This is a genomic window from Pseudomonas vancouverensis (assembly GCF_004348895.1).
In the GTDB taxonomy this organism is placed as follows: domain Bacteria; phylum Pseudomonadota; class Gammaproteobacteria; order Pseudomonadales; family Pseudomonadaceae; genus Aquipseudomonas; species Aquipseudomonas vancouverensis.
Genome location: NZ_RRZK01000036.1, coordinates 1 through 57,671 on the forward strand (window position 1 = coordinate 1; position 57,671 = coordinate 57,671).

General features: G+C 60.4%; 46 protein-coding genes (1 of these 46 running past the window's edge). 23 read left to right on the top strand and 23 right to left on the bottom strand.

Going from position 1 to position 57,671, the window contains the following annotated elements; all coding sequences use genetic code 11:
* Window positions 1-274: 274 nt before the first annotated feature.
* The 3 genes from EIY72_RS27665 to EIY72_RS27680 form a co-directional block, all read right to left on the bottom strand.
* Entirely contained in the window at window positions 275-1,933 is a 1,659-nt protein-coding gene (locus EIY72_RS27665) for a cation acetate symporter (RefSeq protein WP_093224736.1), read from the bottom strand.
* Complete coding sequence (locus tag EIY72_RS27670; protein ID WP_093224737.1) at window positions 1,930-2,241, bottom strand: DUF485 domain-containing protein; 312 nt, start codon at window positions 2,239-2,241, stop codon at window positions 1,930-1,932. Before EIY72_RS27670 ends, EIY72_RS27665 begins: the two co-directional genes overlap by 4 nt.
* A 241-nt stretch (window positions 2,242-2,482) precedes the next feature.
* Window positions 2,483-3,334: a glycine betaine ABC transporter substrate-binding protein gene (locus tag EIY72_RS27680; RefSeq protein WP_093224743.1), complete on the bottom strand. Its 852-nt coding sequence runs from the start codon at window positions 3,332-3,334 to the stop codon at window positions 2,483-2,485.
* Between the two features lie 288 nt (window positions 3,335-3,622).
* Between EIY72_RS27680 and EIY72_RS27690 the strand changes: the two genes are divergently transcribed.
* Window positions 3,623-5,218 (top strand): glycoside hydrolase family 17 protein, encoded by a 1,596-nt coding sequence (locus tag EIY72_RS27690; protein WP_093230676.1) that lies wholly within the window; start codon window positions 3,623-3,625, stop codon window positions 5,216-5,218.
* 48 nt (window positions 5,219-5,266) lie between these two features.
* Here the strand turns inward: EIY72_RS27690 and EIY72_RS27695 are convergent, their stop codons facing one another.
* Window positions 5,267-6,337 (bottom strand): RHS repeat-associated core domain-containing protein, encoded by a 1,071-nt coding sequence (locus EIY72_RS27695; RefSeq protein ID WP_093224749.1) that lies wholly within the window; start codon window positions 6,335-6,337, stop codon window positions 5,267-5,269.
* A 134-nt stretch (window positions 6,338-6,471) separates the two neighbouring features.
* Window positions 6,472-6,840 carry a hypothetical protein gene (locus EIY72_RS27700; RefSeq protein WP_093224755.1) on the bottom strand — a complete coding sequence of 123 codons (369 nt, stop codon included), beginning with the start codon at window positions 6,838-6,840 and terminating at the stop codon, window positions 6,472-6,474.
* Between the two features lie 225 nt (window positions 6,841-7,065).
* Between EIY72_RS27700 and EIY72_RS27705 the strand changes: the two genes are divergently transcribed.
* Both EIY72_RS27705 and EIY72_RS27710 read left to right on the top strand, forming a co-directional pair.
* Window positions 7,066-8,364 carry a serine/threonine protein kinase gene (locus EIY72_RS27705; protein ID WP_093224759.1) on the top strand — a complete coding sequence of 433 codons (1,299 nt, stop codon included), beginning with the start codon at window positions 7,066-7,068 and terminating at the stop codon, window positions 8,362-8,364.
* Window positions 8,357-9,145 carry an MlaA family lipoprotein gene (locus tag EIY72_RS27710; RefSeq protein WP_093224762.1) on the top strand — a complete coding sequence of 263 codons (789 nt, stop codon included), beginning with the start codon at window positions 8,357-8,359 and terminating at the stop codon, window positions 9,143-9,145. Before EIY72_RS27705 ends, EIY72_RS27710 begins: the two co-directional genes overlap by 8 nt.
* 78 nt (window positions 9,146-9,223) lie before the next feature.
* Here EIY72_RS27710 and EIY72_RS27715 read toward each other — a convergent pair whose 3' ends face one another.
* From EIY72_RS27715 to EIY72_RS27735, 4 genes are all read right to left on the bottom strand, one after another.
* A complete protein-coding gene (locus tag EIY72_RS27715; protein ID WP_093224765.1) occupies window positions 9,224-9,451 on the bottom strand; it encodes an MbtH family protein in 228 nt (75 codons plus the stop codon).
* Window positions 9,452-9,532: 81 nt separating this feature from the next.
* Complete coding sequence (locus EIY72_RS27720) at window positions 9,533-10,933, bottom strand: aspartate aminotransferase family protein (RefSeq protein WP_093224767.1); 1,401 nt, start codon at window positions 10,931-10,933, stop codon at window positions 9,533-9,535.
* 265 nt (window positions 10,934-11,198) lie between these two features.
* Entirely contained in the window at window positions 11,199-12,524 is a 1,326-nt protein-coding gene (locus EIY72_RS27730; RefSeq protein ID WP_093224769.1) for an ATP-binding protein, read from the bottom strand.
* Window positions 12,521-13,201 (bottom strand): response regulator, encoded by a 681-nt coding sequence (locus EIY72_RS27735; protein ID WP_093224771.1) that lies wholly within the window; start codon window positions 13,199-13,201, stop codon window positions 12,521-12,523. The genes EIY72_RS27730 and EIY72_RS27735 overlap by 4 nt, the downstream gene beginning before the upstream one ends.
* Window positions 13,202-13,355: 154 nt before the next feature.
* Here EIY72_RS27735 and dsbD point away from each other — a divergent pair, with 154 nt between their 5' ends.
* From dsbD to EIY72_RS27755, 4 genes are all read left to right on the top strand, one after another.
* Complete coding sequence (gene dsbD / locus EIY72_RS27740; protein WP_093224773.1) at window positions 13,356-15,092, top strand: protein-disulfide reductase DsbD; 1,737 nt, start codon at window positions 13,356-13,358, stop codon at window positions 15,090-15,092.
* Window positions 15,092-15,946 (top strand): TlpA disulfide reductase family protein, encoded by an 855-nt coding sequence (locus EIY72_RS27745; RefSeq protein WP_093224775.1) that lies wholly within the window; start codon window positions 15,092-15,094, stop codon window positions 15,944-15,946. Before dsbD ends, EIY72_RS27745 begins: the two co-directional genes overlap by 1 nt.
* Window positions 15,922-16,689 carry a thiol:disulfide interchange protein DsbG gene (gene dsbG / locus EIY72_RS27750; protein WP_093224777.1) on the top strand — a complete coding sequence of 256 codons (768 nt, stop codon included), beginning with the start codon at window positions 15,922-15,924 and terminating at the stop codon, window positions 16,687-16,689. Before EIY72_RS27745 ends, dsbG begins: the two co-directional genes overlap by 25 nt.
* Before the next feature lie 253 nt (window positions 16,690-16,942).
* On the top strand, window positions 16,943-17,887 hold the full coding sequence (locus EIY72_RS27755) for a hypothetical protein (protein ID WP_093224779.1): 945 nt from the start codon (window positions 16,943-16,945) through the stop codon (window positions 17,885-17,887).
* A gap of 93 nt (window positions 17,888-17,980) precedes the next feature.
* Here the strand turns inward: EIY72_RS27755 and EIY72_RS27760 are convergent, their stop codons facing one another.
* Window positions 17,981-18,793 carry an alpha/beta fold hydrolase gene (locus EIY72_RS27760; RefSeq protein ID WP_093224781.1) on the bottom strand — a complete coding sequence of 271 codons (813 nt, stop codon included), beginning with the start codon at window positions 18,791-18,793 and terminating at the stop codon, window positions 17,981-17,983.
* 167 nt (window positions 18,794-18,960) lie between these two features.
* Entirely contained in the window at window positions 18,961-31,959 is a 12,999-nt protein-coding gene (locus EIY72_RS27765; protein ID WP_093224783.1) for a non-ribosomal peptide synthetase, read from the bottom strand.
* A 373-nt stretch (window positions 31,960-32,332) separates the two neighbouring features.
* Here EIY72_RS27765 and EIY72_RS27770 point away from each other — a divergent pair, with 373 nt between their 5' ends.
* Window positions 32,333-32,881: an RNA polymerase factor sigma-70 gene (locus EIY72_RS27770; protein ID WP_093224785.1), complete on the top strand. Its 549-nt coding sequence runs from the start codon at window positions 32,333-32,335 to the stop codon at window positions 32,879-32,881.
* 126 nt (window positions 32,882-33,007) lie between these two features.
* Here the strand turns inward: EIY72_RS27770 and EIY72_RS27775 are convergent, their stop codons facing one another.
* From EIY72_RS27775 to EIY72_RS27785, 3 genes are all read right to left on the bottom strand, one after another.
* The gene (locus tag EIY72_RS27775) at window positions 33,008-34,021 is read right to left on the bottom strand and encodes a GNAT family N-acetyltransferase (RefSeq protein WP_093224787.1); all 1,014 of its coding nucleotides are present in this window, start codon (window positions 34,019-34,021) and stop codon (window positions 33,008-33,010) included.
* Between the two features lie 75 nt (window positions 34,022-34,096).
* Window positions 34,097-34,933 carry a substrate-binding periplasmic protein gene (locus tag EIY72_RS27780; RefSeq protein ID WP_093224790.1) on the bottom strand — a complete coding sequence of 279 codons (837 nt, stop codon included), beginning with the start codon at window positions 34,931-34,933 and terminating at the stop codon, window positions 34,097-34,099.
* Between the two features lie 88 nt (window positions 34,934-35,021).
* On the bottom strand, window positions 35,022-35,648 hold the full coding sequence (locus EIY72_RS27785) for a TetR/AcrR family transcriptional regulator (RefSeq protein WP_093224793.1): 627 nt from the start codon (window positions 35,646-35,648) through the stop codon (window positions 35,022-35,024).
* A gap of 163 nt (window positions 35,649-35,811) precedes the next feature.
* Here EIY72_RS27785 and EIY72_RS27790 point away from each other — a divergent pair, with 163 nt between their 5' ends.
* The 8 genes from EIY72_RS27790 (at window position 35,812) to ppnP (ending at window position 45,083) form a co-directional block, all read left to right on the top strand.
* A complete protein-coding gene (locus EIY72_RS27790) occupies window positions 35,812-37,614 on the top strand; it encodes an acyclic terpene utilization AtuA family protein (protein ID WP_093224795.1) in 1,803 nt (600 codons plus the stop codon).
* A 12-nt stretch (window positions 37,615-37,626) separates the two neighbouring features.
* Entirely contained in the window at window positions 37,627-38,496 is an 870-nt protein-coding gene (locus EIY72_RS27795; protein WP_093224798.1) for an SDR family oxidoreductase, read from the top strand.
* Between the two features lie 3 nt (window positions 38,497-38,499).
* A complete protein-coding gene (gene atuC, locus EIY72_RS27800) occupies window positions 38,500-40,116 on the top strand; it encodes a geranyl-CoA carboxylase subunit beta (RefSeq protein WP_093224800.1) in 1,617 nt (538 codons plus the stop codon).
* A 25-nt stretch (window positions 40,117-40,141) separates the two neighbouring features.
* Entirely contained in the window at window positions 40,142-41,299 is a 1,158-nt protein-coding gene (gene atuD, locus EIY72_RS27805; protein WP_093224802.1) for a citronellyl-CoA dehydrogenase, read from the top strand.
* Entirely contained in the window at window positions 41,296-42,093 is a 798-nt protein-coding gene (locus EIY72_RS27810; RefSeq protein ID WP_093224804.1) for an enoyl-CoA hydratase/isomerase family protein, read from the top strand. Before atuD ends, EIY72_RS27810 begins: the two co-directional genes overlap by 4 nt.
* Window positions 42,094-42,157: 64 nt before the next feature.
* A complete protein-coding gene (locus EIY72_RS27815; RefSeq protein ID WP_093224806.1) occupies window positions 42,158-44,119 on the top strand; it encodes an acetyl/propionyl/methylcrotonyl-CoA carboxylase subunit alpha in 1,962 nt (653 codons plus the stop codon).
* A gap of 70 nt (window positions 44,120-44,189) precedes the next feature.
* Complete coding sequence (locus EIY72_RS27820) at window positions 44,190-44,729, top strand: 3'-5' exonuclease (RefSeq protein WP_093224809.1); 540 nt, start codon at window positions 44,190-44,192, stop codon at window positions 44,727-44,729.
* 69 nt (window positions 44,730-44,798) lie between these two features.
* A complete protein-coding gene (gene ppnP, locus EIY72_RS27825) occupies window positions 44,799-45,083 on the top strand; it encodes a pyrimidine/purine nucleoside phosphorylase (RefSeq protein ID WP_007940055.1) in 285 nt (94 codons plus the stop codon).
* Between the two features lie 71 nt (window positions 45,084-45,154).
* Here the strand turns inward: ppnP and EIY72_RS27830 are convergent, their stop codons facing one another.
* Both EIY72_RS27830 and EIY72_RS27835 read right to left on the bottom strand, forming a co-directional pair.
* Window positions 45,155-45,961 (bottom strand): MOSC domain-containing protein, encoded by an 807-nt coding sequence (locus EIY72_RS27830; RefSeq protein WP_093224811.1) that lies wholly within the window; start codon window positions 45,959-45,961, stop codon window positions 45,155-45,157.
* 116 nt (window positions 45,962-46,077) lie between these two features.
* Complete coding sequence (locus EIY72_RS27835; protein WP_093224814.1) at window positions 46,078-47,013, bottom strand: chemotaxis protein CheV; 936 nt, start codon at window positions 47,011-47,013, stop codon at window positions 46,078-46,080.
* 461 nt (window positions 47,014-47,474) lie between these two features.
* Here EIY72_RS27835 and EIY72_RS27840 point away from each other — a divergent pair, with 461 nt between their 5' ends.
* The 3 genes from EIY72_RS27840 to EIY72_RS27850 all read left to right on the top strand — a co-directional run bounded on the left by EIY72_RS27840 (window position 47,475) and on the right by EIY72_RS27850 (window position 49,993).
* Window positions 47,475-47,945, top strand: coding sequence for a hypothetical protein (locus EIY72_RS27840; protein WP_093224817.1), 471 nt, complete (start codon window positions 47,475-47,477; stop codon window positions 47,943-47,945).
* Between the two features lie 498 nt (window positions 47,946-48,443).
* Window positions 48,444-49,337, top strand: coding sequence for a sensor histidine kinase (locus tag EIY72_RS27845; protein WP_093224822.1), 894 nt, complete (start codon window positions 48,444-48,446; stop codon window positions 49,335-49,337).
* Entirely contained in the window at window positions 49,334-49,993 is a 660-nt protein-coding gene (locus EIY72_RS27850; RefSeq protein WP_093224826.1) for a response regulator, read from the top strand. Before EIY72_RS27845 ends, EIY72_RS27850 begins: the two co-directional genes overlap by 4 nt.
* Here EIY72_RS27850 and yegS read toward each other — a convergent pair.
* Complete coding sequence (gene yegS / locus EIY72_RS27855; protein WP_093224828.1) at window positions 49,977-50,894, bottom strand: lipid kinase YegS; 918 nt, start codon at window positions 50,892-50,894, stop codon at window positions 49,977-49,979. The genes EIY72_RS27850 and yegS overlap by 17 nt on opposite strands.
* 220 nt (window positions 50,895-51,114) lie before the next feature.
* On the opposite strand from yegS, the gene EIY72_RS27860 reads away from it, so the two are divergent.
* On the top strand, window positions 51,115-51,426 hold the full coding sequence (locus EIY72_RS27860; protein ID WP_371315373.1) for a hypothetical protein: 312 nt from the start codon (window positions 51,115-51,117) through the stop codon (window positions 51,424-51,426).
* 66 nt (window positions 51,427-51,492) lie between these two features.
* Here the strand turns inward: EIY72_RS27860 and EIY72_RS27865 are convergent, their stop codons facing one another.
* Together EIY72_RS27865 and moaB are read right to left on the bottom strand one after the other, a co-directional pair.
* Complete coding sequence (locus EIY72_RS27865) at window positions 51,493-52,719, bottom strand: molybdopterin molybdotransferase MoeA (protein WP_093224831.1); 1,227 nt, start codon at window positions 52,717-52,719, stop codon at window positions 51,493-51,495.
* Window positions 52,703-53,242: a molybdenum cofactor biosynthesis protein B gene (gene moaB, locus EIY72_RS27870; protein ID WP_093224834.1), complete on the bottom strand. Its 540-nt coding sequence runs from the start codon at window positions 53,240-53,242 to the stop codon at window positions 52,703-52,705. The genes EIY72_RS27865 and moaB overlap by 17 nt, the downstream gene beginning before the upstream one ends.
* 81 nt (window positions 53,243-53,323) lie before the next feature.
* Here moaB and mobA point away from each other — a divergent pair, with 81 nt between their 5' ends.
* A complete protein-coding gene (mobA, locus tag EIY72_RS27875; RefSeq protein WP_093224837.1) occupies window positions 53,324-53,926 on the top strand; it encodes a molybdenum cofactor guanylyltransferase MobA in 603 nt (200 codons plus the stop codon).
* A 75-nt stretch (window positions 53,927-54,001) separates the two neighbouring features.
* Window positions 54,002-54,223 carry a YgdI/YgdR family lipoprotein gene (locus EIY72_RS27880; protein ID WP_093224840.1) on the top strand — a complete coding sequence of 74 codons (222 nt, stop codon included), beginning with the start codon at window positions 54,002-54,004 and terminating at the stop codon, window positions 54,221-54,223.
* Window positions 54,224-54,299: 76 nt separating this feature from the next.
* Here the strand turns inward: EIY72_RS27880 and EIY72_RS27885 are convergent, their stop codons facing one another.
* From EIY72_RS27885 to EIY72_RS27900, 4 genes are all read right to left on the bottom strand, one after another.
* Window positions 54,300-55,190 carry a pseudouridine synthase gene (locus tag EIY72_RS27885; RefSeq protein ID WP_093224843.1) on the bottom strand — a complete coding sequence of 297 codons (891 nt, stop codon included), beginning with the start codon at window positions 55,188-55,190 and terminating at the stop codon, window positions 54,300-54,302.
* Between the two features lie 71 nt (window positions 55,191-55,261).
* Complete coding sequence (locus tag EIY72_RS27890) at window positions 55,262-55,579, bottom strand: transcriptional regulator (protein ID WP_093224845.1); 318 nt, start codon at window positions 55,577-55,579, stop codon at window positions 55,262-55,264.
* Between the two features lie 160 nt (window positions 55,580-55,739).
* Window positions 55,740-55,976, bottom strand: coding sequence for a glutaredoxin family protein (locus EIY72_RS27895; RefSeq protein WP_093224848.1), 237 nt, complete (start codon window positions 55,974-55,976; stop codon window positions 55,740-55,742).
* A gap of 75 nt (window positions 55,977-56,051) precedes the next feature.
* Window positions 56,052-57,260, bottom strand: a complete 1,209-nt coding sequence (locus tag EIY72_RS27900; protein WP_093224851.1) for an ammonium transporter — start codon at window positions 57,258-57,260, stop codon at window positions 56,052-56,054.
* Between the two features lie 330 nt (window positions 57,261-57,590).
* On the opposite strand from EIY72_RS27900, the gene EIY72_RS27905 reads away from it, so the two are divergent.
* Window positions 57,591-57,671, top strand: the start of a protein-coding gene (locus EIY72_RS27905; protein ID WP_093224854.1) for an ElaB/YgaM/YqjD family protein. It continues 234 nt past the right edge of the window; only the first 81 of its 315 coding nucleotides appear in the window; its start codon is at window positions 57,591-57,593; its stop codon lies beyond the right edge, outside the window.

Sequence of the window (57,671 nt, forward strand, 5' to 3'; positions counted from 1 at the left end):
CTCATGGTATCTCTCGTGTCCCAAGGCATGATGGGTTTCCCGGCGAAGTTGGCTCGCCGAAAAGTGTCCACCATGTCCCCGCACACCCGTCAACCATGTGTCCGGTCCATACAGGCGTTTGAAAAAGTGACCCGCTGTAAGAGCGGAACCATAAGCAGCCGTTACCGCAGCAACGGATATGTACACAATCAAAAAAACTCAGCCCACGCCCAATAAAAAATGCCCCAATCTCTCGACCAGGGCATTTCCGTTTAACCCAACTTACACAAAAGCCTTAGTGCGAAACCGCCCCACTCGCCCCCAACCCAGTCTGCGAACGCACAAACTGCGGGAAGAACAGCGCCCGCTCGTTATCCGCCGCCGTCGACTTGTCAGTGATCGAGAAGAACCAGATCCCGACAAAGGCAATGATCATCGAGAACAGCGCCGGGTATTCATACGGGAAGATAGCCTTCTCGTGGTGCAGAATCTGCACCCAAATGGTTGGCCCGAGAATCATCAAGCCCACCGCACTGATCAGCCCCAACCAGCCGCCGATCATCGCACCGCGGGTGGTCAGCTTCTTCCAGTACATCGAAAGCAGCAGCACCGGGAAGTTGCAGCTCGCCGCGATGGAGAACGCCAGGCCCACCATGAACGCGATGTTCTGGCTTTCGAACAGAATACCCAGAACGATGGCCAGCACACCCAGCGCGATAGTGGTGATCTTCGAAATGCGAATCTCATCCTTCTCGTTGGCCTTGCCCTTCTTGATCACACTGGCGTACAGGTCGTGAGACACCGCCGAAGCACCGGCCAGGGTCAGACCGGCCACTACCGCCAGGATGGTGGCGAATGCTACGGCCGAGATAAAGCCGAGGAAGATGCTGCCACCCACCGCATCGGCCAGGTGCACCGCCGCCATGTTGTTACCGCCCAGCAAGGCACCTGCTGCATCCTTGAACGCCGGGTTGGTGCTGACCAGCAGAATCGCGCCGAAGCCGATGATGAAGGTCAGGATGTAGAAGTAACCAATGAAACCGGTCGCATACAGCACGCTTTTACGCGCTTCCTTGGCGTCACTCACGGTGAAGAAGCGCATCAGGATGTGCGGCAGGCCGGCGGTACCGAACATCAGTGCCAGACCCAGGGAGAAGGCCGAAATCGGGTCTTTCACCAGACCGCCAGGGCTCATGATCGCTTCACCTTTAGGGTGAACCTTGATCGCCTCGGAGAACAGCATGTTGAAGTCGAAGTTGACGTGCTTCATCACCATCAGCGCCATGAAGGAAGCGCCGGACAGCAACAGCACGGCCTTGATGATCTGCACCCAGGTGGTTGCCAGCATGCCGCCGAACAGCACGTACAGGCACATCAGCACGCCGACCAGGATCACCGCGACATGGTAGTCGAGACCGAACAGCAGCTGGATCAGCTTGCCGGCGCCAACCATCTGCGCGATCAGGTAGAACGCCACCACCACCAGCGAACCGCAGGCGGACAGCGTACGGATCTGGGTTTGCCCCAGACGGTACGAGGCCACGTCGGCAAAGGTGTACTTGCCCAGGTTACGCAAGCGCTCGGCGATCAGGAACAGAATGATCGGCCAGCCCACCAGGAAGCCGATCGAGTAGATCAGTCCGTCGTAGCCAGAGGTGAACACCAGCGCGGAAATACCCAGGAAGGAGGCAGCCGACATGTAGTCACCGGCAATCGCCAGGCCGTTCTGGAAACCGGTGATCTTGCCGCCCGCCGCGTAATAATCGGCCGCCGACTTGTTGCGCTTGGACGCCCAATAGGTGATGCACAGGGTTGCACCGACGAACACCACGAACATCAGGATGGCGGAGACGTTGAGCGGTTGTTTGTGCACTTCCCCGGTCAGGGCATCTGCTGCCCAGACCGCAGGCGCGAACGCCGCGATGCTCAAAAGAGCCAGTAGACGCCGGATCATTGCTGAGCCTCCTTGAGAATCGCATTGTTCAGGTCGTCGAACTCGCCGTTGGCGCGTCGCACATAAATACCGGTCAGGACAAAGGCCGAGACAATCAGCCCCACACCAATGGGAATACCCCAGGTGATGGACGATTCAGGACTGAGTTTGGCTCCGAGTATTTGCGGCCCGTAAGCGATCAAAAGGATGAATGCAGAGTAAAGCCCAAGCATGATCGCCGAGAGAATCCAGGCGAATCGTTCTCTCTTGCTGACCAGCTCCTTGAAGCGCGGGCTGTTTTGAATAGAGAGGTAAATGCTGTCGTTCATTGTTTTTATCCTCGCAGCACAGATTATTGTTGGAACGATATCCACTCTATGCGGCTGCGAGCCAGGTTCCAGACGACCTTAGTATTAGAACGACATGACGTATTCGCCATTCTCAAGCACGCCATAAATAACTGTGGGAGCGAGCCTGCTTGCGATGAGGCCATGACATTCAACATTAACGTTGACTGTTACACCGCCATCGCGAGCAAGCTCGCTCCCACAGGGTGAAGCGAAATGTCGGTTACTTGGTCCAGTCCGCCACACGCTCAGGGTGCTTGGCCACCCAATCCTTCGCTGCCACTTCAGGCTTGGCGCCGTCCTGGATCGCCAACATGACTTCGCCGATTTCGTCTTTCGACGCCCATTGGAAGTTCTTCAGGAACTTGGCCACTTCAGGTGCCTTGGTTGCCAGTTCTTTACTGCCAATGTTGTTCACGGTTTCAGCCGCGCCGTACACGCCCTTCGGATCGTCGAGGAAGCGCAGTTTCCACTTGGCGAACATCCAGTGCGGCACCCAGCCGGTGACGGCGATGGATTCGTTTTTCTTCTCGGCACGGGTCAGCTCGGCGATCATGCCGGCGCCGGAACTGGCCTTGAGTTGATAGCCGGTCAGGTCGTAATCCTTGATCGCCTGATCGGTCTTGAGCATCACGCCTGAACCGGCGTCGATGCCGACAATGCGTTTCTTGAAGCTGTCATCGGTTTTCAGGTCTTCAATGGTCTTGGCCTTGACGTACTCCGGCACGATCAAGCCGATTTTCGCGTCCTTGAAGTTGGGACCGTAATCGACCACCTGGTCTTTGTTCTTGGTCCAGTACTCACCGTGGGTCACCGGTAGCCAGGCCGACAGCATGGCGTCGAGTTTGCCCGTGGCCACGCCCTGCCACATGATCCCGGTCGCGACGGCTTGCAGCTTCACGTCGTAGCCGAGTTTCTGCTTGATCACCTCGGCCGCGACATGGGTGGTCGCCACACTGTCCGACCAGCCGTCAACGTAACCGATGCTCAGGGTCTTGCTCTCGGCATTGGCGAATGTGGAGCCCATCGCAAGTACCAGAGCGGCACCTGCGCCTAAAAGTCGTCGCATCTTCATCGTTACTTCCCCGAAAGTGCTGCGCTCGACGGGTGCCGAGCCGCGTCAACGTATTGTTATGGTGCACAGCGCCCCCATCACGCCTCACCGCAAACTCGCACGAACATCAGCGGAGTACTGACGCCTTCGATCATCAACCTCACGTCGATGACGACCTGCTCTGTCAGCGACACCAACCCGTCGAGAAACGACATCAGAAGGCCATTAATCCGCGGCCCGACACGCTTTGCGACCTGTCCGCCCGAACTTTGCATGTCAAAATCATGCAGGCCACCAAGCTCGCGGCAAATGCAGGTAACATGCGCCGCTTTGCTCCCACACGGCCTGACCATGTCCGCGACCTCCCGCTTCCCGATTGCTGCTTATCTATTCGCTTGCCTGCTGGGGCTCTTCGCCCTCGGTGGCTTCTGGTACGGGCTCGGCAAACCAGTGATCCTGCCCGATGTCGCCAGCGCCACGCACAAGCTGCAATGCGCGTCCTACACACCGTTCGACAAGGACCAGTCACCGTTCGATCAACCGTTCAAGCTGCGTCCCGAGCGCATGGACGCCGACCTCGCGCTGTTGTCCACCCGCTTCGAATGCATCCGCACCTACTCCATGACCGGTCTTGAGGCCCTGCCCGACCTGGCGCGTAAGCACGGTTTGAAATTGATGATCGGCGCCTGGGTCAACAGCAACCCGGTGGACACCGAAAAGGAAGTCGACCTGCTGATCGCCTCGGCCAACGCCAACCCGGATGTGGTCAGCGCGGTGATCGTCGGCAACGAAGCACTGCTGCGCAAAGAGGTGACGGGTGCGCAACTGGCCCGGCTGATCAACAAGGTCAAGAGCCAGGTCAAACAGCCGGTGACCTATGCCGACGTCTGGGAGTTCTGGCTCAAGCACCCGGAAATCGCCCCCGCGGTGGACTTCCTGACCATCCACCTGCTGCCGTACTGGGAAGACGATCCCTCGAACATCGACGCCGCCCTGCAACACGTGGCCGATGTGCGCCAGGTATTCGGCAACAAATTTGCTCCCAAGGATGTGCTGATTGGTGAAACCGGCTGGCCCAGCGAAGGCCGCCAGCGTGAAACCGCACTGCCGAGCCGGGTCAACGAAGCCAAGTTCATTCGGGGTTTTGTTGCCATGGCTGAACAGCAGGGCTGGCACTACAACCTGATCGAAGCCTTCGACCAACCGTGGAAGCGTGCCAGCGAAGGCGCGGTCGGCGGCTACTGGGGGCTGTTCGATGCCGATCGCCAAGACAAGGGTGTACTGGTCGGGCCGGTCACCAACGTGCCGTTCTGGTCGCAATGGCTGGCGGTGGGCGGTTTGATCTTCCTTGGCACATTACTGCTGGGTGGGCGCGTTCGTACGACACGGTCAGCGCTGGTCCTGCCGCTGCTTGGCGCTCTGGCGGCTTGCTCGATTGGCGCCTGGGGTGATCTGGCCCGAGTCACCACACGCTTCACCAGTGAGTGGTTGTGGGTCGCGTTGCTGACCGCACTGAACCTGCTGGTGCTGACCCATGCCGCTTTGGCATTGAGCGCTCGCAACGGATGGCGCGGACTTGCTTTCGACTTCGTCGAGCGTCGTTCGGGCTGGCTGGTGGCGATCGCAGGTTTTGCCGCGGCCGTGATGATGCTGGAACTGGTCTTCGACCCACGCTATCGCAGCTTCCCGAGCGTCGCGTTCATCGTGCCTGCGCTGGTTTACCTGTGCCGCCCGGTGAACGTGCCGCGTCGGGAGATCGCCTTGCTGACCTTCATCATTGGCGCTGGCATTGCGCCGCAACTATTCCGTGAAGGCCTGCAGAATCAGCAGGCCTGGGGTTGGGCGCTGGTGAGTGGGTTGATGGTCGCGGCGTTGTGGCGGTGTTTGCGGATTCGCACTAAGTAAGTCCAGTATCTGAAACGATGATCGGCCTCACCGGTAAGTGGGGCCGATTTATGACGACCGGATCTTCGCAACCCATTTTCGCGTAGCCTGCTCACTGCGGGGATATTTCTTAACATGAATCCCTTCTGCGGTCAGAAAATCTATATCTGCCTGAGTAAGCCGCTCTTGTGCGTACTTCGACAGTTTGTACTGTTGCTGAACTTCAGGAGAGTTTTGATAGCCAGCTTGTGCGAACAAATCTGTCTCACTGTAGCCTTTTGATTTTGCGAATCTGGCGATAGGAGGGAGGGGAGTTGAATCCCTGGCAGCCTTGGCAGCTGTGAACTCTTTACCTATCCGCCGTAGTTTCACTTGATCGTCTGCTTCGTCAATCAACGCATTCATCGGGCTCATTCGTGAATTGTTCCCGGCGGCCCTACTGTTCGAATTGATTGTCGTTGATGTTCCATAACCCTTCCCCGCAGGTCTCGTTGACAAGGGGACATTGCTCAGGACGCTGTTTTTCATTGCTCTCACCCCCTTGCCAACTTGCCGTACGGCGGAAATTGGTGTTGAAACAAGCTGGGTGACTCCACGGATAAACGTCGCAAACTCGCCCCTCGGATCCACTTTATTGACTGGATCCCCCTGACAGTATGCATACGCGTTTACCCCACCCTTCCCAAACGGACTCAAACTATCCGGACAGTTAAACCTCATCAGCACAGGATTGAAGCCCCGATACCCATTCCCCAGCAGGTAATGCCCAGTCACCGGATCTCGCCGCTCGCCATTGAAGCCCAACAGGCTGATCAATCCCCCTTCAGGAGAGCGATTCCCATACGCACAATAGGTCTGTTGCTGACGCTCAGTTGCGGAAATCAGATGCAGAATCGAACGCTGCAAATCAGTCGCTGACAGCAACGACTCGACTTTCCCCGCCTGCCATTGCTGCTGCGCTAATGGCTGCGCTTCATGCTCAAACAGGGAGAACCACACTTGCCCCTGTATCTCGGTGGCCAACCGTTCTTTTCGGTAGAAGCGCTGAAGGATTGGCTGACTTAGCGGGGCATAACCCGCAACCCGATCCAGCGGGTCGCAGTGATAGCGACACAGTAATGTGGCTGGCTGAGCAGTCATGGCGGGCTCCGATCCATATCCGGCGTCTGGATGGCTAGATTCGGAGTTATCAAGCGGGGCGTCTACTATCAGAACTGCTAGGTAAGGCTTGAAAGCCGCGCTCAATCAGTGACCGAGACGGCCCCATCACCAGATCACGCACTGCGGGACGCCCTGACCAGACGCAACCCGGCAATCACCACCGCAAACACCGCCAGTGTCGTGTTGTACAACGCCAGTGCCGGGAAGCCGAGCACCAACGCCAGCACCGCCAGCCACCACCCTGCCCGCCCGGGTACGACAAAACCGATCACAGCAGCGGCCACCGCCGCCCAACCCAATACGGCGAAGTGAATCATCAGCCCCAGGTTCGAACGCACGCCACATTCCCAACGGCTCGCTTCGTCTACGCAAATGCCGACCCATTGCGCGTCTTCCATGAAGCCATAACGCGCGCCATAACTGGCGGCCAGCCAGACAGGCAGCAAAACAAGCAGCAGAATCACGGGCAGACGGCGGGACATGAAGCACTCCAAAAGGCGAAAAACGGCGGCCAGCTTAATCGCCCGAAAGCGTTTCGCAAGCTATAACAACTGTTAACTGGTCATTCAATCGCTGCAAAGTGTATCGTCCAGCTACTATTACTTCGAAATTAGGCCTGTTTGGTGCCGATGCGTGGCACTTTGGCGCAAATCCGGTGGTCATAGCCTGCGAAATCCAATCGGCACCTTCTTCTAAGGGATTTAGTCATGTTCCGTTCCTTGCGCTTCGCCGCCCTGTTTGGTGGCCTGATATTGAGTGCGTCTGCACTGGCGGTCGATATTGACGCAGCCAGCTATGGCTATCCCCTGACCAACCCGTTCGAGGCAACCATTGCCACCACGCCACCGGACCTGCGTCCGGAGTTGCCTCGCGAAGATGACATCAACCAGTCAATACGCAGCGTCACCCTGCGCCCGGAGCGCGCGTTCGAATTGCCGGACAACTTCTGGGCGGTGAAGAAACTCGACTACCGCATCGCCACCCAGGATCACGCTGCACCGCTGATTTTCCTGATCGCCGGCACCGGCGCACGTTATGACAGCAGCCTCAACGAGTACCTGAAAAAGCTCTACTACAAGGCCGGCTATCACGTGGTGCAGTTGTCCTCGCCGACCAGCTATGACTTCATCAGCTCCGCCTCACGCTTTGCCACCCCGGGCATTTCCAAGGAAGACGCCGAAGACTTGTATCGGGTGATGCAGGCCGTGCGGGCGCAGAACCCCAAGGTGCCGGTCACCGACTATTACCTGACCGGCTACAGCCTGGGCGCACTGGATGCGGCGTTCGTCTCGCACCTGGATGAAACCCGCCGCAGCTTCAACTTCAAGAAAGTCCTGTTGCTCAACCCGCCGGTCAACCTCTACACCTCGATCACCAACCTCGACAAGCTGGTGCAAACCGAAGTCAAGGGCATCAACAACAGCACCACCTTCTATGAGCTGGTGCTGAACAAACTGACCCGCTACTTCCAGCAGAAGGGTTACATCGACCTCAACGACGCGCTGCTGTACGACTTCCAGCAATCCAAACAGCATTTGACCAATGAGCAGATGGCCATGCTGATCGGTACGTCGTTCCGTTTCTCGGCGGCCGACATTGCATTTACTTCGGACCTGATCAACCGTCGAGGCCTGATCACCCCGCCGAAGTTTCCGATCACCGAAGGCACCAGCCTCACGCCTTTCCTCAAACGCGCCCTGCAATGCGACTTCGACTGCTATATCACCGAGCAGGTGATTCCGATGTGGCGCGCCCGCACTGATGGCGGCAGTTTGCTGCAACTGATTGACCAGGTCAGCCTCTATGCGTTGAAGGACTATCTGCACGAAAGCCCGAAAATCGCGGTCATGCATAACGCCGACGACGTGATCCTCGGCCCTGGCGACCTGGGCTTCCTGCGCAAGACGTTTGGCGATCGCCTGACCGTTTATCCGTACGGCGGCCATTGCGGCAACCTTAACTACCGCGTCAACAGCGACGCCATGCTGGAGTTCTTCCGTGGCTAAATATCTCCTGCTTTTCGCAGCGTTACTCTGTGCAGGCGTCGCGCAAGCCGACAACAGCAAGGCCAATGCTCCTGTCGTGGTCGACAGTGACGGTTTCAAGGAGCCGCTGAGCAAACTTACATTCAACCCGGGCCTGGACCAGCGTGAATTCGAGCGTTCGACGCTCAACGCCCTGAACGTCTACGACCCGCTGGAGGAGTGGAACCGCCGCGTTTACCACTTCAACTACCGCTTCGACCAGTGGGTGTTCCTGCCGGTGGTCAACGGTTATCGCTACGTCACACCGAGCTTCCTGCGCACCGGCGTCAGCAACTTTTTCAACAACCTTGGCGACGTGCCAAACCTGTTGAACAGCCTGCTGCAACTCAAGGGCCAGCGCTCGCTGGAGACCACCGGACGCCTGCTGCTCAACACCACCCTGGGCATTGCCGGCCTGTGGGACCCGGCGACCGCGATGGGCTTGCCGCGCCAGAGCGAAGACTTCGGCCAGACCCTGGGTTTCTATGGAGTACCAGGCGGCGCCTACTTCGTATTGCCGATCCTCGGCCCGTCCAACCTGCGTGACACCGCGGGCCTCGCCGTCGATTTCACTGCCGAGAACGCGATCAACTTCCTCAATGTGGCTGAAGTCAGCTCCAACCACCCCGAAGTCTGGATCCTGCGCGGCATCGACAAGCGTTATCAGACCAGCTTCCGTTATGGTCAGATGAACTCGCCTTTCGAGTATGAAAAGGTGCGCTACGTGTACACCGAAGCACGCAAGTTGCAGATCGCCGAGTAACCTCGGCGACCTAACTCCCCTGATGAAAAAGCCCGCTGACCGTCACCGGTTCAGCGGGCTTTTTCTTGCGCGAAGACTTCAGTTGGCCGTGGCCGCCTGCTCTTGCATTTTCTGGCGCAAGCTCAGCGGACGCATGTCGGTCCAGGTTTCCTCGATATAGGCCAGGCAATCTTTTTTCAAACCGCTTTTGCCCACGGTGCGCCAGCCTTGGGGCACGGCCTTGTACTCCGGCCAGATCGAATATTGCTCTTCATGGTTGACCACGACCTGAAAGAGGATGTCTTCGCGATCGAATACTGACGTCATGCTGTCTCTCCATCGTTGTAAGGCGTGCTGCACGCTGTGTGCAGCCGTCATGTAGAAGGAACGTCGGGAGCGGCGGAAAATTTAAAGACTGACGACGGCTGCTGCCAACGCCCGGCCAAAGATGTCGGCGACCTGGTCGATTTCAGCGGCGGTGATCACCAGCGGCGGCAGAAAGCGCACCACGGCGCCGTGACGTCCGCCCAGTTCAAGAATCAACCCGCGTTTCAGGCATTCGCGCTGAACCAGCGGTGCCAGGCGCGCGAACACCGGCGGATGACCGAGTGCGTCCGGCGTGCCTGTCGGGTCCACCAGTTCGACGCCGAGCATCAGGCCGCGACCGCGGACGTCGCCCAACTGCGGGAAATCCCGCTGCAGGATTCGCAAATGTTCGGCGAGGCGTTCGCCCATGCGGGTGGCATGTTCGCAAACCTTGTGCTCGACCAGATAACGCATCACGGCCGAGCCTGCGGCCATAGCCATCTGATTACCGCGGAAGGTACCGGCATGGGCGCCGGGCAACCAGGTGTCGAGCCAATCGCGGTAAACCACCACCGCCAATGGCAGACTGCCGCCGATGGCTTTGGACATCACCACCACGTCAGGAATGATGCCGGCGTGCTCGAAGGCGAACATCTTGCCGGTGCGGGCGAAGCCACTCTGGATTTCGTCGACGATCAGCGCCACGCCCGCCTGCTCGGTGATCCGCCGCAGGCCGCGAAGCCAGTCCAGATCGGCCGGAATCACCCCGCCCTCGCCCTGCACCACCTCGACAATCACCGCCGCCGGCAACTGCACGCCGGCTTCGGGATCGTTGAGCAAATTGTCCAGATAGTTCAGGTTGGCCTTGATCCCCTGCTCCCCGCCCAAGCCGAACGGGCAACGGTAATCGTAGGGGTATGGCATGAACTGCACACCGCTGCTGAGCAAGGCACCCAGGGGCTTTTTCGGGCCGAGGCTGCCCATCAAGCTCAGCGCGCCCTGGCTCATGCCGTGATAACCGCCCTGGAACGACAATACCGTGCTGCGGCCGGTGGCCGTACGCACAAGCTTCAATGCAGCTTCAACAGCGTCCGTGCCGGTGGGGCCACAGAACTGAATCTTCGCCTCGGCGGCCATCGCTTCGGGTAGCAGGGCAAACAGGTCTTGAACGAATTGGTCCTTGACTGGTGTCGTCAGGTCGAGGGTATGCAGGGGCAGTTCATCGGCCAGTACGTGCTGGATGGCCTCGATCACCACCGGATGGTTGTGGCCCAGGGCCAAGGTTCCGGCGCCGGCCAGGCAGTCTATGAAGGTGCGTCCTTCGACATCCTCGACATGGATACCCTTGGCTCGCTTGAGCGCCAGGGGAATACGCCGGGGGTAGCTGCGGGCGTTGGATTCCTGGCGACTCTGCCGCGCCAGCAACGGCGACTCGTTGAACTGATAAAGCGTTTCGGCAGGCGTCGCCGGCTGCGCTTCGATAAGGCTGGTGGCGAATGACATCTCTCGACCCCTCAATACGCTGTGGATAGTGACCAGAACTGCACACCGGACAGGTGCGCGTACCGGTCATGGGGCGCACTTGTCAGGATTTCCTGTTCTGGAAACGCTTCAGCGAGGGGAGGATTTAGCGCAGATTTTCTGAAGATCAGCGTCGTAATCTGTGGGAGCGAGCTTGCTCGCGATGGCGACCGTACATTCAACATTAATGCTGCCTGGCTTGACGCTATCGCGAGCAAGCTCGCCCCCACGAAGGGATGGAGCTCTGTCAGACACTTTGCAGCGGCATGGTCAGCTCCACCCGCAGGCCATCCGGGCGACTGTCGAAATGCAGGGTGCAACCGCAGCGCTGGACGATGGCCTGGACAATCGCCAGCCCAAGGCCACACCCGGTGCTCTGACCGTTGCGCCAGAAGCGCTGGGTCAAATGTTGCAGGTCTTCCTGGGCAATCCCCGGCCCATGGTCACGCACCACGAACTGCACACGGTTGCCGACGGTTTCCAGGCTCAACTCCACCGCCTTATCGGAGGGGGTATGGCGCAAGGCGTTGTCGAGCAAATTGCGCAGCGCAGCAATCGACAGCACCGCAGGCATCTGTACCGGCGCCTCGGACGCCTTGGCCGGCCGTTGAAAATGAATGCGGTGGCGATCAGCGCTGGCGGCATCCTGTATGGCCAGCTTCGCCACTTGCTCGGCGTTGCATTGCACACCGTCATCGAACGACAAGCTGCCTTCGACCCGGGCCAACAGCAGCAACTGCTCGAGCGTGCGGTGCATGCGGTCGGCGCCCTCTTCGGCCCGGGCCAGGGATTGGTCCCGCGCCGCGCCGTCGGTCATGCGCGCCACTTGCAGATGGGTCTTGATCGCCGTCAGCGGGCTGCGCAATTCATGGGCGGCGTCACCGGTCAACCGCCGCTCGCGTTCAATGGTTTTGCCGATGCGCTGGAGTAACTGATTCTGAGTTTCCAGCAACGGCTGCAACTCACTGGGCAGTGGCTGGATCTGCAAGGGTTCAAGGGAGTCGGCGCTGCGCCGCATCAAGGCATCACGCATGCGGTTAAGCGGCGCCAATCCTTGGCCAATACCCAGCCAGAGCAGGCAGACGCACCCGAGCAAGGCCACCCCGACCGGCACCGACGCCGCCAGCAGGATCGACATGTTCAACGCCTCGCGCTCGATCTGCCGATCAGCCGTAGTGATGCGCAAATCGCCGCGGGCCAGGGTGAAACTGCGCCAGGGTGCGCCGTCGATCATCTGGTCGTGAAAGCCGAGTCTTTCAGCCTCCAGGGTTTGCTGCGGGTCGCTATGGCTGCGGGCGAGGATTTCCCCGCGCAACGAACTGACCTGACAGGCCATGCCTCCGGGCACGTTCAGTTGCTCGGCACTGAAATGCGTACCCTCGCCCTTGCTCGGCACCGGCGGCAGTTGCTCCATCAGGCCGGCGACCATGCGCGCCGATGCCACCAGGCGCTGGTCGAGGGAGAACATCATCTGATTGCGCAGATCGCTGAGCATCCAGGCCGCCGCCAAGGCCCAGATCAGCGCAAAAGCGACGCCGAGCGTCAGGCTCAGGCGCAAACGCAGGCTCATCACTTCGATTCTTCTCCGCCATCAGCCGGCCCCAGGCGATAGCCCAGGCCACGCACGGTTTCGACGATGCCGTTGCCGAGCTTGCGCCGCAGGTGATGGATATGGACGTTGAGGGCGTTGCTCTCCAGTTCATCGTTGAAACCGTAGACGCTGTCCTTGAGTTGCTCGGTCGACAGCACCCGGCCACGGTTATGCAGCAATGCCTGCAACAAAGACTGCTCACGGCGCGACAGATCCACTGGCTGACCACACAGGGTGGTTTCGCGGCTGCTCGGGTCGTAAGTCAGGGTACCGTGCTCGATCAGGTTGACGCTGCGCCCAGCCACGCGCCGCAACAGCGTGTGCAGGCGCGCCGCCAGTTCGCGCAGGTCGAAGGGTTTGAGCAGGTAATCGTCGGCGCCCGCCTGCAAGCCGTCGACACGATCGGTGACCGAGTCCCGGGCGGTCAGAATCAGCACCGGCAACTCCATCCCGCCCTGGCGCAACTGCTGCAACAGCTTCAGGCCGTCTTCATCCGGCAGGCCGAGGTCGAGTACCATCACGTCGAATTCAGCCACCTTGAGCATCGCCCGGGCAGCGGATGCCGTGGCGACGTGTTCCACCGTCAGCCCCTGGGCCGTCAGGCCGGCAACGATGCCGCTGGCGATCAGTTCATCGTCTTCGCAAACCAGTACATGCATGGGGAGTCCCGTATAAATAAAGCAGATCAAGCCACTGACCGATTAAGCGGACATTATGCCGCAAGCGCCTTGCCCACAAGGGCGACGCGGTTAATCATCGGTTAATCGCCACCGTCCATCGTTGCCCCTACTTGCACAGGGAAAAGGCTTACCCATGCGTCGACTGTTTTTACTGTTTCTCGTCCTGATCTCGGGCCTGGCCCAGGCCGGGACCAATCCGTTCGAAACCAAACCCGAATTCCTTCCGGTTGATAAGGCCTTTACCTTTACCTCCGAGCGGCTGGAGTCGGGTGAAACCCAGCTGTACTGGCAGATCACTGACGGTTACTACCTCTATCAGAAACGTCTGAAGTTCGACGGACTGCCGGCCGAACACCATCCCGCGCTGCCGGAGGGGGAATCCCACAGCGACGAATTTTTCGGTGAGCAACCGGTTTACCGTCAAGGCCTGGAGCTAAAGATTCCCGCTGGCGCCAGCGGCCAGGTCAAGGTTAGTTATCAGGGCTGTGCCGACGCCGGCTTGTGTTACCCACCGCAGACCAAGGTCGTCGACCTGGGCGGTAACGGTGCAGTGAACACCACCGACGAAGCGCCCGATCAAGCCCTGGCCAGCGGCCTGCAACAACGCGCGCTGGGCTGGAGCCTGTTGGTGTTCTTCGGTCTTGGCCTGTTGCTGGCGTTTACCCCCTGCACCCTGCCGATGTTACCAATCCTGGCCGGGCTGATTGTTGGCAGCGGCGCATCGCCACGGCGCGGCCTGGTCCTGGCCACCAGTTATGTGGTGAGCATGGCGCTGGTCTATGCGGCGATGGGTGTGCTGGCTGCATCGCTCGGGGCGAACCTGCAGGCCTGGCTGCAAAACCCATGGCTACTGGGTACTTTCGCAGCGATTTTCGTCTTGCTGGCCCTGCCGATGTTCGGCTTCTTCGAACTGCAATTGCCGGTGGCCGTGCGTGATCGCCTGGAAAACGTCTCGCGCAATCAGCGCGGCGGCAGCCTGGTCGGTGCCGGTGTGCTGGGCGCCTTGTCCGGCCTGCTGGTCGGCCCATGCATGACCGCACCGCTGGCCGGGGCCCTGCTCTACATCGCGCAGAGCGGTAATGCCTTGCACGGTGGCTTGATCCTGTTCGCCATGGGCATCGGTATCGGTGTGCCGCTGTTGTTGCTGGTCACTGTCGGCAATCGCTTCCTGCCCAAGCCCGGCGCCTGGATGAACCTGCTCAAGGGCGTGTTCGGTTTCCTGTTCCTCGCCACCGCGCTGCTGATGTTGCGCCCGGTGCTCGACCCATCGCTGTGGGTCGGCCTGTGCGGTGCCCTGCTATTGATTGCTGCGTATTGCGCCTGGAAACAGTCGGAAGGCTTTGGCCATATCGCTCAGTTCTTCGGCGCCAGTTCCCTGTTGATGGGTTTGTGGGGCGGGTTGCTGGTGATCGGAGCCGCCGGTGGTGGCGATAGCCTGTTCAAGCCACTGGAGGTCTACCGCGCAGCGAATACCTCCGTTGCCAGCGCAGCGGTCGGCCATGACGCCTTTACCACCGTCAAGGACCCGCAAGCGCTGCAACGTGAACTCGACGCCGCCCGGGCGCAGGGGCAATGGGTGCTGCTGGACTACTACGCGGACTGGTGCGTGTCGTGCAAGGTCATGGAGAAAACCGTGTTCGGCAAACCTCAGGTCCTGGAAGCCTTGAGCGATGTTCGCCTGCTGCGGCTCGACGTCACCGCCGACAACGCTGCCAGTCGCGAATTGCTCGGTCGCTACAAAGTGCCAGGGCCTCCGAGCTTCGTCTGGATCGGCGCCGATGGCGAAGAGCGTCGCGGCCAGCGCATCACCGGCGAAGTCGATGCAGAAACCTTCCTGCAGCGCTGGACCACTGCCCGAGACGCTCGCTGATGCTGACCTTTACCCTGGGCACCTTCGCCATTGCGCTCAATCATCTGCTGCTGATCAGTGCCCTGGCGCTGGCCACTTTTGTCGGCTGGCGGGTGGCCAAGCGTGGTGGAGACAACCCCGAGTCGGCGCTGTTCAGCCTGTTTCTGCTGGGCATGCTCGTCGCCCGGATCAGCTTCGTGGTGGTCTACTGGACTCACTACCGCAACGATCCGTGGCAGATGATCGACCTGCGTGACGGCGGTTTCCTCGCCTGGCCAGGTGTGATTGCAGTGCTGCTCGCCACGCTGTATCGCGGCTGGCGACGTCCGGGTTTACGCCGGCCACTGGGGTTCGGCGTGGCCAGCGGCCTGGGGTTCTGGTTGCTGGCCACATTGTCCCTGTCGATCTACGAGCAAGGCACACGCCTGCCGGACATTGCCCTGCGCAATGCCGCCGGTGAAACCGTGCAACTGGCCGACTACCAGGGTGGTCCGCTGGTGATCAACCTCTGGGCCACCTGGTGCCCGCCTTGTCGCCGGGAAATGCCGGTGCTGGAAAACGCCCAGCAGAATCGCCCGGACCTGACCTTCCTGTTCGTCAACCAGGCCGAAAGCATGCAAAGCGTTGCCACCTTCCTGGAAACCCAGGGCCTGAGCCTGACCAACGTCCTGTTCGATGGCGGTGGCCGCCTGGGTCAGGCCGTCGGCTCCATGGCCTTGCCAACTACGCTGTTCTATAGCCCTGACGGTCGCCTGTTGGGCAGCCATCTGGGCGAACTGTCGGAAGCCAGCCTGGCCCGAGCACTGGAAAGCTTCGACACCACCCCCGCCCACTCCTCAAGGAAACTGCCATGCCCCGCCTCCGCCACCTGCTGACCCTTGGCCTCGGTGCCGCCCTGCTGCACCTGCCGTTGGTGCAGGCAGAAGAGTTGCCCGAGGCGATCAAGAAGATCGAAGCCAAGGGCGCGAAAATCGTTGGCCAGTTCGACGCGCCGGATGGCTTGCGTGGTTACGCCGCGCAGTACCAGAGCCGCGGCATGGCACTGTACCTGACCCCGGACGGCAAACACGTGCTGCTCGGCAACCTGTATGACGCCGACGGCAATGACCTGAGCAGTGCCCCCCTGCAAAAACTGGTGTACGCGCCGATGGCCAAGGAAGTCTGGGCGAAGTTTGAAACCAGCAACTGGATCGGCGACGGCAACAAGGACGCGCCGCGCGTGGTGTACCTGTTCAGCGACCCGAACTGCCCGTACTGCAACATGTTCTGGGAACAGGCTCGTCCCTGGGTCAAGGCCGGCAAGGTACAGTTGCGCCACATCATGGTCGGCATCATCCGCGAAGACAGCCCGGGCAAATCCGCCGCGCTGCTCGCCGCCAAAGACCCGGAAAAAGCCCTGAGGGACCACGAAGCCGCAGGCAAAACCAGCTCACTCAAAGCCTTGAAGGAAGTCCCCGCGGCTGTTCAGGCGAAACTCGCGGCCAACATGCAGTTGATGGAAGACCTGGAGTTACAGGCGACGCCGGCGATTTTCTACATGGATGACAAGGGTGAGTTACAGCAACAGCAGGGCGCACCGTCGCCGGACAAACTGGTGGCAATTCTGGGACCGAAGTAGTCGGTTTTCCTGAAGCTGATCGTTCCCGCTCTGAGTGGGAATGATCTGCTTCCTGCTCAGTGAACAACTTCACCTCCCCTGATTGGCAAACCTATTACTTCTGCAGACTTGAACAGTCACTATCAACGACAACCAAACCTTGACCACGCAATAAATTCACATCTAAAAATACGGCAACCCCAGCAACAAAACATATAATCGCATTCGCAAAAAACAACACCAACTCACCCAACATTTTTTCAAGGATGAAACAATGATCAGTGACTTCACCCGCAATTTCGAGCGTAGCGCCACTATCACCGAACTTAAACTATCCATGACGATAGGCGACGAGTACTGGGCTGGCACCGACGACAACCTCTATCTCAGTCTGGGTCATGAAAACAAACTGCAATTACTTGCCGACACCCCAAGAGTCGGTGAAAACATTACAATCGATGTCGATATTCAACGACTGTTCGGCCGAAGCAGCATTCACATCAGTGAACTCAGCCACGTGTCGCTTCACCAGTTTCCAACCGACCATCCGCTGAGCAACGATGACTGGGAGCTGGACTCTTTGGTTTTTATCGCTAACGGTATATTTACCAACTCCTCCTTCACCAAAGTCCAGCGCTGGCTCGGAAACCACTCCACGCATCTACGACAAGTCTGGGCCGGCCAGATAAAATGGTCACAGTGGTCAAACTCGGACCTGCGCCCCATTGATCTGAACACTCAAACCTATCCGGTAAGATGGCTCCCCTACATTGCTGATCTTAAAGCGTGGCGAACCTACGACCCATCGAAGATAGACGGGGTCGGGCAATTAGTCGGCATGATCGATGGAAAGCTGATCGGTGAAGTGTTGAAAACACGGCAAACCGAGGTGATTTCACCGAACAGCAACAGTGATAGCTATACTTGGGTATATACACCTGAAGGTTCAATTATTTACCGACGCTGGAAACACACGGACACTGGGGACTATATTAGACATAGCCAACTGGGGAGCGGTCGCCCAGTTATCTGCGCGGGCGAATTCAGAGTTGAAACATCTACCCACCCGATAAAACAGGTTATTGCCCATATCAACGACGCATCAGGGCACTACCAACCGGACGGTGGTGCGTGTTTGAGATATGTTGCCGAGAAGCTTCAGGCATTGGGTATAGATACAAGCGAAACGCAGTGGTATTGGAAACCCGGGCCTTCCTGAACAGGCCAACAGGAAATTATTCTGCAATAGCCCTCATCCGTGAGGGCTATCAGAATCTCGCGGGCTTGCCCGCAATGATGCCTGCACCAACAGCTAATTTCTCTGGGCAAGAAACGTCAGCAACGCTGCCGTCACAAACGCTGGATTTTCCAGATTGGAAATATGCCCCGCCTCAGGCACAAGCAAATAAGGACAACCAATCAATTCAGCCATTTCCAGGGCTTCGTGAGGTGGTCGAGGCGTGTCCTGTTCACCACAGATAATCAGTGTGCTCGCTGCATCCAGCTCGCCCAGACGCGACAGAAGATCATCGCGGCCAAAGGTGATCCGCCCCATCGGCACGATGCTTTCGCGCAGACGATCCGCGGGAAGTGCCGCGAGTTTCGCGTAGAAGTCCTGATACAACGCCGACTGCGGGTCGATACCGGGGCGGAAGAAAATCGGAACGATGATATCCAAAAGCGGTGGCGTGATCGATCCGCCTTCTTCGATCTGCTGCAGCAACGAAAAATAGTACTGACGTGTCGGTTCTGGTTCCACACCAACGTATGTGCCCATCATCACCAGACCGTTAATCCGCTGAGGCGCCAACAGGGCCAGACGTGCGCCCCACATCCCGCCGACCGACAAGCCGACCAGCGTCGCTCGTTCGACTTGAAGATGATCGAGCAGCGCCAATGCCTGTCGCGCGATATCGTCCAGAGACGTGGTAGTGGATGGCAGCGACCCGGATTGCCCATGCCCCCACAAATCCAGGGCAATCACCCGATACTGCTGCGATAGTGCACTGATCTGCGGTGCCCACATGTTCTGGTCCCACAGGTAGCTGCCCGCCAGGAGGACCGCCGGACCAGTGCCTTGATCGATATAGTGAAGGGGTTGTCCATCAATGATTAAGTAGGGCATCGGCTGCCTCCGCAAGTAAGTGGAGAGGCAGATTGTGCGGCTGACAACACGCGGTCAATCACACGAGTGTATGCGTTTGTGGCTGGCCTCCTCGCAAGTAAGCTCGCTCCGACAGGGTGCTGTGGGAGCGGGCTACTGACGAAAAGGCCGGATCAGCCCCTAAAGCATCAAAGCCCCTCCAGCTCCGCCATCAAGTCATTCAACCGATCCACCTTCTCCTCCGTCATGTCGTTGGCTGCCAATCCGTCGATGTACCCGGCCAACTCTTGCACCGTGCTGCACTCGAACATCGCCCGCAACGGCACATCCCGTTGCAGGGTTTTCTGCACCCGTGACGCGATCTGCGTAGCCAGCAACGAATGCCCGCCCAGTTCGAAGAAGTTGTCGCGGATACCGACCTGCTCCACTTTCAAAACCTCGGCCCAGATAGCGGCCAGGGTTTGCTCAAGTGGGTTGCGCGGCGCCTGATAGTCCTGACTTTGCAGTTGACCGATTTCCAGCGTCGGCAGCGCCTTTCGATCCAGTTTGCCGTTGGCGTTGAGCGGCAGTCTGTCGAGCCATAACCAATGCAGCGGCACCATGTATTCCGGCAATTCGCTGCGCAGGCGTTGCTTGATCAGTTCCAGTTGATCCGCCGTTTCAAACGAGGACTCAGCGGCCACCAGGTACCCGACCAGGTGCTTGCCATTGACGCCCTCCTGCACGCCAACCGCTGCATCACGAATCTGCGGCTGCTCATGCAGACGCGCCTCGATTTCCCCCAGCTCGATGCGATAACCGCGAACCTTCACTTGATGGTCGACGCGACCGACGTACTCCAGCACGCCGTCGCTGCGACGGCGGGCCAGGTCGCCGGTGCGATACAGACGCTCGCCCGGCCCGCCGAACGGGTTCGGCACGAACACCGGTGCAGTGCGCAACGGATCGCTGACATAACCGCGCCCGACACCTGTACCGGCTATGCACAACTCGCCCACGGCGCCCAGCGGCACCAGTTCCAGTGCGCCATCGAGCAGGTACAAGCGATTGTTGTCGGTCGGGTTGCCAATCGGCAGATAGCTGCCGCGCGTTGACGCCAGGTCAACCCGGAAGAACGCCACGTCATCCGAGCACTCAGCCGGACCGTATGCATTCACCAGACCGATGTCCGGATAACGCAACAACCATTGGTGCGCCAGTTCCGGGGGCATCGCCTCACCGGTTGGCAGCATCCAGCGCAAGCCGTCGAGGCTCACGCGCTCCTGCGTCAGCATGCCCTGGATCAACGACGGTACGCTTTCCAGCACCGTGATGCCCTGGCTTTGCACATGAGCCAGCAGGCCGTGGGGATCATGCGCAATGGCATTGGGCGCGATGTCCACCCGCGCGCCAAACAGCGGCGCGGCGAGAAACTGCCACACGGAAATGTCGAAGCTTTGCGAAGCGGTCTGAGCGATCACGTCCGCCTCGCTCAGGCTCAGGTAAGGCACCTTGCTCAACTGGTTGTTGAGCATGCCGCGCTGCTCGACCATCACGCCCTTCGGCAATCCGGTGGAGCCTGAGGTGTAGATCACGTATGCCAGGTTATCGGGGCGGCTGTAGACACCCGGGTTAGTTGCCGTCAGTGCCAGGGACTGCACCTCTTCCCAGACCAGCAAGCGAGGTCGATGGGCGCAGGCGAACTCGTCCAGCAGTGCCGTCGCCTGCTCATGGTATGCCTGGGTGCACACCAGCAACGGCGTACGGCTCAGCTCGATGATACGGCTCAGACGCTGACTCGGCAGCCCCGGGTCCAACGGCAGATACCCCGCCCCGGCCTTGAAGCTGCCAATGATCATGCCCAGCAGATCGAGGCTGCGTTCGGCCAGCAGCGCCACCGGCTGATCCAGCCCGACACCCACCGCGATCAACGCGTGACCGAGGCGATTGCTGCACTCATTGAGCGCCTGATAACTGAGTTGCTGACTGAGGCAAGTGGCGGCAATGCGCTTCGGATGGCGCTGAACTTGCGCTTCAAACAACGCCACGTAGCTCTGATCCAGCGGATAGTCCTGCCGACTCTGGTTGCAGCCATGAATCAGCAAGTCCCGCTCTTCGGTTCCGAGCAACGGCAAGTCCGCCATGTCGCCATGGAAGCCATCCATCAGCGCCAGCAGCAGGCGCTTGAACTCTGCAAGCATGCGTTCCACGGAGGATTCGTCGAAATAGCGCCGGTCATAGGACAAGTGCAACCCCAGGTCATCGCCGGGGTAGCACACCGCCGTCAACGGGAAGTTGGTGTGGGTGCGCCCGGAATCCGACGTGGCATTGAAATGCCGGGCGCGATCAAGGACTGCGACTTCCACCGGGGCGTTTTCAAAGACGAACAGGCTGTCGAACAGCGGCTGGCCTTTGGGCAACTCGCTCTGTTCCTGAATGCTCACCAGCGGCAGGTATTCGAACTCACGCAGTTGCATGTTGCTGTCGAGCAATCCGCTCAGCCACTGGCGCACGCTGCAACGCTGGTCTTGCTCAGGCATTTTCACCCGCAGGGCGATGCTGTTGATGAACAGTCCTACTGTGCGTTGCATCTGCGGCAGCTCCACCGGGCGCCCCGCCACTGTCACGCCGAACAGCACGTCATGATCACCGCTCAAGCGCCGCAGGACCAAGGCCCATGCCGCCTGGGCAAACGTGTTGATGGTTAACTGATGCGCCTGGGCCAGTTCGCGCAAACGGGCACCGTCGCGGGCATCGAGCCGGGTGTAACAGTCGCCAACGATCATGCCGCCGCTGTCACCGGCATGCTCGCGCAGGATCGGCCGGTCGCTCGGGATGGGCGTCGTGCGTTCGAAACCTTGCAGGTTGGTTTTCCACCATTGCCGCGCCTCGCTCAGGCTCTGGTGTTGCAGCCAGCCGATGTAATCGCGGTAACGCGGGGCAAGCCCAAGTTGCGCCTCCCGACCTTCACCAAGGGCGGTGTAGATGTCGAAGAAATCGTTCATCAGCAGCGAACGGCACCAGGCATCGATCAGGATGTGATGGTTGCTCATCATGAACCAGTAGCGCGCCGCGTCGACCCGTATCAAACGCAGATGGAAAGGTGCCTGGTTGAGCAGATCGAAACCGGCCTCGCGCTCGGTCTTGAGCAACGCTTGCAGCTTTGGCTCCTGCTCGGCTTCGGTAATGTCCGTCCAGTCGAGATATTCGATGGGCGTATCACCGGGTTTGTGGATCACCTGCAACATGTCTTCGCCGATGTTCCAGCAGAACGACGCACGCAGTGCTTCGTGGCGGGCGATCACCGCTTGCCAGGCCTCGGCGAAGCGTTGCGGGTCGAGTTCGCTGTTAATGCGATAACGGTCCTGCATGTAGTACAGACCGGTGCCCGGTTCGAGCAAGGTGTGCAGCAGCATGCCTTCCTGCATCGGCGTCAGCGGGTAGACGTCTTCGATGACGGCGGCCGGTACCGGGAGCGCGTCCAGTTGCGCCTGGTTGAGTTTCGCCAGAGGGAAATCCGACGGCGTCAGACCGCCAGCATCAGGGCGCAGGCAATGTTCGATCAGGCTCTGCAGTTCACCCAGGTAGGCATCCGCCAACTCACCGATGGTCTGCGCGTCGTAGCGTTCGGCACTGAAAGTCCAGCGCAACACCAGCTCACCGCCGTAGACCTGGCTGTCGACGCTCAAGGCATTGGGCAGCGGCGCATGCGCATCGTGGGCCGCCCCCGTGGCTTCATCCAGCGGATGGAACAACGCGTCGCTGCCGAAGCTCTGGTCGAATTGGCCGAGATAGTTGAAGGTGATCGCCGCCTGCGGCAACGATTGCAGGGTTGTGCGACTGTGCTCGTCGGTCAGGTAACGCAGCACGCCATAACCCAGGCCCTTGTGCGGCACCGCGCGCAACTGCTCCTTGATCGCCTTGATCGAGGCGCCTTGCCCGGCAGCTTCCTCGATGTTCACTGGGGTCAGGCGCAACGGATACGCGCTGGTGAACCAGCCCACGGTGCGGGTCAGGTCGATTTCGTCGAACAGGCTTTCACGGCCGTGACCTTCCAGCTGGACCAGCGCCGATGTATCACCGCTCCAGCGGCATAGCACCCGCGCCAATGCGGTCAGCAGCAAATCGTTGACCTGGGTGCGATAGGCACTCGGTGCCTGTTGCAGCAGTTGCCGGGTACGTTCGCTGTCAAGGCGCACGCTGAGGGTTTGTGCGTGTCGGTTCTGTTGGCCTCCGCCAGGGCGATCACAAGGCAGCTCACCGTTCGTTCCGGCCAGTTGCGCCTGCCACCATCCCAGCTCTTCCCGCAGTGACTCGCTGCTGGCATAAGCCTGCAAGCGCGCGGTCCAGTCCCGGAAGGCACTGGTTTTTGCCGGCAGTTTGACCGACTGCTGCCCATCGAGCTGGCGATACAGGGTTTGCAGGTCGTCCAGCAGCACTCGCCACGACACGCCGTCCACCACCAGGTGATGAATCGCGATAAACACGCGTTGCTGTCCCTGCGGACCGTCGACCAGCAGCACGCGCATCAGCGGCCCTTCTTCGAGGTCAAGGCTCCGCTGGGCATCGGCGAACAGCGCCGCGCATTTGTCCATTGAATCAACGCGCACCTGCCACAGCACCGCACTGTCGTCGACGGGCTGATACCTGGCCTGCCAGCGGCCTTGCGCCTGGCTGAAGCGCAGGCGCAAGGCATCGTGCTGTTCGATCACAGCCAACAGTGCCTGCTCCAGGCGATGGGGTTCCAGGGTGACGCTCGGTTGCAGCAGCAACGCCTGGTTCCAGTGGTGCCGCCGGGGCATTTCGGTATCGAAGAACCAGTGCTGGATCGGTGTCAGCTGCGAATGGCCGCTAAGCAGTCCTTGCTCCGCGCGGACCTGTTCGGTGCGGGTCGCCACGGCGGCGAGGGTCTGCACGGTCTGGTGCTGGAACAGCTCACGGGGGCTGAAATGAATGCCCTGCTGCCGTGCGCGACTGACCACTTGAATCGACAGGATCGAATCACCGCCCAGCTCAAAGAAGTTGTCGTTGAGGCCGACCTGTTCGACGTTCAGCACCTCGCACCAGATCTGCGCCAACGCAAGTTCCAGCTCGTTGCTCGGTGCCACGTATTGCTGCCGGTTCTGCTCAGGGTCCGGCACCGGCAAGGCGCGGCGGTCGAGTTTGCCGTTGGCGGTCAGTGGCATGCTGTTCAGAAGGATCAGGTGCGTGGGCACCATGTAATCCGGCAACTGTGACTTGAGGTGGGCCTTGAGGGCTTCGCGTAAATCATTTTGCTGCGCTTGGTTGTGCTCGGCGACGTCGGTAACCAGGTAGGCCACCAGTTGTTTGCCGCTGGCTGCTTCGAGTGCCAGCACCACGGTTTCACGTACTTGTGGATGCTCCAGCAAGCGGCTTTCGATCTCGCCCAACTCGATGCGGAAACCGCGAATTTTCACCTGATGATCGATCCGCCCCAGGTACTCCACCTGCCCATCGGCGCGCTGGCGCACCAGGTCGCCGGTACGATAGATACGACCACCATCGGCGGCAAACGGATCGGCGACGAAACGCTCGGCGGTCATGCCCGGACGCTGGTGATACCCCTGGGCCAGACCGGCGCCACCGACGTACAACTCGCCGCTCGCACCTTGTGGCACCAACGCCAGATCGGCGTCCAGAATGTAGGCCACGCGATCACCGATGACAGTGCCGATCGGCACGCTGCCGGCGCCCTCCTCCCAAACCTCAGGCGTGAGGCCGGCCAGCGGCATGACCACGGTTTCGGTCGGACCGTAGGCGTTGAAGAATTTCTCCGGCTTGAATGCCGCACTAATACGCGACAGGTGTTCACCGGTCAGGGCCTCGCCGCCGGTGATGATCATGCGCACCGGCAAGGTTTCGCCGGCGGTCGCCAGCCATTGCGCCAACTGACTGCCGTAGCTGGGGGTGAAGCCCAGCACGTTGATGCGGTGGCTGCGGATCAAATCGCAGATCTGCTCGGCGTCCCATTGACCCTGGGCGCGCAGTACCACCTGGGCACCGCTCAACAGCGGCACCAGCAAGCGCTCGGTGGCGGCGTCGAAGTTGATCGAATAGAAATGCAGTTCGCAATCGTCCGAGCGCATGCCGAAACGTTCGATCACCGCGCGGCAATGCATGGCGATTTCACCGTGGGACACCACCACGCCCTTGGGTTTACCGGTGGAACCGGAGGTGTAGATCAGGTAGGCCTGATGTTGCGGCAAGCTGATAAACGGCAGCTCGGTTTCGGGGTAATCCGCCAGCGCTGCGGTGTCTTCTTCGAGGCACCAACGCCGTATATTTGCAGGCAACTCACCCAGTGCCTCGAACATCGCCGCGTCGCTGAGCAACACCCCGATGCCACTGTCTTCGATCATGTAGTGCAGGCGGTCCAGCGGGTATTCCGGGTCGAGCGGAACATAGGCACCGCCGGCCTTGAGGATCGCCAGCAGGCCGACCACCATTTCCAGCGAACGCTCCAGTGCCAGCCCCACACGCACCTGTGGCCCGACGCCGCGTTCGCGTAGCATCCAGGCCAGGCGATTGGCCCGGCGGTCGAGTTCGGCATAGCTCAACGTTTGCCCGGCGAAGGTCAGGGCCGGTGCGTCCTTGCGTATCAGCGCCTGTTCGCTGAACAGTTGCTGGATGCATTGATCCAGTCGGTGCTCGCCCGGTTCGGCAGCGAGGCTGTCGAGCAACTGCCGGCGTTCATTGGCGTCGAGCAAGGGCAACTCGCTCAGACGCTGCTGCGGGTCGGCGATCAACGCCTCCAGCAACTGCCGCCAATGCACAGCCATGCGTGCAATGCGCGGCTCGTCGAACAGATCGCTGCTGTAGGTCAGGCAGCAACCCAGGCGATGATCCAGATCGGTGACTTCCAGGTTGAGGTCGAACTTGGTCGCCCGGGCATCGTTGGCCAGGTATTCGACCGTCATGCCGGCCAGGTCGCGACTCTGCTGGAACTCCCAGCGCTGTACGTTGCACATCACCTGGAACAACGGGTTGTAGGCGGCGCTGCGCGGTGGCTGCAAGGCTTCCACCAGATGATCGAACGGCAGATCCTGATGGGACTGGCCTTCGATCACCGTGTGGCGGACTTGGTCAAACAACTCGCCCACGGTCATCTGCCCGTCGAGTCGGCAACGCAGCACCTGGGTGTTGAGGAATGCGCCAATCAGCCCTTCGCTCTCCGGACGGATACGGTTAGCCACCGGCGCGCCGATACGCAGATCGGTCTGGCCGCTGTAGCGGTACAACAACGTGGCCAGTGTGGCGGTCATGGTCATGAACAGGGTCAACCCATGTTGCGCATTGAACGCACGGACCCGCGCTGCCAGTTCATCGCTCAGGTCAAAGCGATACAGTTCGCCTCGATGGCTTTGCACAGGAGGACGCGGACGATCGGCGGGCAGCTCCAGCAACGGATGTTCATGGCCGAGCTGAACCGTCCAGTAATCGAGCTGGCGCTGACGCTCGCCGGACTCCAGCCACTGCCGCTGCCAGACGCTGTAGTCCAGATACTGCACCGGCAACGGCGCCAGCGGGGATTCGCGATCGTCGATGAACGCTTCGTAGAGCGCACTGAGTTCGCGGGCAAAAATATCCATCGCCCAGCCTTCGGTGACGATGTGGTGCAGGGTCAGCACCAGGTAATGCTCCTGCTCGGCGGTCTTGACCAGGCAGGCGCGCAGCAGCGGCCCGGTTTCCAGGTCGAACGGCCGGTGCGCTTCGTCATCGGCCAGTTGCTGGACGTGCCGTTGCCGACTGACTACATCCAGCGCGGTGAAATCCTGCCACGCCATGCGCACCCGGGTTTCGCCGTGCACCTGCTGCCGGGCCACGCCATCGATGCTCGGGAAGGTGGTGCGCAGGGTTTCGTGGCGCATGATCAACGCTTGCAGCGCCGCTTCAAAACGCGCGACATCCAGCACGCCACGCAGGCGCGCCATGCCGCCGACGTTGTACGCCGGGCTGTCCGGTTCCATCTGCCAGAGGAACCACATGCGTTGCTGGGAGTAGGACAGCGGCACGGCCTGGCGCCGATCGACGCTGGCGATGGCCGGCATCCGGTTGGTGCAACCGCTGGCCTGGATCAACCCGACCTGTTTGGCAAAGTCACCGAGTTCGCTGTGCTCGAACAAGGTGCGCAGCGGCAGTTCCACGTCGCAGGCCTGACGGGTGCGGGAAATGATCTGCGTGGCCAACAGCGAGTGGCCGCCAAGGGCGAAGAAGTCATCACGCAGGCCGACTTGTGCCAGCCCCAATACTTCACCCCATATCGCGGCGATCTGCTGCTCCAGTGCGCTGTCCGGTTGCACGTGTTCACGCACCTGCCATTGCGGCTCCGGCAAGGCGCGGCGGTCGAGTTTGCCGCTCGGGCTCAGCGGCATCGCATCGAGGCGCATCAGTTGCGCCGGAACCATGTAGTCCGGCAGTTCGGCAGCCAGCGTTACGAGCAAGCGTGCACTTTGCGCAGCTTCGCTCTCTTCGGTTTCAGCAGCCGTGAAGTACCCGATCAGTTGCGCACCCGCAGCCGTTGCCCGCACCAGCACCACCGCCTGGGCGACGCCTTCACAGGCCAGCAAGCGCGCTTCGATTTCCTGCGGTTCGACGCGGAAACCGCGCAGCTTGACCTGCTGGTCGAGGCGACCGAGGTATTCGATGACGCCATCGGCCGTCCACCGCGCGCAGTCACCGCTGCGGTACAAACGAACGCCCGGCTCGCCCAATGGATCGACGACAAAACGCTCGGCCGTCAATGCCGGACGCCCGAGATAACCGCGTGCCAGACCGATACCACCGATGCACAACTCACCCGGCACACCGACCGGTACCGGGTTGAGGTCAGCATCAAGGATTCGGCAGATCACGTTCCCCAGCGGCCGCCCAATTGGCGAGCGCTCGCCATCGGCTGCGGTGCAGTGCCAATGGGTGACGTTGATCGCGGTTTCGGTCGGGCCATAGCGGTTGTGCAACTGCACCGCCGGCAGTTGCGCCAGCACGCGGTTGCGCAGTTCGGCAGGCAAGGCCTCGCCCCCGGAAAACACCCGGCGCAGGCTGGTGCAATGCTCGCTCAGCGGTTCGTCGATGAACAGCGCCAGCAGCGGCGGCACGAAGTGCAAGGTGGTGACGCCGTGCTCCTGAACCAGCTGCGCAATGCGCTGCGGGTCACGGTGTTCGCCGGGCGCGGCGAGTACCAGACGAGCGCCGGTGATCAGTGGCCAGAAGCATTCCCACACCGACACGTCGAAGCTGATCGGTGCCTTTTGCATCAGCACATCGCTGTCGTCCAGACGGTAGGTGTCCTGCATCCATTGCAGGCGCTCGGCCAAGGCTGCGTGGGTGACACCGACGCCTTTGGGTTGCCCGGTGGAGCCTGATGTGTAGATCACGTAGGCCAGGTTGTCGCCATGCAGGTGCAACCCCGGCGCGTGACTTGGCCAGTTTTCAAGGTGCAGGGCATCCATGGCGATCACACTGACGCCCGCGCAAATCGGCAAGCGATCGAGCAGTGCGCTCTGGGTGAGTAGCAATTGCACGCCGCTGTCGCCGAGCATGTAGGCCAGACGGTCCGCCGGGTACTCCGGGTCCAGCGGCACGTAGGCACCGCCGGCCTTGAGAAGGGCCAGCAAGCCGATCAGCAACTGTGGCGAGCGCTCACAGGCTATTGCCACGCACACGTCCGGCCCGACACCTTTGTCACGCAGGTAGTGAGCCAGGCGATTGGCCCGGGTGTGCAGTTCAGCAAAACTGAGACTGCCGCCGTCCCACAGCAGTGCGGTTCGCTCAGGTGTCTCGCGGGCCTGCTTGTCGAGTTGCTCGGGCAGCCATTGGCTGGCCGGAACACGGTTGTTGATGCCCCACTGCGATTGCTGAAGCTGCTCGGAGGCGGTCAACAGCGGCAAATCCGCGATGGCTGTTTGCGGTTGTTCACAGACGGCCCGCAGCAGGTTGCGCAAATGCCCGGCCAAACGCTCGATGGTCCCGGCATCGAACAGTTCGCTGGCGTAGTCGAAGGACAGGCTCAAGCGCCCATGGCGATCCTCTTCGCTGTGCAACTGCAAATCGAACTTGGCTTCGCGGCTATGCCACGGCAGCTCCTCGGCCAGCAACCCCGGCAGCCTGTGCAGTGCACTCAAGTCCCGTTGCTGATGGTTGAACATAACCTGGAACAAACCCTGCTCGCGCGCCTGCGGGAAGGCTTCCAGCAATTGTTCGAACGGCAGGTCCTGATGGGCCTGAGCACCCAATGCAACGGCACGGGTTTGCGCCAGCAACTCGACAAACGACAGACGCGCATCCACCTCGGCACGCAACACCTGGGTGTTGATGAAGAAGCCGATCAGGCCTTGGGTTTCCAGACGCGGACGGTTGGCGTTGGGCACGCCGATGCGGATGTCGCGCTGCCCCGTGTAGCGGTGCAACAGAGTCTGGAACGCAGCCAGCAACAGCATAAATGGCGTGCACTCGTGAGCTTGTGCAGTTTGACGAAGCGCCTCGCTCAGCGACGCGTCCAGACGCACGCTGTGGCGTGCAGCGCTGCGCGTCTGTTGCGCCGAGCGCGGATGATCAGTGGCCAGATTCAAGACCGGATGTTCATCCCCCAACTGCGCCTTCCAGTAAGCCAATTGCCGCTCGCCCTCGCCTTGGGCCAACCACTGACGCTGCCAGCTGCCATAGTCGGCGTACTGGGTCGGCAGCGCTGCCAGTGTTGCGCTCTGGCCTTGGCATGCCGCCGCGTACAGGCGAGAAAACTCGTCGATCAGCACATTCATCGACCAGCCATCGGCGATGATGTGGTGCATCGTCACCAGCAGTTGATGATCCTGCTCATCGAGTCGCACCAGGGTCACCCACAGCAACGGCCCCTGTTGCAGATCGAACTGGGTATGCGCTTCGTCTTCGCGGATTTGCTCTGCCCGGGCCTCTCGCTCGGCGGCGGGCAGGTCGCTGATGTCGATCATTTGCAGATTGAACTCACCTGCCTTATCGACCTGTTGCAGCGCAACGCCGTCACGCTCGAAGAAGCGCGTGCGCAGGGACTCATGACGCTCGATCAAGCGCTGGAAACTGACGCGCAAGGCGTGCTCATCCAGTTCACCACGCAGGCGCAAGGCACCGGGAATGTTGTAGGCGCTGCTCTGCGGTTCCAGCTGCCAGGTGATCCACAAACGGTTCTGCGCCAGGGATTGCGGCATCGCCTCACGCCGCGACAATGGGCTGATTGCACCTTGAGCCACGCCACCGTCCTGTTGCAGACGCGCCACCTGCGCGGTGAATGCGCCGAGGGTCGGCGCTTCGAACAGCAGGCGCAGGTTCAGTTCCAGGCCGAGGGCTTCACGCAGTCGAGCAACCACCTGAGTGGCGGCAATGGAGTTGCCGCCGAGCAGGAAAAAGTGATCGTCGGCGCCAATATCCTTGAGCTGCAACTGCTCGCACCAGATCTGCCCGATCAGTTTTTGCAATGGCGAATCCGACTCGGTAGCAGCATCACGTTCGACCACTGGCGAGGGGAACAGCGCATAGCTGTCGAGGCTGCCATCGGCCAGCCGATTACGGCACGCCGAGCGTTGCAACTTGCCGCTGGAGGTCTTCGGCAACGCCCCCGGGTTGAGCAGCACCACCACACTCGGCGCCTGCTGATATGCCTCGGCCACCACCTGGCGAATGGTCTTGATCAACGCCTCCGGCGCGAGGATCTTCTGCACGCTGCGGCTGATCTCGGCGGCGATGCCGATGCCTTCATCACCCTCAACCGTGACCGCAAACGCAGCAACGCGGCCTTTGCGCACCACCTCGACTTCACGCTCGATCGTCTGTTCGATGTCCTGCGGATACAGATTGTGCCCGCGCACGATCAGCATGTCCTTGAGGCGCCCGGTAATGAACAATTCACCGCCGCGCATGAAGCCCAGGTCGCCGGTGCGCAGCCACATCTGGCCCGCATGTTCGACAAAGGTCCTGGCGGTGGCTTCAGGGTTGCGCCAGTAGCCGCGGGCAATGCTCGGCCCACAGGCCCAGACCTCACCGACCTTGTTGTCGGCCAATTCACTGAGTGATGCCGGGTCCATGATCAACACCGCGTGATCCGGCTGGCTGACCCCGCAACTCATGATCGCGCTGCCCTCGCCCGCTTCGACGTGGTTGCTGGCCAGGGACTGATCATCCACCCGCAGGCTGCCGATGCCTTGACCGCGAGCCGTGCCAGCAACGAACAACGTCGCTTCGGCCAGGCCGTAGGACGCCATGAAACTCTCCCCTGAAAAACTGCAGCTCGCGAACTTCTCGGTGAAGCGTTGCAGAGTATCCAGGCGAATCGGCTCGGAGCCAGAATAGGCCACGCGCCAACCGCTCAGGTCGAGCCGCTCAAGGGCCGACTCGCTGACCCGTTCGCTGCATAGGCGATAGGCGAAGTCCGGCCCGCCACTGATGGTGCCGCCGTACTCGCTGATCGCTTCCAGCCAGCGCAACGGTCGGCCGAGGAAGTACGCTGGCGACATCAACACGCAGGGCACACCGCTGAAAATCGGCTGCAACAAACCGCCGATCAAACCCATGTCGTGGTACAGCGGCAACCAGCTGACGATCACGTCATCAGGATTCAGGTCGATGCCGAAGCCGTGGCGGATCAGCCGTTCATTGGCGACCAGATTGCCGTGGCTGACCTGCACGCCTTTGGGCAGCGCGGTGGACCCGGAGGTGTATTGCAGGAAGGCGATGTGATCGTCTGAGAGGTCCGGTGCAAGCCAGTGCTCGGCCAGGTCGGCGTCCAGGGTATCGACACAGAGCAACGGCGGCGCGCCTTCAATCTGCAGCAGCGAGTCGCGCAGATCGGCACTGGTCAGCAGCAGCTTCGGCTCGGCATCGTCGATGATCGACAGCAAGCGCTCCTGATGATGGCGGCGCGTCGATTCCGGCGGATAAGCCGGCACGGCGATCACGCCCGCGTAAAGGCAGCCAAAAAACGCCGCGACGTAATCCGGGCCGCTGGGAAACAGCAACACCGCGCGATCGCCGAAATCCGCTCGAACCTGCAACGCACCGGCAATGGTTCGCGCCCGCTGATCCAGCTCGCGATAACTGAGCACCACGGCCTGATCCGCGGTGTCGGCGAGAAAACGCAACGCCACCCGATCCGGGGTCAAGGCCGCGCGGCGCTGAAGGGCTTGGACCATTGTGCTGGGGAGTTCGAACGCGTCGGTCATGAGGTTTCCTGGCTGATGTCGGCTTGCAATTGGAATCGGATTTCTGGCGTCGCGCCCTGAAGCAGGGCACGCAGGACGCGGTCTTCGCCGACCACGCAAGGCATTGGGAATGCGCTGGCAACCGGGACTGCAGCCCGGTTCCATTCACCAATGAGAACGGATGAAGTCTTGAGATAATTAGTCGTCGGATGGGGTCTTGGCCGGCCCTGATGCGTGACAGCGTGTCGCAGTTCTCAGTCTGCACTGCAATGGCGCATTAATTCTTTTTCTCAATTGACAATAATTATCATTAAGCCTAATTTGTCGCTCGATGTGTAGGACGGCCCCCCGGTCTTTTCCGTCCCACCAACCTTTTGGCAGCAGGGTGATTTCCATGATGGAACCAGTATCCACAAGCAGGTGCGATACACCGCTACTTCAGGCCTTCGTCGACAATCGGCTGATTCTGGTGAAGATTGCAGCCCGCATCACCGGTTGCCGGTCTCGCGCTGAAGATGTTGTGCAGGATGCATTCTTCCGGCTGCAATCGGCCCCGCCTATCACCAGTTCGATCAAGGCTCAGCTGAGCTATCTGTTCCAGATCGTGCGCAACCTGGCGATCGATCACTATCGCAAGCAGGCGCTGGAACAGAAGTATTCCGGTCCCGAAGAGGAAGGCCTGAATGTGGTGATTCAAGGCGCATCACCGGAAACTTCGCACATCAACTTCTCGACCCTGGAACACATCGCCGATGCACTGACCGAGCTGCCCAGCCGCACGCGTTATGCCTTCGAGATGTACCGCCTGCACGGTGTGCCGCAGAAGGACATCGCCAAGGAGCTCGGTGTGTCGCCGACCTTGGTGAACTTCATGATTCGCGATGCGCTGGTGCATTGCCGCAAGGTGTCGGGGCGTCGTGCGGATACCTCTGCACGGCACTGAAATCTGACACTTTCAAAGGCCCCATCGCGAGCAAGCTCGCTCTTACAAGTTCAGCGTCAGCCCTGTAGGAGCGAGCCTGCTCACGATAGCGGACTCAAGTACAACGCTGCACTTGAGTCCTGCAAATCAGGCCAACCCGCACCGCTCAAAAAACCGCTCCCGCCCCACCAGCATCAAGGCCGCGCGCTTATGCGGGAAGTCGAACTCTTTCTCGCAGTGAAAACACTGATTGTGCATGTAGCCGATCATTTTCCCGTTGTCGGCGCGTGGCTCGGCCACCACCCGTTGCGTGCGCGGGTCATCGAGAAACAGGTAATGCACCAGCGCCGATAACCAGCTCGCCACCTTGTGCGGCCCACGGTGGTTTTCTTCGCCCACCAGCATATGAATGCCACGGTCGTAATCATCGGCGTCATAGAAAGGGGCGATGCGATCTTCCTTGGCCCAATAGGCTTCGAAATAGGCGAAAGGCTGGTCATCGAAACTGCCGATCAACGTCAGGGTATGCGGGTCGGCATCGAGTTTGCCGAGGTACTCGCGGTGCTGTTCGAGGCTGCCCTGCTCCTGCCAGAAACTGGCGACCCGCGGGTTGTTCTGCCAGCGATTGAAGCGTGCCAGGTCCTCGTCCATGTCCAGGGTGCGCAGGGAAATCCAGGCGCCCAAGCGCGCATCGAAACGTCGATACACTTCGCCACGGGGCTTGACCGGGCGCAACGGGTGGCGCTTGCCAGTGCTCATGACCATCTGCTGCGGATAGCTGCCCGTCAGCGAATGCCCGAGCCAGGGTTGCGGCAACTGCCAGAACAGGGTGCGTTCGCAGCGATACTGGCCGGGCGTGGCGAGCGCGACCAGCAGACCGCTGAGCACGGCTTCGGTCGGTGCATGATCGAGTTGCCAGAGCAGCGACTGACAGGCCGGGTCGCGGGCGAACAGCCAGTAACAAGCGGCCCACAACGCCTGGCCTTGCGGGTGTTCGAAGCCTTGTTCCAGTTGCACCTGCAGTTCGACGCCACGGGTCAGCCGCAGTGTGACCAGAGGCTGTCCCTCAAGGCTGAGGCTCAAGCGCGATTCGGTTTCATCCGCTGCAAGTCGGCTGCCGGTCGGCAGGCGCAGGGCAGTCAAGTCGTTCAAATGGGACATGGGTGGGGCTCACGAAAGTCATCGACAGTTAATCGAGGTGACGTGGGCCGTGGCGGGAAATTTAAGACAGGTCGATCAATCGGCGGCTGGCAGTGCTGTTTCAGCGTGCGAGTGTGGCACCGGCACCAAGGCGATCCGGTACGGTGCAAAGATCTTCAACATCTCGCCATTGTCCCGCAGCCCTTGCAGCAACAACTGGAACGCCTCACCGCTGATAGCGGCGGCCGGACGCAGGATCGCGTAGTGGTGATAGATCTGATCGACCCGCTCGGACACCAGGAACTGATGGGCCACTTCCTCGTGACGCAACAGGTAGTCGCTCAGGTACGAGCGTGTGACCAGGGCAACATCCGCACGCCCTCTGAGCACCATCAGCAGATTGCTGTCGTGGGAATAGGTCAGCGTGGCGTTGTAGTTTTTCACCAGGTACTGGGGTTCTGCATTGAAATGGGCGAAGGCGTAGTGATAGCCGCTGAACAACGCCAGATGCTTGCCGGACAGGTCGGAAAAATAACTTTGCTGGCGTGCCGGCCGTCCATCGATCTGGTTTTTCGCGACAAATATCTCGGCGTCTTCCAGGCCCATGTCGACGGCCACGTGCGGGACTTTTTCCCAGTCCCAGGCGGGGTTTTCGAAGATCGCCATGTCGATCCGGCCCTGCTTCAGGTCACCGAAACGCCGGGGAATGGAGGTGGGCACCAGGACAAATTGATAGTCGCTCTGCAGCCTGTTGAGCGCTTCGACCAGTTGCGGCAGCAAGCCTGTGTCGGCCCCGGATTCAGGGCGCACGGTGTAAGGCGGAAAGTGAGCCGCGCCAATGCGTACCAGCTGCGCAGCCTGGGAAGGCACTATCGATAAAGCCGCCAGCGCCGCCAGCAAAAGCTGCGAAGCCGTCCGTATTGGCGAACCCATCAAAACAACTCCGCTTCCATAAACAACCACTACGCCTTCAACCCGGCACTGTGCTCAGTTAGCCAGCTAACGGCCGGTCAATACAAGCTTATTGCTGCTCCTTGAGTACCAGAATCAACGCCTCTTCGGCCAATTGATCGAGGCTCATGCTGCCATCGGCGCGAAACCAGGTGGTGGTCCAGGACAACGCACCGGTGAGGAATCGTCGGGTGACGAACACATCGCCGCCAATCAGCCCGTCCGTTTTGGCTTCGCCCAACACCTGCAACCAGATGTCTTCATAGATATCGCGCAGCGCCAGCACCTTGGCCTGGCCTTCTTCCGACAGCGAGCGCCACTCATAAACCAGCACTGCCATGGCCTCGCCGCTGCCACCCATGATCGATTGCAGCTCACACCGAATCAGTGCCAGGACCCGCTCGCGAACGTTGCTTGCTACGGCGATGTCCGCGCGCATCAGTGCCGTGTTGTAGCGGATGGTTTCTTCCATCACGGCGCGCAGGATTTCGTCCTTGCTTTTGAAGTGATGAAAAATACTCCCGGACTGAATGCCCACGGCACCCGCCAGGTCACGCACCGTGGTGCGCTCGTACCCTTTATTGCGAAACAGGTGGGCCGCCACTTGCAGCAACTTGCCACGGGCGCTCTCCGGATCGGTCAATTGGCCGCTGTCCACCAACTCACGCATGACCATCAGGGCTTTTTGCTCGTCCACCCGTTCTCTCCTACAGTCGTTAGCACCGCTAAAACAGCGGGGTTGCGCGGGCAATTTAAGCTGACGGAGCAAACCAAGCAAGCGCTTGGGCAGAAGATCGGCTGGCCATTTACAAACCAAGCGCTTGCTTGGTAATGTCAGAGCACTTCGGTGGGAGGTGGCTATGGAAAGGATAACGCCCAAAACAGTTCGCATCGGTTGCGCCAGCGCCTTCTGGGGTGATACGTCAACGGCCGCTGCGCAGTTGGTGGAACACGGAAACCTGGACTATCTGGTCTTCGACTATCTCGCCGAAATAACCATGTCGATCATGGCCGGCGCACGGATGAAAGATCCCCAGGCTGGATACGCCGGTGACTTCATCGAGGTCCTCGGGCCGCTGTTGCCACAACTGGCCGAGCAAAAGATCCGCGTCATCAGCAATGCCGGCGGGGTCAACCCACGCGCCTGCGCCGCGGCCCTGCAAGCGGCCTGCGACAAGGCCGGCGTATCGCTGAAAATCGCCGTGCTGCTGGGTGACGATCTGCAGCCGCAATTCAAACAGCTGAGCAGCCAGGGCATCCATGAAATGTTCAGCGCTGCGCCGCTGCCTCCGATGTGCGTCTCGACCAACGCCTACCTCGGCGCGCCGGGCATCGTCGAAGCCCTGCGCCTGGGCGCCGACATCGTGATCACCGGGCGTGTGGTCGACAGCGCGGTGGTCAGTGCCGCGCTGGTGCACGAATTCGACTGGTCGTGGCACGACTACGACAAACTCGCCCAGGCAGCCTTGGCCGGGCACATCATCGAATGCGGTGCCCAGTGCACCGGCGGCAACTTTACCGATTGGCGCGACGTGCCGGACTACGAACATATCGGTTTCCCCATCGTCGAAGTCAGCGCCGACAGCCAGTTCATCGTCAGCAAGCCCGCAGGCTCCGGCGGGCTGGTCACGCCGCTGACTGTGGGCGAACAGATGCTCTATGAGATCGGCGACCCGCATGCCTACCTGTTGCCCGATGTCGTGTGCGATTTCACCCAGGTCAAACTGCTCCAGCAGGGCAAGAACGCGGTCCGGGTGCACGGCGCCAGGGGCTTGCCACCGACGGCGCAGTACAAGGTCAGCGCCACCTATCCGGATGGTTTTCGCTGCACCGCCAGTTGCCTGATCGCCGGCATCGATGCGGTCGACAAGGCAAAACGGGTCAGCGCAGCGATCATCAACAAGACCGCGGAAATGTTCAGCCAGCGTGGTTGGGCGACGTACAGCGAAGTGAACATCGAACTGCTCGGCAGCGAGGCCACCTACGGCCCCCATGGCAAGCGCCAGGACAGCCGCGAGGTGGTGATCAAGCTGGCCGTACGTCACCCGAACAAACTCGCGTTGATTCTGTTCTCCCGGGAAATTGCCCAGGCCGCCACCGGCATGGCTCCGGGCCTGACCGGGATTGTCGGCGGACGGCCGACGGTCTATCCGCTGATCCGGCTGTTCTCGTTCCTCATCGACAAGCAGGCTTGCACGCTGGAAGTCGAACTCGACGGACAACACCATCCCTGCGCCCTGCCCGCTCTTGATGTACTCGATCCACAGGACTTGCCTGCGCCGTTACTGCCACCCAAGCCAACGGAGCCGGCCGACGCCAGCGTCCCTTTGATCAAGCTGGCGGTCGCCCGCTCCGGGGACAAAGGCAATCACAGCAACATCGGGGTCATGGCCCGTGACCCTGACTACCTGCCATGGATCGCCGAAGCCCTGACTCCGGAAGTGCTCGTCGACTGGATGAGCCATGTCCTCGATCCCATTCACGGGCGCGTCGAACGCTGGTACTTGCCGGCCAGCCACAGCCTGAATTTTCTCTTGGAAAACGCCCTCGGCGGTGGCGGTGTCGCCAGCCTGCGTATCGATCCCCAAGGCAAAGCCTTCGCCCAGCAATTGCTGGAAATCCAGATTCCGGTGCCTCAGCGCATCGCCGACCAGGTCAACTAGAGGATTGCCGCCATGGCCTACGCTTCGATTTTCAAAGCCGACCTGTTTGCCGGCCAAAACATCATCGTCACCGGCGGCGGCAGTGGCATCGGTCGCTGCACCGCCCACGAACTGGCCGCCCTCGGCGCGCAGGTGCTATTGGTCGGGCGCAAGGCCGACAAGCTCAAAAGCGTCGCGGCGGAAATTGCCGAAGACGGCGGCAAGGCCGATTGGGCCACCTGCGATATCCGCGAGGAAGATGCCGTACAACGCCTGGTAGGCGAGCTGATCCGCAAGCACGGGCCCATCCATGGCCTGGTCAACAACGCCGGCGGGCAGTACCCGTCGCCGCTGGCATCGATCAATCAAAAGGGTTTCGAAACCGTCATGCGCACCAACCTGGTAGGCGGTTTCCTGATGGCCCGGGAAGTGTTCAACCAGTCGATGAGCAAGCACGGCGGCGCCATCGTCAACATGCTGGCGGACATGTGGGGCGGCATGCCGGGCATGGGCCACTCAGGTGCCGCACGTTCGGGCATGGACAATCTGACCAAGACCGCCGCCTTCGAATGGGGGCATGCCGGGGTACGGGTCAATGCCGTGGCACCGGGCTGGATCGCCTCCAGCGGCATGGACACCTACGAAGGCGCGTTCAAGGCGGTGATTCCGACCTTGCGCGAACACGTGCCGCTCAAGCGTATCGGCACCGAATCGGAAGTCAGCGCGGCGATCGTGTTTCTGTTAAGTCCGGCCGCCGCGTTTGTCAGTGGCAGCACCCTGCGCATCGACGGTGCCGCCAGCCTCGGCGGGCGTGCCTGGCCGATCCACAAGGCGACCAACAGTGAGTCGTACAACGGTTTCCACCGCGCCTACCTGCCCGACGTGCTCAAGGACAAGGAATAAGCCATGCCGGTGATTGAGTCGCAACTCGACCCTCATAGCGAGCAGTTCGCACAAAACCGTGCGGCGATGCTCAGCGCCATCGAGCAAGTCCGCAGCCTCGAACAGAACTTGCTGAACAAAGCCGTCGAGGCCCAGCCCAAGTTTGAAAAACGCGGCCAACTGTTGCCCCGCCAACGTCTGAACCTGCTGCTGGACCCCGGCGCACCCTTCCTCGAGCTGGCGAGTCTGGCCGGCTACAAGTTGCATGACGACAAGGATGGCAGTTCGGCCGGTGGCGGCCTGATCGCCGGGATCGGCTACGTGTCCGGTGTACGCGTGCTGGTGGTGGCCAACAACAGCGCGATCAAGGGCGGCACCATTTCCCCCAGCGGTTTGAAAAAATCCCTGCGCCTGCAACAGATCGCCATGGAGAACAAACTGCCGGTGATTACGCTGGCTGAGAGCGGCGGCGCCAACCTCAATTACGCGGCAGAGATTTTTGTCGAAGGCGCACGCAGCTTTGCCAATCAGGCAAGGATGTCGGCGATGGGTTTGCCGCAGATCACCGTGGTGCACGGTTCTGCGACGGCGGGCGGCGCTTATCAACCGGGGTTGTCGGATTACGTGGTGGTGGTGCGGGGCAAGGCCAAGCTGTTTCTCGCCGGCCCCCCGCTGCTCAAGGCCGCCACCGGCGAAATCGCCACCGATGAAGAGCTGGGCGGTGCCGAGATGCACGCGCAGACCGCAGGTACCGCGGAATACCTAGCGGAAAACGATGCCGACGGTGTGCGCCAGGTGCGTGAGATCGTCGCCTTGTTACCGTGGAATGAGCAGTTGCCAGCCCTGCCGCAGCGCCACTGGGAGACACCGCTCTACCCTATCGACGAGTTGCTCGGGCTGATTCCCGATGACCCGAAAAAACCCTACGACGTGCGCGAAATCATCGCCCGCATCGCCGACGCGTCGAATTTTCTCGAGTTCAAGGGCGAGTTCGATCAGCAGACCATTTGTGGCCATCTGAAGATCGAAGGCCGCGCCTGCGGCTTCATCGGCAACAACGGCCCTATTACGCCCAAGGGCGCGAGCAAGGCCGCGCAGTTCATCGAGCTGTGTGACCAGAGCCAGACGCCGCTGCTGTTCTTCCACAACACCACCGGCTTCATGGTTGGCACCGAGTCGGAACAGCAAGGGGTGATCAAGCACGGCGCGAAGATGATCCAGGCGGTGGCCAACGCCCGGGTGCCGAAGCTGACCATCGTCGTCGGTGGTTCCTACGGTGCCGGCAACTATGCCATGTGCGGACGCGGCCTCGACCCGCGCTTCATCTTCGCCTGGCCCAACAGCCGCACCGCCGTGATGGGTGGTGCGCAGGCCGGCAAGGTGCTGCGCATTGTCACTGAAGCCAAGCAGGCCAAGGACGGCCTGGTGCCGGATCCGAAGATGCTCGACATGCTCGAACAGGTCACCGCGCAGAAGCTCGACAGCCAGTCCACGGCGCTCTACGGCAGCGCCAACCTGTGGGACGACGGCCTGATCGACCCCCGCGATACGCGGCCCCTACTCGGTTACTTGCTGGATATCTGTCACGAGGCCCAGGTGCGGCCACTGCAAGCCAACAGTTTTGGTGTAGCCCGCTTCTAAGGGCGATCAGAGGAGAACAAGAACAATGATCTTCACCCAGGAACACGAAGCACTGCGCCGCACCGTTCGCCAATTCGTCGAGCACGAGATCAACCCGCACGTCGAGGCATGGGAAAAGGCCGGGCGATTCCCTATCCACGAGATCTTCCGCAAGGCCGGCGACCTCGGCCTGCTGGGCATTTCCAAGCCGGAAAAATTCGGCGGCATGGGACTCGACTACAGCTACTCGATTGTCGCGGCCGAAGAGTTTGGCACAATCCACTGCGGCGGCATTCCGATGTCGATTGGCGTACAGACCGACATGTGCACCCCGGCGCTGGCACGCTTTGGTTCCGATGAGTTGCGCGACGAGTTTTTGCGCCCGGCCATCAGTGGTGAGCAAGTCGGTTGCATTGGCGTTTCCGAAGTCGGCGCCGGCTCCGATGTCGCCGGACTCAAGACCACGGCGCGCAAGGACGGCGATGATTACGTGATCAACGGCAGCAAGATGTGGATCACCAACTCGCCGAGCGCCGACTTCATCTGCCTGTTGGCCAACACCTCGGACGACAAGCCGCACATCAACAAGTCGCTGATCATGGTGCCGATGAACACGCCTGGCATCAGCCTCAGTTCGCACCTGGACAAACTCGGCATGCGCAGCTCGGAAACCGCCCAGGTGTTTTTCGACAACGTGCGCGTGCCCCAGCGCAACCGCATCGGCCATGAAGGTGCCGGGTTCATGATGCAGATGCTGCAGTTCCAGGAAGAGCGCCTGTTCGGTGCAGCCAACATGATCAAGGGCCTGGAATACTGCGTCGACAGCACGATCGAATACTGCAAGGAGCGCAAGACCTTCGGCAGTGCGCTGATCGACAATCAGGTGATTCACTTCCGCCTGGCCGAACTGCAAACCGAAATCGAATGCCTGCGCGCACTGGTCTATCAGGCCACCGAGCAGTACGTCAAAGGCCAGGACGTGACGCGCCTGGCGTCCATGGCCAAGCTCAAGGCCGGACGTCTGGGTCGCGAAGTGACAGACAGCTGCCTGCAATACTGGGGCGGCATGGGCTTCATGTGGGACAACCCGGTGGCCCGCGCCTACCGTGATGTACGGCTGGTGTCGATTGGCGGCGGTGCCGACGAAATCATGCTGGGGATCATCTGCAAACTCATGGGCATTTTGCCGGGGAAAAAGAAATGAGCACCCTGCCGGTTTGCCAGACCCTGCTGCTGGAACTGCACAATGGCGTGCTGCACATCACCCTCAATCGCCCGGACAGCCGCAATGCGATGAGCTTGCAGATGGTCGCCGAACTGCGCGCGGTATTGGCGGCCATTCACGACGATCGAGGCGTTCGCGCCCTGGTGATCGGCGGCGCCGGTGGACACTTTTGTGCCGGTGGCGACCTCAAGGACATGGCCAGCGCTCGTGCTCAGGGAGCAGGCGCTTATCGTGATCTGAACCGGGTGTTCGGTGCGCTCCTGCAGGAAATGCAACACGCGCCGCAAGTGGTGATCACCGTGCTGCAAGGCGCGGTGCTGGGCGGTGGGTTTGGCCTGGCCTGTGTCAGCGATGTCGCCCTGGCCGATCATCAGGCGCAATTCGGCTTGCCGGAAACCAGCCTGGGCCTGCTGCCGGCACAAATTGCACCGTTCGTGGTGCAGCGCATTGGCTTGACCGAGGCGCGCAGACTGGCCCTGACGGCAGCGCGCTTCGATGGCATTCAGGCGCGAAAAATGGGCCTGGTGCACTTTGTCGAGCATGATCCGCAAGCCTTGGCCGAGCGTCTGGATGAGGTGTTGGCGCACGTGCTGTGCTGCGCGCCGGAAGCGAATGCGCGGACCAAGAAGCTGTTGCTGGCGAGTGCCGGGCAGCCATCGGATGCGCTGCTGGATCAGGCCGCGCAATGGTTCAGCGAAGCGGTGACCGGGACCGAAGGGATCGAAGGAACCATGGCCTTCGTGCAGAAACGCAAACCGGGGTGGGCCTCTTGAAAGCATGGCTGGCAAGCCAGCGATGAGGCCATCACCTTCAGCGTAAAAACAGGGGAAACAACCCATGCCCGGACTCAAGAAAATCCTCATCGCCAACCGCGGTGAAATCGCCTGCCGCATCCAGCGTACTGCCCAGGCGCTGGGCTATCGCACGGTCGCCGTGTTCAGCGATGCCGACAGCGATGCACAGCATGTTCGCATGGCCGACGAAGCGCTGAACATCGGCCCGTCCGCAGTGCAGCAGTCCTACCTGAACATCCCGGCCATCATCGACGCCGCCCGCCGCACAGGCGCAGACGCCATCCACCCGGGTTACGGGTTTCTCTCGGAAAACGCCGCTTTCGCCCTCGCCTGCCAGGACGCCGGCATCACCTTTATCGGCCCGAGCCCGCAGGCCATCGAGCTGATGGGTAGCAAGCGCCTGTCGAAAATCGCCATGCTTGAAGCCGGCGTGCCGTGCATCCAGGGCTATCAAGGCGCCGAACAGGATGACGCCACCCTGAGTCGTGAAGCCGAACGCATTGGCTATCCGCTGATGATCAAGGCCAGTGCCGGTGGCGGTGGGCGCGGCATGCGTCTGGTGCACGAGGCCACCGATTTGCTTGAACAGATTCGCACCGCACGCTCCGAAGCCTTGAACGGCTTTGGCAGCAGCGAACTGATTCTTGAGCAGGCACTGATCGAACCGCGTCACGTCGAGATCCAGCTGTTTGGCGATCACCACGGCAACCTGATCTACCTCGGCGAACGCGATTGTTCGATCCAGCGCCGCCATCAGAAAATCATTGAAGAAGCCCCCTGCCCGGTGATGACGGCCGAGCTGCGCCAGTCCATGGGTGAAGCAGCGCTCAAGGCCGGACGCGCGGTGAATTATGTCGGTGCCGGTACGGTGGAATTTCTGCTCGACTCACGTGGGCAGTTTTATTTCCTGGAGATGAACACCCGCCTGCAGGTGGAGCATCCGGTGACCGAGCTCATCACCGGGCTGGATCTGGTGGCCTGGCAGCTCAGCATCGCCCAAGGGCAACCGCTACCCTTGCGCCAGGAACAGGTGCAACTCAATGGCCATGCGATGGAAGTCCGCTTGTACGCTGAAGACCCCGCCCAAGGGTTTCTGCCGCAAACCGGCAGGGTCATCGCCTGGGAACCTGGTCTACTAGAGGGTGTGCGGATCGACCATGGCTTGCGCGAAGACCAGGCCGTCAGCCCGTTCTATGATCCGATGCTGGGCAAGATCATCGCCCACGGTGCGACTCGCGAAGAGGCCCGGCGCAAGTTGCTGCGCGCGGTGCAGGACAGCGTGCTGCTGGGCCTGCACAGCAACCAGCGCTTGCTCGCCGGCCTGCTCGAACACCCGCTATTTGCCAGCGGTGAATTCAGCACCGGCTTCATTGCCCAGCACTTTACCGAGCACGCCTGCCTGCACCGCCAGGTACCGACCGCCGAGCAACTGGCGATCGCCGCCGCGCTGTTCTATCAGGCTTCGGCACAAGCACATCCCGCACCGTTGGCCGGCTGGCGCAACAACGCCAGCGTGCCGCTGCACTACCGCATCGGGCTGGAGGATCAGGACTGGCCGGTGGCGCTGTTCGCAGAGCCAGGCAAAGCGTGGCGGATTCAAGCGGCAGGTCGCGACCTCGAGCTGAACATCCTCCACCGTGACGAACGCAGCACCACCCTGGAGATCGACGGCATCCGCCAGCGTCATGCCTGCCGGCTGGACGCAGGGCAACTCTGGCTGTTCACCCGACCTGGCAGCCTGCGTTTGCAGGATCGGACCCATGCCTTGATCGGCAGTCAATCCAGCGTCAGCTCCGGCACGCTCAAGGCACCCATGGACGGGGCGATTGTCGACGTACTGGTCAGCGAAGGCAGTTCGGTAACCAAGGGACAGCTGCTGGTGGTGCTGGAGGCGATGAAAATGGAGCATCCGCTGAAATCCGGCATCGACGGCGTGCTCAAGCGCTTGCAGGTTCAAGTGGGCGATCAGGTGAAAAACCGCCAGATTCTCCTGGAGGTTGAATAAGCCGCTAGGCGGAACCGCCGGGTTTGGCTACGCTCAAAGCCATCAGGACGCGGATACCAGGAAACCTGCAATGCCTCATTGGCTGGTCATTGATCTGGAGGCCACCACCGATGAGGGTGGCTGGCCGGTCACGGAGATGGAAATCATCGAAATCGGTGCCACCCTGGTGGACAACAAGGGACGCGAGCTGGATCACTTCCAGCGTTTCGTCCGGCCGACACGCAGGCCCCTGCTCACGCCATTTTGTCGAGAGCTGACCCACATCACCCAGGCCAACGTCGACGCCGCGCAAGCGTTGCAGGACGTCTGGCTGGCGTTCGAACACTGGCTGGGGCAACACCCACCACTTCAGGGCTGGGTCAGTTGGGGCGATTACGATCGCAAACAACTGCTCCAGGAATGGCAACGCCTGCAACTCGCCAGCGTGCTGGCCAATGTGCCGCACATGAACCTCAAGCAACGCTTTGCCAAGGTCCGACGCCTGGAGCGCCCGCTGGGGCTTAACGGCGCCTTGCAATTGGCGGGTTTGCAGTTCAGCGGCCAGCAACATCGGGCGCTGGAAGATGCGCGCAATACCGCACGCTTGCTGCCGCTGGTACTGCCGCTTTAGACAGGTGACGACGCCCTGAGCCTTGTGCATACTGGCCGGCCCTTTTTAGCCCTTTTCGAGGAATCGCCCATGTTTAAAGTCAACGAGTACTTCGACGGCACCGTCAAGTCGATCGCCTTTGGCACCGCAGAAGGTCCGGCGACCATCGGCGTCATGGCTCCGGGCGAATACGAATTCGGCACCAGCCAGCGCGAAATCATGCACGTGGTCAGCGGTGCGCTGACCGTCAAGCTGCCGGACAGCAGTGACTGGGAAACCTTCGCCGCCGGCAGCCAGTTCAACGTACCGGCCAACAGCAAGTTCCAGCTGAAAGTCGCAGTCGACACCGCTTACCTGTGCGAATACCGCGGCTAACATCGCGGGTTTTCACCGTGTAAAAAAATGCCCGTGTCCCAGGACACGGGCATTTTTCATTTCGAAGGCGTTTATTCGAGCACTTCTACCGACATGCCGACTTCCAGTCGACCGTTGCCATCGTTGACCAGATTCTGGCCAAACATCGCCCCGTCCGCCTCCGCACGGTATTTCTGCAAGGTGGCCAGCGGTTCGCGATCTTCGCTGCGCTCGCCGGTTTGCGGATCGATGGTGGTCAGGATGCAACGAGAGCACGACTTGACCACGCGGAACTCGACCTCACCGATGCGGATGCGCTTCCAGCGGTCCTCGGCAAAGGCTTCGCTGCCCTCGATCACCAGGTTCGGCCGGAACCGCAACATTTCCAGCGGCCGCCCGACCCGCTGCGACAGATCCTCCAGGGACGCCTGGCCAATCAACAACAGCGGAAAACCGTCGGCAAAGGCCACCTGATCGTCGTCCTTGCCGTAGCCTGCTTCGGTGGTGCGCGCTCGCTCCAGCGGAACTTGCACCAGACGTGTCGGCTTGCCGATGAAGCGGCTGACCCAGGCACCTGCCGCGTCCCCCGCATCGGGCACGCGCAAGGTGTCGCGCCAGATGGTCACGCCGCGCAGTTCTGCGTCACTAGCGGGCAGGGCGATATCAATCGGAGAATGGCCGGGCGCACTGAGGGTCAAGCCGCCCTCAGCGTTCCAAAGCGCCGACAACTGACTCATCTGTGCCACGGCACGCTGGGTCAGGAAACGCCCGCTGGCCTCGTCCACGAGCATCCAGCGTCGATCACCGTCCAGCCCCAGTTTGTCGAGGCCGATCGCCTGCAAGGTTTCGCCCTTGGCGGATTTCAACGGATAACGATAAAGCGCGCTCAGACGCAGCATGGCCAGCTCCCTGGGAGATCAAAACGCCACCCTATACGAGCTTGATGACCGAATCAAAGGCTGACGATAGCGCCCGCAGGATCGCTATCGTCGCAACGCCGCCGGCTCCTGTGGGATCAGGCAGGCACTTCGTCGAGCATCAGGCGCTGGCGCACCACATCGACCAGTTTGTCCGGCTGGAACTTGGAAAGGAAATTGTCGCAGCCGACCTTCTTGACCATCGAGTCGTTGAAGCTGCCGGACAACGAGGTGTGCAGCACCACATACAGCCCCCGCAGGCGCGGGTCGTTGCGGATTTCAGTGGTCAGGCGATAGCCGTCCATTTCCGGCATTTCCGCATCAGTGAACACCATCAGCAGTTTTTCGGTCATGTCCACGCCCGAATCCGCCCAGCTCTTGAGCATGTTCAGTGCCTTCAAGCCATCGCTGGCGATGTGCATCTTCACGCCCAACTGACCCAGGGTGTCGCGCAATTGCGCCAGGGCCACGTTCGAATCATCCACCAGCAGCACTTCCCGGCCACGGGCACGCTCGAGTACAGGATCCTCGAGTTTTTCCCGGGAGACTTTGGCGCTGTACGGCACAATCTCGGCCAGCACTTTTTCGACATCGATGATCTCCACCAACTGGTCATCTACCTTGCTGATGGCGGTCAGGTAATGCTGACGGCCGGCGCTGCCTGGTGGAGGCAGGATGGCTTCCCAGTTCATGTTGACGATACGGTCCACGCCACCCACCAGGAATGCCTGCACCGAGCGGTTGTACTCGGTGACGATGATGGTGCTCCCTGGCCCCGGCACCAATGGCCGCATGCCGATGGCCTGGGACAGATCGATCACCGGCAACGTCTGGCCACGCAGGTTGACCACACCGCACACAAATGGATGGCGCTGCGGCATCAGGGTCAGCTTCGGCAGTTGCAAGACTTCCTGCACTTTAAAGACGTTGATCGCAAACAGTTGCCGCCCGGCAAGACGGAACATAAGAATTTCCAGGCGATTCTCACCCACCAGTTGTGTACGTTGGTCTACCGTGTCGAGAATGCCGGCCATCAATGACTCCTGGTGTTGTTCGGATGAATTCACTAGTAGAAGGTTATCGGCAGTTCGCGCCGAATCTTGACCGCTCTAAAATGCCACGCTCAAGCATTGATGTCACATTAACATCATGCTTTACTGGAGCAGTGAGTACATTCGCTTCACTCTTTGCCGCGCGACCACAGTTTGCGCGTCAGGTTCCCTTGCATCAGGGTTTCCCTTAGTCGATGCCGGGTGCAACCTGATATTCGCAATATCCAATAGCCATTAATGTGACGCCATTCTCATTGCATGAACGGAGTCAGGCTTTTGTGTGCGATTGCCGGTAAGTGGCCAACCACCCTCTCGTGTTCTTCAGCCAGCGCTCGGGCCAGCCGCAGCGTGCTCCCACGACAATCCGCCAGCGCCCAGGCTTCGATTGCCTTCCTCGACACACTCGATATCCGCTCATTTGACATGACGTTGTGGAGATAAGTATGCCGAACGAACGTACTGAATGGGCGCAGCGTCTCCCGGAGTTTCTCCTCGAGGCTGAAACTCTCCTGGCTAAAACCGAGGAATGCCTCAGCCACCTGCAACTGATCAGCAATGACCAGGACGCCATCGACTGCTTGCTCAGCACCCTGCTGAAACTGGCGAACAAGGCCGATGCGCTGGCGCTGGCGGCGGTTTCGGAGTTTTCCCTGCACATCCACGGCTTGCTCAATCACGCCCACAATCACATGAGTCTGCACGACGAAGCCCTGAATGCCTTGAAGGACTGCCTGACCCTGATTGCCTGGCAGCTTGAACTCATCGACCAGACCACGGGCCAACTCAGCCTCGATGACAGCGAGCAGGTCACCCTGATCGAAGCGTTTGCGTTCCAGGTGGGTCAAAGCCAGTTCCGTCCTCCGGTTAATTCCAAGCCGTTTTCACTCGTTTCCTATTCCGAACGGCAGGCCTGAATTTACCCAACTACGTTGCTCGACGTATTTTGATTGTCTGAATTGCGCGGCAAGTTAAGCGTGCACTTGTCGCAATTGAATATCCCACAGCTAAAAACGACATCCCCAGCCTAAAATAAATTGCTCCCTACAGATAAATTCATACCTTTCCTTTCCAGGGTTTTCCCTGCTACTAAGGCGGCGTGGCCAATTGATTATTCAAGGCAATAAACACCCGACTTTTCCATTATGGAACGATGGTCCAAAAGATGCCGATCCTGACTTTTCGGACAATAGCCGGAACGCGACCAACGGTATGTTAGGTGCTATTATGCGGCCTATTAGTGGGTGCCAATTAATGGCAGTGTGATTGCATCTGGACACAATCGGTCAAATACAGGGTCATTGACTCAGACAGGAAGATGCCTTGTAGACGCGACGTTTCACATTACAAAACAGAGACCAGTCAGCCAGCGTGACTGGTTTATTCGCAGCGAACATTCATTGGCTCCATCCGCTATGTACGCCAGTTTCAAGTCAATCGCCACATGGCCACCCTCCAGAGACAATGCGCGCAAGTTCACACTTTTCCTGTGTGCCTGCTCGACCATCGTCAGCGCGGTAGTCTATTGCCAGTCCGCAGCTTTGCCGCTGGGGTTGCTGCTGCTCAATATCGCCGCATTGACCAGCCTTGCTGTGCAGTATCGCCTCTCGCGCAAATCGATAAAATTCGAACCGCAGGAACTCGCCGACCGCTTGCTGCAGGTCCAGGAAAACGAACGCCACCGGCTGAGCCGTGAGCTGCATGATGACATCGGGCAGTTGCTGACCGCCGCCAAGCTGCAAAGTGACTGGCTCAAACGGCGAATGCCGGAAGAGCTTCAAGGGCAGTGTTCGGTGCTGTGCGACACGCTGGAAGAAACCCTGGCCAAAGTGCGCGATGTGTCGGCCATTCTCAATCCCCGCCAGCTCGCCAGCCTTGGGCTGGAGGCCAGCCTGCGTGCACATTTGCTCAAGACCCTGGCCAATACGCCGGTGCACTGGAGTCTGGAATGCCAGCAGCGTTTGACCGGCATACCCGAAGAGATGGCCGTGGCGGCGTTCCGCATCACCCAGGAAGCGGTCACCAACATCCTGCGTCATGCCCAGGCGAAAAACCTGCTGGTCTGCCTGCAACGCCTGCCACAAGGGCTGCAGTTGCAGATTCGCGACGATGGCCAGGGGTTCGCCCCCGCCACCGACCCGGGTCGCGAAGGTCAGCGTGGAATGGCCGGGATGTCGGAACGGATCGATCAATTGGGCGGTACGCTGACCGTCACCAGCGAGCCGGGCAAAGGCACTCAAATCGAAGCTCTCTTCCCGTGGGCGCCACGTGCGCTGGAACGGGCCAGTTCGAATAAGGTTATGCATTGACTTGTAACTTACTTCTGGTGGATGACCACTCGCTGATCAGGGCTGGCGTGCGTGCCCTGGTAATGGATCTTCCGGGTTACGCCGTCATCGGCGAAGCCAATGACGGTTCGCAGTTGCTCGAAATGGTCGAGCACCTGTCCCCGGATATCGTCCTGCTGGATATTTCCATGCGCCAGACCGGCGGCCTTGAAGCCTTGCAGCAGCTCAAGCAAATCCGCCCGCACAGCAAAGTGCTGATCCTGTCGATGCACACCGACCCGGCACTCATCATGCAGGCGCTTGAATCCGGTGCCCATGGTTATCTGCTCAAGGACACCACCGCCACCGAGCTGGAACATGCGCTGGAAGCCTTGCGCAATAACGAGCGCTACCTGAGCCCGGCCATTGCCCATACGGTGATCAACCAGGCGCTGACCCGCAACCAGAAGCATCAACCCGAGCCGACCGATTCGCACAACCTGACGGCACGCCAGCTGGAGATCCTGCGCCTGATCGTTCGCGGAAAATCCACCCGCGAGATCGCCAACGGCTTGGGATTGAGCGTGAAAACCGTTGAGACCCATCGCTCGCAAGTCATGAAGCGCCTGCAGATCTTCGACGTGGCGGGCCTGGTGTTATTCGCCGTGCGTGAACAGATCATCAGCCTGGACGACTGACGCCGGCATTGGCGCACAGCAGGGGCGATTGCTCGGGCAAATGCACGAGCAACGCTGCGGGCCGTACCGAAAACCGCAGGTTTTCGCCTTCCAACGGCTCGCCGTCCAGATTGATGAACAGCCCTTCGGAGACTCTGATCTCGATCCAGGGCAGGCGCGTACGGACAAACAGGCTATCGATGCCGAAGCCCTCGCTGAACAGGTTTTTCAGCGTGCCAACCACCTCCTGTGGTGCCGGCAAAATGCTGATGTCCAGCAGGCCATCGTCCACCAGAGCCTGCGGACACAACGCCTGTCCGCCGCCGGCCTGTCGCCCGTTGCCGATCCCCAGCGCCAACAGTTCGCCACGCCAGTGAAAATCCGGGCCACGCAGTTCACCGTATGCGGCGTGCAGCTCATTGAAGCGTGACAAGCCGGTGAACAGATAAGCGGCGCCGCCGAGGACTTTCTTCAGATCCTCCGAAGTGTTGGCCGTGACCTGACTGCCAAAACCTCCGGTGGCCATATTCAGGAAGACCTGCCCATCAACCTCCCCCAGGTCGATGGCGCTGGGCGCCACTTCCAACAGGTCCAGCGCAGGTCCTGGCTCCAGAGGCACACCCGCTGCGCGGGCAAAGTCGTTGGCGGTGCCCAGTGGCATTAACACCAGGCTGGCCTTGGTCGAACTGGCTGCCATGGCTTCGGCGATATCCCGCAACGTGCCATCGCCACCGCCAGCGATGATCTGTCGATAGCCCATTGCCAATGCTTCATCCACCACTCGCTGGGCATCGCCGCCCTCCCAAGTGAGTCGAACAGCCAGTTCCCAGCCCTCTTCGCGTTTGCGTTCGACTGCCGTGCGTACTGCCTCGTTGAGCGCCTGCTTGCCATGCAGAATCAACAGCGCCTTGCGTTCGCTCATAAGTGTCCTCGCGGTTTGATGGGTACCTGGGAAATGTGGACCCCCGGGCCGCTCAAAAAAGTCGCTGACTGGCGAATTATTTTTCCTCGGAAAGCCTTGAGCCCTGCGGCACGGTAATTTTTCTTACAAGAACTGAGGAATCGGCTCAATTGACCAAAAATCGGGCGTGGCTCACTTTGAGACCCGGCTTTATTTTCAGCAGCTCTCACAGGGACGTGTCATGCACATTCAATCGATGAGTTCGTCACCCACGCCCGTTTTACCGATCATGGAAAAACAGGTCGATCACCAAGGTCATTGCGACAATCCGGTAAAAACCAAAGGGGAAGCTGATATGGACAATCGCATGACCGAACTGGAAGCCCACCTCAAGTGCATTCGCCGAGACATGCAGGAAGTCCGCACCGACGTCAACGCCATCAAGCACAGGCTGGCCTATTCAGTCGGAGGCACCATGGTTGTACTCGGACTGCTGGGATGGGTTGCCAATAGCCGTTTCGAGCAGGTCATCTCTATGCTGCTGTCCAATTGAGACGGTAACAACGCGAAACCCGGTCAGATCAACCGGGCTTGTTTCACCCTGCAGGGAAACCGAGCGTCAGCCCAACACTTCACTCAAAGGGATGAAATAAACGCTATCACCTTGCTCCAGGCTGCGCTCCTCCAATACTTCTACCAGACCATCAGCCCAGGCTGCACTGCGCAGAACACCAGAACTCTGGTTCTTGTAGATGATGGCCCGCCCATTCTCCAGGCGGCCGCGCAAATATTCCCGACGATTGCCTGGCACTGGCCAGTCGAACCCGGCCGGCACCTGCACCTTCAACGGCTCAACCTCTTGCACACCCTGACGGCGCAAAAGATAAGGCCTTGTCAGCAGGGCAAAGGTCACCAGCGTGGAGGCCGGATTGCCCGGCAAACCGATCACCGGCACGCCCCGGAAATGCCCGAAGGTCAGCGGTTTTCCCGGTTTGATCGCCAGTTTCCATAATGCCAGCTCGCCTTCCTCGCGCAAGGCGATTCCCAGAAAATCGGCTTCGCCTACGGACACGCCACCGGTAGACAGAATCAGGTCGACACCTTTCAACTCACCCAGTTTGGCCCGGGTGGTTTGCAGGTTGTCCGGAAGAATACCGGCATCGATGACTTCGCAGCCCAGGCGTTGCAACCAGCTGCACAGCAACACCCGATTGCTGTTATAGATCTGCCCCGGACCCAGCGCCTGCCCCGGCTCGATCAACTCGTCGCCGGTGGACAACACTGCCACGCGCACCTTGCGCACGACATGCAGTCCGGCACACCCCAGCGAAGCGGCCAACCCTTGCTCGATTGGCCCCAGGCGTGTGCCCGCCGGCAGAATCAGCTCTCCGACCGTCGTTTCCTGGCCTTGCGGACGGATGTTCTGGCCCATAACCATGGTTTCGATGAAGCCCACCCGCTCATCGGCCTGAACTTGCGCGTTTTCCTGCATTTCGACGCAATCGGCGCCCGCAGGAACGGGGGCGCCAGTGAAAATGCGGGCACAGGTGCCAGGTTGCAGTGGCTCAGGAGCTTGACCTGCAAATATCTTTTGGCTGACCACCAAGGGTTCGCCGGTCCAGTCGGCCAGGCGCAGCGCATATCCGTCCATGGCGCTGTTGGGCCACGGTGGCAAATCGAGAGTCGACACCAGGTCCTCGGCCAGCACGCGCCCCTGAACCTGCGCCAGCGGCAAGAACTCGCGCTCGACAATCCTGGAGGCCTCGGCCATTTCAAGCAGGCGCGCCAATGCCACCTCGACCGGCATCAAGCTGCCTGTCTTGCCCGGCTTACCCACGGGATTCACAAGGCGCCGCCTGTTTCAGATGAGGGACAAAATTGCACGGGCGATGCCGCGAATCCAGTTGCTCGGCAAGAATTCCGTCCCAACCGGTGCGCACGGCATTGGTCGAGCCCGGCAAGCAGCACACCAACGTGCCGTTGGCCAGTCCAGCCAAGGCTCGGGACTGCACGGTCGAGGTGCCAATGTCCGCCACTGAGATCTGCCGGAACAACTCGCCAAATCCATCGACCTGCTTGTCCAGCAAGCAGGTTACGGCTTCGGGTGTGCTGTCGCGCCCGGTAAAGCCGGTGCCACCGGTGATCAACACCACTTGCACGATGTCGTCGGCAATCCAGTTGGCGACTTGCGCGCGAATTTTGTACAGGTCATCTTTGAGCAATACCCGGGCCGCCAGGTTATGGCCGGCAGCACTCAAGCGGTCGACAAAGACCTGGCCGGAAGTATCGGTTTCCAGGGTACGGGTATCACTGACAGTCAGCACGGCAATGTTCAGCGGTGCGAAAGGTACATCAGCCTTGGCTTTCATAGGCTCGTCCAGTTGTAGGAGAAACAGCCCGGTGTTATATCACAGCCCCTCATTTTTTCGCCGCTTCGATGGAGCATGGTCATGACCTCCTCTCAGCAGTTGCCGCCCTGCTCCATTCTGCTCCTGGCCGGGGGACGCGGCCAGCGCATGGGCGGTCAGGACAAAGGCTTGCTGGAGTGGCACGGCGAGCCGCTGATTGCCCACCTGCATCGCAAGACCCGCCCGCTGACGGACGACCTGATCATCTCCTGCAATCGCAATCAGGCGATCTACGCGCCCTATGCCGACCAGTTGGTCGAGGATGATGAAGGTGATTTTCCAGGTCCGCTGGCTGGCATTCGCGCGGGGCTTGGCGCCGCCCGCCACTCGCACCTGCTGGTAATGCCATGTGATGTTCCGCGCATCGACATGGCCCTGCTCACGAGCATGCGTGAAACAGCCCATCTGCATCCGGACAATCCGGTGATGCTCTGGCATGACCAGCACTGGGAGCCCTTGCTCTGCGTGATACCGGTCATGCACAGGGCAGCGTTCGAGAGTGCCTGGGCCGAGGGAGAACGCAGTCCCGGACGCGTGATGCGCACACTCGGCGCGACGGCGTTGCATTGCCCCGATAACGACCCTCGCCTGGCCAACCTCAACACGCCGGAACTGTTAAGCGCGCACAACACTATGGCAGACTGATATCCAAGGAACTTGCACGCTTGGTTTACGTCTCAAGCTCAGTAACCAAAAGAATTCAATCTCGGAGATACACCCATGACTCAACGGACCCTCGCCACTTTCATGCTCGCGCTCGGCCTCGCCACCCTCGCCGGTTGCTCCTCGCCATCCGTGATCACCTTGAATGACGGTCGCGAAATCCAGGCCGTCGACACGCCAAAATTCGACAAGGATTCCGGCTTCTACGAGTTCGAACAACTGGATGGCAAGCAGACCCGCATCAACAAGGATCAGGTTCGTACAGTTAAAGACCTGTAATCCTGGCGACGACGCCGAAAACGAAAAAGCCCGCATCAAGCGGGCTTTTTCGTTTTCAGCCAGTGATGCCGGGCAATTACCATTGCAAGGTGATTTCGCTCTTGAAATGCCTAGCCTGCCCCGTGACAGGATCGACGAACCTCAACTCCTGCGCCAGCAGCTTCAAGGGATTGGCATAGTCATCCGGCGCGTCCTTGAGAACGTCAGGATAGAACGGGTCGTTGCAGATACTGGCGCCCAGTGAGGTCATGTGCACCCGCAACTGATGCTTCTTGCCCGTGACCGGGTACAGCCCGTAACGCCACAGATCACCGTGCTTTTCCCTGACTTCGACAGCGGTCTCGGTATTGCTGGCGCCCGGTCCTTCCTGCATGCGGAAGAACGGCTCGCCATTGATCATTCGGCTCTTGTGAATCAGGGGGAACACCTGTTCCGGCAATGCTCGGGCGATGGCCTCGTAAGATTTCTCGATTTGCCGAGTAGGGAACAATGACTGGTACGCCGAACGGCTTTGAGGGTTGGCGGAAAACAACACCAGGCCAGCGGTATGCCGATCAATGCGATGCAGGGGGACCAGGTGAGGGTTGTCCAGCCGGCGAATCAAGCGCCGCAAAAGCGTCTGTTCAACGTATTCACCAGCGGGAGTCACGGGTAAAAAGTGCGGTTTGTCCGCCACCACAAGGTGTTCGTCGGCATACAGGATCGACTCGACGACCGGAATCGGCTTTTCGTCCGGCACTTCGCGGAAATAGTGAATACGCAGGCCTTCCCGGTACGCCAGGTCGACACCAATCGGCTTGCCCTCTCCATCGAGAACACGGCCGCGAGCGATTCGGTCCAGCCACTGCTCACGACCGATTGCACTGAAGTGATCACACAGGCAATCGAGGACGGTCAGCCACGCCCCAGGCGGCAAGTACAAGGTGCTGGCCTGACGGTGTGCCGCAGAAAAAGATGAAGTGGACATACGAACGCTCTATACCTCGATACAGAGCGGCATTATCCAACAGTGGCGCGGGCGAACCTAGAAGAGAATCCTCACGCCGGGATCCGTGCGCGGGCTGCCGCCTCCGTGTACTCCTTGAGCCAGCGCAGTACATCGACCGCCTCCCAGCGACCCGGATCATAGAGCGCGTACAACAACCCCTGATAACCCACGACATCCAGTTGCCGGTGATAGCCTGCACGCTGGAACAACGCTTCGATCTCCGCAAAACAGGTATTGAAATGGGTTTTGTTGAACGGGGTCTTGCCCTCGGTCACCAGGCCATCGAGCTGCAACTCAAGGACAGCTTCACGCACCACATCGGCGGACATCCGGTTCACGCTGTTCTTCAACTGTTCGACATTGACCATGATTCATCCTTCTTGCGCCGGGCTTGGCTGCTCAGTCCTGAACCGCACGAGCAGCAACCACAAGTAACTGTATGCACATACAGTACCGGAACAACGTCGAATTAGCCAAGGGATCTGTCACATAGTTCGACAGGCGGAGAACACCGTCCGTGCAAAACACTCAACGCAGGAACGCGACCACTTCATCGGCGCTAAACGGCCAGCCGAGCTCGGCACCGGTATCCACCCGCCGCAACACCGGTATGCGCAAGCTGTAGGCTTGAAACCAGGTTTCGTCATCGGCAATGTCCACCAGCTCCACCAGCAGGCCTCGCTCGACAAACTCCATCAGCATGGCTTCGGCCACTTCGCAGAGATGGCACCCCAAGGTACCGAACAACTGACATTCGGGCAGCATGAGCACTCAACCAGAAAATGAAGTGCTCATTCTAGGCCGGCCCGGAAAAGTCGTCGAGCCGGCGCGCCGCCTGATTCAGTCCTGGCTGACGGCACCAATCTTGTGAATCGACAGGTCCGCGCCGTAGTACTCCTGCTCCTGGCTCAGACGCAGGCCATGCAATGCCTTGATCGTGCCATACACGGCAAAGCCACCGGCCAACGCCACGACCACGCCCAGCACCGTACCGATCAATTGGCTGATCAGACTGACGCCGCCCAGTCCGCCCAGGGCGCTCTGACCGAAGATACCGCAGGCAATCCCGCCCCATACGCCACACAGACCATGCAAAGGCCACACCCCCAGCACGTCGTCGATCCGCCATTTGACCTGCGCGGCGGTGAAGCACCAGACAAACAGCGCACCCGCGATGGCGCCAGTGACCAAAGCACCGACCGGGTGCATCAGGTCAGAACCGGCGCAAATGGCCACAAGCCCGGCCAGCGGACCGTTATGCAGGAAGCCCGGGTCATTGCGTCCGACGATCAACGCCGCCATGGTACCGCCGACCATGGCCATCAAGGAGTTCACCGCGACCAGCCCGCTGACGCCCTGCAGGGTCTGGGCGCTCATGACGTTAAAGCCGAACCAGCCGACAATCAGGATCCACGACCCCAAGGCCAGATAAGGAATGCTCGAGGGCGCAAAGGCCACCAGGCGCCCATCGCGATAACGCCCGTTACGTGGCCCCAGCAGCAATACCGCCGCCAGCGCCAGCCAGCCGCCCATGGCATGGACCACCACGGAACCTGCAAAGTCATGGAAGCCGGCACCGAAACGTGCCTGCAACCAGGCTTGCAGGCCCAGGTTGCCGTTCCAGACCATCCCTTCGAAAAAGGGATAGATGAACGCAACGATCAGCGCCGTAGCGCACAATTGCGGAACGAAGCGTGCGCGCTCGGCGATGCCTCCGGAAATGATTGCAGGAATGGCTGCCGCAAACGTCAGCAGAAAGAAAAACTTCACCAACCCATAACCATGATCGGCGCTGAGTACCGCCGCCGGTTGCATGAAATTCACCCCGTAGGAAATCCAGTAGCCTATAAAGAAATAGGCCAGGGTCGACACCGCGAAGTCGCTGAGGATTTTCGACAACGCATTGACCTGGTTTTTCTGGCGAACCGTGCCGACTTCCAGAAAGGCAAAACCGGCGTGCATGGCAAGAACCATGACGGCACCGATCAGGATGAACAGCGTATTGGAGCTATGGACCAGGGTGTCCACAGCGCTTTGCAGGTTTTCCATGGGGTGGCAGACCTTATGGCTGAAAAAAGCACCAAAGCGGTTCGCGCTTTCAGCTCACGCACCAAGTTGCGGCTTTGCCCGATCGACTCCCTGATCAGGGCGAACTCTTTTGGTGCACTGATTGCATCATGGCAAAAAGATGCCGCTGACGCAGGCGCGTGTTCTTGATTGTTGGCATCATGAATTGACTGAAGTCCTGCGCGGCAATGGCGCAGCAACACAGATTGACGCACCACGACAAAGCAAAAGATGTACCAGTCATTTGTACTGAACCTTCGCTCAAGGCTCATACTCGAACGCTTCAGAACGCCACCTTAAGGAGATCCCCCCATGGCCAGCATCAAGGCAAAGACCGCTCAAGAAATTCTGATGAACGATTTTCAGACCCTGGTCAGCGATACCGAGCGCCTG

Coding starts and splice junctions, on each gene's coding strand:
- atuC (WP_093224800.1), top strand. CDS start 38,500: ATGCCGGTGATTGAGTCGCAACTCGACCCTCATAGCGAGCAGTTCGCA.
- EIY72_RS27820 (WP_093224809.1), top strand. CDS start 44,190: ATGCCTCATTGGCTGGTCATTGATCTGGAGGCCACCACCGATGAGGGT.
- EIY72_RS27770 (WP_093224785.1), top strand. CDS start 32,333: ATGATGGAACCAGTATCCACAAGCAGGTGCGATACACCGCTACTTCAG.
- atuD (WP_093224802.1), top strand. CDS start 40,142: ATGATCTTCACCCAGGAACACGAAGCACTGCGCCGCACCGTTCGCCAA.
- EIY72_RS27760 (WP_093224781.1), bottom strand. CDS start 18,793: ATGCCCTACTTAATCATTGATGGACAACCCCTTCACTATATCGATCAA.
- EIY72_RS27700 (WP_093224755.1), bottom strand. CDS start 6,840: ATGTCCCGCCGTCTGCCCGTGATTCTGCTGCTTGTTTTGCTGCCTGTC.
- EIY72_RS27895 (WP_093224848.1), bottom strand. CDS start 55,976: ATGCTGCCCGAATGTCAGTTGTTCGGTACCTTGGGGTGCCATCTCTGC.
- EIY72_RS27775 (WP_093224787.1), bottom strand. CDS start 34,021: ATGTCCCATTTGAACGACTTGACTGCCCTGCGCCTGCCGACCGGCAGC.
- EIY72_RS27900 (WP_093224851.1), bottom strand. CDS start 57,260: ATGGAAAACCTGCAAAGCGCTGTGGACACCCTGGTCCATAGCTCCAAT.
- EIY72_RS27715 (WP_093224765.1), bottom strand. CDS start 9,451: ATGACGTCAGTATTCGATCGCGAAGACATCCTCTTTCAGGTCGTGGTC.
- EIY72_RS27795 (WP_093224798.1), top strand. CDS start 37,627: ATGGCCTACGCTTCGATTTTCAAAGCCGACCTGTTTGCCGGCCAAAAC.
- EIY72_RS27745 (WP_093224775.1), top strand. CDS start 15,092: ATGCTGACCTTTACCCTGGGCACCTTCGCCATTGCGCTCAATCATCTG.
- EIY72_RS27755 (WP_093224779.1), top strand. CDS start 16,943: ATGATCAGTGACTTCACCCGCAATTTCGAGCGTAGCGCCACTATCACC.
- EIY72_RS27810 (WP_093224804.1), top strand. CDS start 41,296: ATGAGCACCCTGCCGGTTTGCCAGACCCTGCTGCTGGAACTGCACAAT.
- EIY72_RS27670 (WP_093224737.1), bottom strand. CDS start 2,241: ATGAACGACAGCATTTACCTCTCTATTCAAAACAGCCCGCGCTTCAAG.
- EIY72_RS27695 (WP_093224749.1), bottom strand. CDS start 6,337: ATGACTGCTCAGCCAGCCACATTACTGTGTCGCTATCACTGCGACCCG.
- moaB (WP_093224834.1), bottom strand. CDS start 53,242: ATGAAAGCCAAGGCTGATGTACCTTTCGCACCGCTGAACATTGCCGTG.
- EIY72_RS27720 (WP_093224767.1), bottom strand. CDS start 10,933: ATGTCATTCGCCACCAGCCTTATCGAAGCGCAGCCGGCGACGCCTGCC.
- EIY72_RS27885 (WP_093224843.1), bottom strand. CDS start 55,190: ATGTCCACTTCATCTTTTTCTGCGGCACACCGTCAGGCCAGCACCTTG.
- EIY72_RS27835 (WP_093224814.1), bottom strand. CDS start 47,013: ATGGCCGGCATTCTCGACACGGTAGACCAACGTACACAACTGGTGGGT.
- EIY72_RS27780 (WP_093224790.1), bottom strand. CDS start 34,933: ATGGGTTCGCCAATACGGACGGCTTCGCAGCTTTTGCTGGCGGCGCTG.
- EIY72_RS27765 (WP_093224783.1), bottom strand. CDS start 31,959: ATGACCGACGCGTTCGAACTCCCCAGCACAATGGTCCAAGCCCTTCAG.
- EIY72_RS27880 (WP_093224840.1), top strand. CDS start 54,002: ATGACTCAACGGACCCTCGCCACTTTCATGCTCGCGCTCGGCCTCGCC.
- EIY72_RS27840 (WP_093224817.1), top strand. CDS start 47,475: ATGCCGAACGAACGTACTGAATGGGCGCAGCGTCTCCCGGAGTTTCTC.
- dsbG (WP_093224777.1), top strand. CDS start 15,922: ATGCCCCGCCTCCGCCACCTGCTGACCCTTGGCCTCGGTGCCGCCCTG.
- EIY72_RS27830 (WP_093224811.1), bottom strand. CDS start 45,961: ATGCTGCGTCTGAGCGCGCTTTATCGTTATCCGTTGAAATCCGCCAAG.
- mobA (WP_093224837.1), top strand. CDS start 53,324: ATGACCTCCTCTCAGCAGTTGCCGCCCTGCTCCATTCTGCTCCTGGCC.
- yegS (WP_093224828.1), bottom strand. CDS start 50,894: ATGAGCGAACGCAAGGCGCTGTTGATTCTGCATGGCAAGCAGGCGCTC.
- EIY72_RS27680 (WP_093224743.1), bottom strand. CDS start 3,334: ATGAAGATGCGACGACTTTTAGGCGCAGGTGCCGCTCTGGTACTTGCG.
- EIY72_RS27665 (WP_093224736.1), bottom strand. CDS start 1,933: ATGATCCGGCGTCTACTGGCTCTTTTGAGCATCGCGGCGTTCGCGCCT.
- EIY72_RS27845 (WP_093224822.1), top strand. CDS start 48,444: ATGTACGCCAGTTTCAAGTCAATCGCCACATGGCCACCCTCCAGAGAC.
- dsbD (WP_093224773.1), top strand. CDS start 13,356: ATGCGTCGACTGTTTTTACTGTTTCTCGTCCTGATCTCGGGCCTGGCC.
- EIY72_RS27815 (WP_093224806.1), top strand. CDS start 42,158: ATGCCCGGACTCAAGAAAATCCTCATCGCCAACCGCGGTGAAATCGCC.
- EIY72_RS27790 (WP_093224795.1), top strand. CDS start 35,812: ATGGAAAGGATAACGCCCAAAACAGTTCGCATCGGTTGCGCCAGCGCC.
- EIY72_RS27890 (WP_093224845.1), bottom strand. CDS start 55,579: ATGGTCAATGTCGAACAGTTGAAGAACAGCGTGAACCGGATGTCCGCC.
- EIY72_RS27735 (WP_093224771.1), bottom strand. CDS start 13,201: ATGCATGTACTGGTTTGCGAAGACGATGAACTGATCGCCAGCGGCATC.
- EIY72_RS27690 (WP_093230676.1), top strand. CDS start 3,623: ATGCAGGTAACATGCGCCGCTTTGCTCCCACACGGCCTGACCATGTCC.
- EIY72_RS27860 (WP_371315373.1), top strand. CDS start 51,115: ATGCACATTCAATCGATGAGTTCGTCACCCACGCCCGTTTTACCGATC.
- EIY72_RS27705 (WP_093224759.1), top strand. CDS start 7,066: ATGTTCCGTTCCTTGCGCTTCGCCGCCCTGTTTGGTGGCCTGATATTG.
- ppnP (WP_007940055.1), top strand. CDS start 44,799: ATGTTTAAAGTCAACGAGTACTTCGACGGCACCGTCAAGTCGATCGCC.